Genomic DNA, 56,021 nt, shown 5'->3' with positions numbered 1-56,021 from the left:
GAGGAAGGGCGCGCCGGGGTCGAGCAGCAGGTTCAGGCGCTCGCGCGGCAGCAGCTGGCCGCGCTTGTCGAACTTGGGCCTGGCCTCGGCGGCCTTGTCCAGCACCTGCTGCTCCAGGTCGCGGAAGCTGGCCACGGCGGCCAGCATGGCCTGGCGGTTGCGGGCGAAGTCCTCGCCCTGGGTGTCGATTTCCGACTGGATCACCGGCATGGCTTACTCCTGGTCCTTCAGCACGTCGGGCAGGTAGGCGCGGTGGAAGCCGTTGTAGGAACGGCTCTGCCCCGGCTTGCCCTTGGCCAGCGGGAAGGCGCGGCTGCCCTGGCTGGCGGCGCCGTCGATGCGGATGGTGTTGCCGCTGATGAAGGCGGCGCCGGGGGAGAGCAGGAAGACGATGGCCGAGGCCACTTCCGATTCGGTGCCGATGCGCTTGAGCGGCACGTGTTCGCGCAGGGTCGGGATCACCGCCTTGAAGGCGCCCTCGTAGGTGTCCATGCCGCTGGAGGCGATCCAGCCCGGCGCCACGGCGTTGACCCGCACCCCGGCGTGACCCCACTCCACGGCGGCGGTCTTGGTGAAGTTCTCCATGCCCGCGCGGGCGGCGCCGGAGTGGCCCATGCCGGGCATGCCGCCCCACATGTCGGCGAGCATGTTGACGATGCCGCCGCCGGTCTTGCTCATGCTCTGGTTGAACACCTCGCGGGCCATGAGGAAGCCGCCCACCAGGTTGGTGCGCACCACCGCCTCGAAGCCCTTGAGGTTGATCGAGGCGAGCGGCGCGGGGTACTGGCCGCCGGCGTTGTTGACCAGGTGGTGGATCGGCCCGCGCTCGGCGAGCACCTGCGCCACCAGCGCCTTCACCGCCTCCTCGTCGCGGATGTCGCAGCTGTGCCAGCTGGCGCTGCCGCCGTCCTCGGCGATCTCGCCGGCGGTCTTCTCCAGCTTCTCGGCCTTGCGCCCGACCAGCACCACGTGGGCGCCCAGGGCCGCCAGTTCATGGGCGGTGCAACGGCCGATGCCGCTGCCGCCACCGGTGACGATTGCAGTCTGGCCGGCGAACAGGCCGGGCTTGAAGATCGAGTCGTATGCCATTGTTTTTGTCGTCCTGCTCAAGCGTTCGCTCTTTTCATAGAAGAGCTGAGTTCATCGGCGATGTGCTGCGGCACCGCCACCGGGAATTCCAGCAGTTGCTGGGCGAAGGCCTTGCCCTGCGGGTCGATGCGCAGGCTGGCCACGCCGCCGCCGCCCAGGGCGTGCTCCAGCAGGAAGTTCAGGCTGTGCGTGCCGGGCAGGTACCAGCGGCTGGCGCGGCCCAGCTGCGGGTCCAGCACGTGCTGCATCCACTCGGCCACCGCGCCTTCGCTCAGGGCCTCGGCGATCCACGGCAGGTATTCGGGCTGGCGCGCCATCACGCCGATGTTGCTGTGGTCGCCCTTGTCGCCGGAGCGCGCCACCGCCAGCTTCACCAGCGCCACGCTGGCCGTGGCCTGGCCGCTGGCGGCGGGGGCCTGCGCGGCTTCGGCCAGGTTCGCCGGGTCGAAGTGTTCCAGTTGCGGCAGGGCCACGGCGTGGCTGGCCTCGCCAATGTGCACCGCCAGTTGGCAGCGGGCCTTGTCTACCAGGAAGGAGAACAGGCGGATCACCGGGTACACCGTGGGCCGCCCGCCGACGATGCCGGTCAGGCCCGGGGCCATGCCGGTGGCGGCCTGGGCGATCTCGCGGGAGAACAGCGCCAGCGCCTCCTTGCGGGCGTGGCGCACGGCGAGCTTCACGACGATCTCGCGGCTGTCCTGGCGCCGGCCGTGGGGGCCGTAGGTGGCCTCGCTGCCCAGCAGCTCGATGCTGGTTTCGCGGTAGGGGCCCCAGCCGCGTTCGGCGAACATCTCCTCGGTCCTGGCGATGATCGCCCGGCTCACCCGCTCGGCCTTCTTCACCGCGTCGATGCCGGCGATCAGGCAACTGGCGGTGCAGCGGAAGCCGTCGGGGTAGGTGGCGCTGACCTTGTACTGGCCGGTGGGCGGCAGGCCGCGGGCGCCGCTGACGGCGACGCGGTCGGGGCCGGCCTGTTGCAGGCGCACCCGGGTGAAGTCGCAGACCACGTCCGGCAGCAGGTAGGCGCGCGGGTCGCCGATCTCGTAGAGCACCTGCTCGCCGACGCTGAGCGGCGTGACCAGGCCGCCCGTGCCCTGCGGCTTGGTGACGACGAAGTCGCCGCTGGCCTGCACTTCGACGATGGGGAAGCCGATGTGCTCGTAGTCCGGCACGCTTTCCCAGTCGGTGAAGTTGCCGCCAGTGCACTGCGCGCCGCATTCGATGATGTGCCCGGCCAGGGCGGCCTGGGCCAGCCTGTCGAAGTCGTTCCAGGCCCAGCCGAACTCGTGCACCAGGGCGGCGCTGACCACCGCGCTGTCCACCACGCGGCCGGTGATCACGATGTCCGCGCCCCGGGCCAGCGCCTCGACTATGCCGGGCGCGCCCAGGTAGGCGTTCATCGACACGCACAGCGGCGGCAGCGGGGCGCCGCTGAACATTTCCACGGCGCCGGCCTTGGCCAGTTCGCTGGCCTGGGGCAGCAGGTTGTCGCCTTCCAGCACGGCGATCTTCAGGTTCACCCCGGCTTTCTCGCAGGCGGCCTGCAACGCCCTGGCACAGGCCTGCGGGTTGACCCCGCCGGCATTGCTGATGACGCGGATGCGCTTGCCGGCGATCTCCCCCAGCAGCGGCGCCAGCACCTCGACGAAGTCGGTGGCGTAGCCCGCCTCGGGGTTCTTCAGGCGCGCCCCGGCCATGATCGACAGGGTGATTTCAGCCAGGTAGTCGAACACCAGGTAGTCCAGCTCCGCGCCCTTCACCAACTGGGCGGCGGCGCTGCAGGTGTCGCCCCAGAAAGCCGAGGCGCAGCCGATGCGTACGGTCTTGGTCATTGTTCTGCCCGTAACGGTCGAGAGGTGTTCCGACATTACCAAGCAAGCGCTTGGTTGAAAAGAGGGCGTAACCGCCAGACAACCCAACCAAGTGATGGCCAAGCGCTTGCTTGGTTGCCCTCGCAGGCATACATTTCACCTGTATGCACAAGTACTTGCGTGGCGATCATGAAATCGCCCTGAACAGCGGTGGCCGGATGGCGGACGAGGGGAGAGCAGAGCGTGGATGACCAGAAAGCGCGCGAAGTGATGCTGGAGCTGGTGGCGAACGGGCAGGTGACGGACCCGGAGAGCGCCCGCGGCAAGCTGCTGCAGACCGCCGCCCACCTGTTCCGCGCCAAGGGCTACGAGCGCACCACGGTGCGCGACCTGGCCGGCGCCGTGGGCATCCAGTCCGGCAGCATCTTCCACCACTTCAAGAGCAAGGACGAGATCCTGCGCTCGGTGATGGAGGAGACCATCCTCTACAACACCGCGCTGATGCGCGCCGCCCTGGCCGATGCCGAGGACCTGCGCGAGCGCCTGCTGGCGCTGATCCGCTGCGAGCTGCAATCGATCATGGGCGGCACCGGCGAAGCCATGGCGGTGCTGGTCTACGAATGGCGCTCGCTGTCGCCGGAGGGCCAGGCCTACATCCTCGGCCTGCGCGACATCTACGAGCAGATGTGGCTGGACGTGCTCGGCGAGGCGCGCGCCGCCGGCTACTGCGAGGGCGACCCGTTCATCCTGCGGCGTTTCCTCACCGGCGCGCTGTCCTGGACCATGACCTGGTTCCGCCAGGACGGCAGCATGACCCTCGACGACCTGGCCGAGCAGGCCCTGCTGCTGGTCTACAAGGCCGCCTGATCAGCCCAGGCCCAGGTGCAGCGGGTAGCTCAGCAGCAACAGGTGCACGCTGTTGACCACCCCGTGCAGCAGGATGGGCACCAGCATGCGCCCGCTGAAGTGCAGCGCCAGGCCGTAGCCGAGCCCGGCGACGCCGGCCACCACGGCGAACTGGCCGCTGAAGGGCAGGTGCGCCAGGCCGAACAGCAGGCTGGCGAGGATGATCCCGGCGGGCGCGCCCAGGCGCTCCACCAGCGAGGTCTGCAGCAGGCCGCGGAAGATCAGTTCCTCGGTCAGGGCGATCACCGCGAAATTCACCAGCAGCCAGATCCACAGGCCGTCCGGCCATTTCGGCCGCCACACCACCAGGCCCGAGGCGGTCGCCAGCAGCGGCACGGCGAACAGGGTGGCGACCACGGCGATGCCGGCGTAGTCCGGCGAAGCGCCCGCCAGGGGCGGGCGGCGCAGCCACCAGGCCAGCAGGGTGACGCCCACCAGCGCCTTGTCCCAGGACAGGCGCAGCGCGTAGGCCGGTGCATCGGCGGAAAGTTGCCGCGGCGGCCACAGCGTCCACGACTGGGTGCCGGGCAGCAGGTGCGCGGCGAGGGCGAAGCTCGCCAGCAGGCACAGCGGCCACCAGAGCAGCCAGGGCAGGCGCTGTTCGCCATAGAGTGTCCAGGCGACGAAGACCGCGCCTATCAATAGCCCCAGGGGTTGGACGAATCCGAGGGCGAAACCGCCGAGCAGGAGCAACCCTGGCAGCAGCGGGAGTAGCTTCCTGAGCATCGTGTCCTCCATCCACCGGCCGCAGTCTAGGCAATTCGCCCAGCCTGATCCATGCCCGCGGCGGGGAATGGCGGAAATGCCCCCGGGCGCGGGGGCTGTCGGCAACGGCTACCGGCGCTCAGCGCTTGTCGTCGCGGGCGTCCTGGGCGTCCATCTCGGCATTGCGCTGGTGGATGCGCTTGAGCTGTTCCTCGGTCAGCGGCAGCTTGCGGGCGCTGTCGCGCAGCAGCAACAGGCCGCCGAGGATGGAGCCCAGGGCGAGGACGATGATCAACCAGGCGTACCAGGGCATGGTGTTCTCCTTGGGGATGCAGGCTTCCACCATAACCCCGCGCGGTCGGCTTGTCAGTGAGCGTGCTTGTTGCCGGCGTATGACGCCGAGGTGAAGGATGCGTGGCGCGCGACCGCTGTCACATGATGGCAATCTGGACCTGATTGACTGGCGTGCATTTCAGCCAGCGGAGTCCGCCGATGACCACCAGCGCCCTGCACGAACTGCTGCGAGCCGTGGAGCCGCTGCAGGCGCAGATGAGCTTAAGCGACGTCGCCGACCGCCTGCTCACCGCCGAGCACCGCGCCTTCCTCTCGCTGCCGGTGGTGGACGGGCAGGGCCGCCCGCTGGGGCTGATCAGCCGCTACACGCTGCAGGACATCTTCATGCAGCGCTTCGGCCGCGACCTCTGGGGCCGCCGCCCGGTCAGCGAGATGATGAACGCCAGCCCGCTGCGGGTGGACATCGAGTGGAGCCTGGAGCAGGCGGCGCAGCAGGTCACCGCCCAGCTCAGGTACCCCATCACCGAGGACTTCATCCTGGTCGACGGCGCGGGCGCCTACCTGGGCCTGGGCACCGTGCTCGACCTGCTCAAGGCCATGGAGGCGCGTATCGCCCAGCGCAACCGCGTGCTGCACAAGGCCCTGGTCGATCTCAGGGAGTCCCAGGCGCAACTGGTGCAGTCGGAGAAGATGGCCTCCCTGGGCCAGATGGTCGCCGGTGTCGCCCACGAGCTGAACACCCCGCTGGGCTACGTGCGCAACAACCTCGAGCTGATCCGCGAGCAACTCCTGCCGCTGCTGCAGCTGGCCGAGAGCCAGGCCGAGCTGGTGGACTGCCTGGGCGATGCGGCCTGCGACGAGGCGCGTCTGGCCCGGGCCCTGCAGGCCGCCGGGCGGGTGCGCGGGGAAGCCGCCCTGGAGCCGTTGCTGGGGGACCTCGACCAGTTGTTCGGCGACACCACCTACGGCCTGGCGCAGATCGGCGAGCTGGTCGGCGGGCTCAAGGACTTCGCCCGCCTGGACCGCGCCATGAGCGAGGAGGTGGACCTTAACGAGTGCGTGAAGAGCGCGCTGCTGATCGCCCGCAACAGCATCAAGGACAAGGCCGAGATCATCCGCCAGCTCGGCGAGCTGCCGCGCATCGCCTGCGCGCCCTCGCAGATCAACCAGGTGCTGCTCAACCTGTTCACCAACGCCGCCCAGGCCATGGACGGCCACGGCCACATCCATGTCAGGACCTGGGCCGACGAGGCGGCGGTGTACGTCTCGGTGCAGGACAACGGCAAGGGCATGCCCGCCGAGGTGATGGCGCGCATCTTCGACCCCTTCTTCACCACCAAGCCGCCGGGCCAGGGCACCGGCCTGGGCCTGTCGATCAGCTACAAGATCGTCCAGGACCACGGCGGCAACATCCGCGTCGCCTCCGAGCCGGGGCGCGGCACACGATTCCTCATCCGCCTGCCACGCGCGCAGGCCAGCGACCTGAAACGGAGTGCCTGACATGACCCAGCCGCTCAAGGCCCTGCCGCAGTCCGGCCAGGCCCGGCCCACCGGCCTGACCCGCATCCTCTTCGTCGACGACGAGGAACGCATCCTGCGCAGCCTGGCCATGCAGTTCCGCCGGCACTACGAGGTGCTCACCGAGAGCGACCCGCGGCGCGCCCTGGAGCGCCTGCGCAGCGAGCCGGTGCAGATCCTCGTCAGCGACCAGCGCATGCCGCAGATGAGCGGCGCCGAGCTGCTGGCCCGGGCCCGCGAGATCGCCCCGGACTGCCTGCGCATCCTGCTCACCGGCTACTCCGACCTGGACGCTGCGGTGGAGGCGCTGAACGACGGCGGCATCTTCCGCTACCTGACCAAGCCCTGGGACCCGCAGGAAATGGCCTTCACCCTGCGCCAGGCGGCGGAGATCGCCGGGCGCCAGGCGGGCGCCGCGCCCGACCTGCAGGCCATCAGCCGGCTGGCCGCGCCGCTCAACGTGCTGCTGCTGGACGACGACGCCGACGCCCTGGCCTGCGTCGGCGACTTCTGCGCCGCCGGCAACCACCAGTTGCACCGCGCGCGCAACCTGGCCGAGGCGCTGCTGCGGCTCAACGCCGAGCCCATCGACATCCTGGTCAGCGACCTGAAGCTCGCCGGCGAGGACACCGCGCCGCTGCTCAAGTCCCTGGCCCAGGCCCACCCGCGCCTGCTCAGCCTGGTGGTCACGCCGTTCCGCGACACCCAGGACCTGCTGGCGCTGATCAACCAGGCGCAGATCTTCCGCTACCTGCCCAAGCCGATCCGCCGCGGCCTGTTCGAGAAGGGCCTGAAGGCCGCCGCCGAGCAGGCCCAGCTGTGGCGCAGCCAACCGCAACTGGCGGTGCCGCGCCAGGCCGAGGCGCCGCGCGAGGAACGCGAGCGGGAGAAGGTCGGCAGCCTGCTGGGCATGCTCGGCCGCCTGCGCGAGCGCCTGAGCGTGTGAGGCGGGCAGCGCGTCGCCGGAGGCTGCCGGCGGCGGCGCTTTCTGCGACAATGCGCGGCGTTTTTCAGATTCCCCCCGCGAGAGAGCCCATGTCCGTCTGCCAGACCCCGATCATCGTCGCCCTGGATTTCCCCACCCGCGAGGCCGCCCTGGCGCTGGCCGACCAGCTCGACCCGAAACTGTGCCGGGTGAAGGTGGGCAAGGAACTCTTCACCAGCTGCGCCGCGGGCATCGTCGAGACCTTGAACGGCCGCGGCTTCGAGGTGTTCCTCGACCTCAAGTTCCACGACATCCCCAACACCACCGCGATGGCCGTGCGCGCCGCCGCCGAGATGGGCGTGTGGATGGTCAACGTGCACTGCTCCGGCGGCCTGCGCATGATGGCGGCCTGCCGCGAGACCCTCGACGCCTTCAACGGCCCGAAGCCGCTGCTGATCGGCGTGACCGTGCTGACCAGCATGGAGCGCGAGGACCTGGCCGGCATCGGCCTGGACGTCGAGCCCCAGGAGCAGGTCCTGCGCCTGGCCGCCCTGGCCGAGAAGGCCGGCCTGGACGGCCTGGTCTGCTCGGCCCAGGAAGCCCCGGCGCTGAAGGCCGCGCACCCGGCCCTGCAACTGGTCACCCCGGGCATCCGCCCGGCCGGCAGCGCCCAGGACGACCAGCGCCGCATCCTCACCCCGCGCCAGGCCCTGGACGCCGGCGCCGACTACCTGGTGATCGGCCGCCCGATCAGCCAGGCCGCCGACCCGGCCGCGGCCCTGGCCTCGATAGTCGCCTCCCTGGCCTGAACGGCAGGGGCATGAAAAAGGCGGAGCAGGGTGACCTGCTCCGCCTTTTTCATTCGTAGGGCGGATAACGCCCAAGGCGTTATCCGCCAATGTCCTCGGGCACCAGCGTTCCGGCCAACGGCGGATAACCGCGAACGGTTATTCGCCCTACGCAACGCTCCGGCAGGCTGCATGGAGTGTTCTTCGTAGGAGCGAGCTTGCTCGCGAAAGGTGTTCCGACCGGATGTGGTGCCGTGTGGTTCGCGAGCAAGCTCGCTCCTACAAGCCCCCGCCTAACGCGCCAGCACCTCCCGCGGCCGCTCCACCCAGCGCTCGCGCAGCGCGTCGTACACCCAGTTGAAGGCGATGGTGTAGGGCAGGAAGAACAGGATCAGGCCGATATCCAGGACGAACGCCTCCACCAGGCCGATGCCCAGCCACCAGGCCGCCAGCGGCACCAGCATGAAGATCAGGCCCAGCTCGAACAGCGAGGCGTGCAGCACGCGCACCGGCAGGGTGCGGGCGAATTGCAGGCGCCGCTGGGCGCGGTCGAACAGGGCGTTGTAGACCATGTTCCACAGTGTGGCGATCAACGAGAACATCAGCGTCAGGGCGCCCATGTGGCCCAGCGGCTGGTCCATCAGCCAGGCCAGGGTCGGGGCGCAGATGGCCAGGGCGATGAATTCGAAGAGCAGGGCGTGGAACAGCCTTTCCTTCAGCGTCTTTTGCATGCTCATGGGTGTTTCTCCAGGGTGAAAACGGGCCTCTCGGGGCCGAGTTGCAGCTATTCTCATCGGTTGAAGGGTTGTTTCGAAGTTGGCTAGCATCGGGAAAACCGATGGACGAGGCGCCATGCAATACTCACCCGAATCCCTCCAGGCCTTTGCCGAGGCCGCCTGCCTGGGCTCCTTCAGCGCCGCCGCGCGCAAGCTGGGCAAGAGCCAGTCCACCGTCAGCGAGGCCATCGCGCGGCTGGAGATCGACCTGGGCCTGGAGCTGTTCGACCGCAGCGCGCGCCAGCCGAAGCTGACCGAGGCCGGCAAGGCCCTGCTCGGGCGCGTGGAGGAGGTGCTGATGGCCAACGACCGCCTCGGCCAGCTGGCCGGGCAGCTCTCGGCGGGGATGGAGCCGCGGCTGACCCTGGCGATGTCCGACACCTACCAGTCCGAACCCTTCGAGAAGCGCCTGGCGGAAATCGACCGGCACTTCCCCGACCTCGAGTTCGAATGGCTGATCGCCGAGCACGGCGACGTCATCGACCTGGTCGGCCAGGGCCGCGCCTCCCTCGGCCTGCTCGCCGCGCAGCCGAACTACCCGCCGGACATCGGCTCGGCCACCCTGGGCGAATGCGCCGAGTTCGGCCTGTTCGTCAGCCGCGAGCACCCCCTGGCGCAACTGGAGAAGGTGGAACGCAGCGACCTGCTGGCCCACCGCAACCTGCGCCTGAACACCTTCATCGACGACGCCGAGCCACCCCTGGGCGGGCGCTGCTGGTCGGCACCGACCTACCTGTTGCTGCTGGACATGGCGGTGCTCGGCTTCGGCTGGGTGGAGCTGCCCACCTGGATGAACCAGCGCTTCGCCAACGGCCGCCTGCACCCGCTGCAGGTGCCCGGCTGGCCGCGCAGCGTGGCGGTCGACGTGGTCTGGTCGCGGCAGCGCAGCCTGGGCCCGGCGGCGCGCTGGCTGGTGGAACGCCTGCTGGCCAGTTGAGCCGGCCCCGTCACAGTTTGTGGCGAAGTGACCTGTTCGCTGTGGCGGTGGGCCAGTAGGATCGGATTCTTTCGATGGCACGGCACGAGGTGAGGATGCGCGGCAAGCTGGAGCAATGCCTGGAAGCGGTGGACCGGATCCTGCTGGGCAAGCAAGTCCAGGTGCGCCTGGCCATGACCTGCCTGCTGGCCCGCGGGCACCTGCTGATCGAAGACCTCCCGGGGATGGGCAAGACCACCCTCAGCCACGCCCTGGCGCGGGTGCTGGGGCTGAGCTTCCAGCGCATCCAGTTCACCTCCGACCTGCTGCCCGGCGACGTGCTCGGCACCTCGGTGTTCGACAAGGAGACCGGGCAGTTCGTCTTCCACCCCGGGCCGATCTTCGCCGAGCTGGTGCTGGCCGACGAGATCAACCGCGCCACGCCCAAGGCGCAGAGCGCATTGCTGGAGGCCATGGAGGAGGGCCAGGTGACCATCGAGGGCGCCACCCGGCCGCTGCCCGAGCCCTTCTTCGTCATCGCCACGCAGAACCCGGTGACCCAGGGCGGCACCTTCGCCCTGCCGGAGTCCCAGCTCGACCGCTTCCTCATGCGCCTGTCCCTGGGCTACCCCGGGCGCGCCGCGGAGAAGGCCCTGCTGCTGGGCGAGGCGCGCCGCGACCTGCTGCCGCGCCTGGAGCCGATCCTCACCCCCGCCGAGCTGGCGGCGCTGCAGGCGGAGGTGCCGAAAGTCCACGTCAGCGACGCTCTGGTCGACTACGTGCTGCGCCTGGCCGAGGCCACCCGCAGCCAGCCGGCCTTCGCCCTCGGCCTGTCGCCGCGCGGCAGCCTGGCGCTGCTGGCCGCGGCGCGGGCCTGGGCGCTGCTCGCCGGGCGCGACTACGCCATCCCCGAGGACGTCCAGGCGGTGCTGCCTTCGGTGGCCGGGCACCGCCTGCGCGACCAGGCCGACCCCTCCGGCCACGGCGGCGGCGCCCTGGTGCAGTGGCTGCAGCGCGAAGTCCCGGCGCTGTGAGCGGGGCCCGGCCATGCTGGTGAAGGTCCGCCCGCTGTGGCAGAGCTGGATCGCCCGGCGCATCCCGCCCTCGCCGTCGCTGCAGCTGAACCAGCGGCGCATCTTCATCATCCCCTCGGGGCAGGGCGTGGCCTTCGGCGTCGCCGTGGTCCTGCTGCTGCTCACCGCCATCAACTACCAGAACAGCCTGGCCTACGGCCTGACCTTCCTGCTGCTGTCGCTGTTCATCGTCGCCATCCTGCATACCTACCGTAACCTCGGCGGCCTGCGCCTGACCGCGCTGGGCGCGCTGCCGGTGTTCGTCGGCGAGCAGGTCTGCTTCCGCGTGCGCCTGGAAGGCGAGGGCCGCGAACGGCGGGCCATCGGCCTGGGCTGGTCGGAGCAGGAGCTGCTGCACGCCGACGTGCGCGCCAGCGGCGCCGAGGAACTGCTGCTGACGCTGCCGGCGCAGCGCCGCGGCTGGCTGCGCCCGGGCCGCCTGCGGGTGGAGAGCCGCTTCCCCCTGGGCCTGCTGGTGGCCTGGAGCTGGCTCGACCTGGACCAGGCCGCCCTGGTCTACCCGCGCCCGCTGCCCGCCGACCTGCCCCTGGAGGGCGGCCGCGCCGACGAGCACGACGAGGGCCTGCGCGCCAGCGGCAGCGGCGCCGACGACTTCCAGGGCCTGCGCCCCTACCAGAGCGGCGACTCGCGCCGGCGCCTGCACTGGAAGGCCTACTCCCGCGGCCAGGGCCTGCTGGTGAAAGACTTCGCCGCGCTCAGCGGGCGCGACCTCTGGCTGGACTTCGCGCTGCTCGGCGGCGACGTCGAGACGCGGCTGTCCTGCCTCTGCCACTGGGTGCTGCAACTGTCCCTGCGTGGCCAGAGCTTCGGCCTGCGCCTGCCCGGCGTGCAGTTGCCGCTGGCGAGCGGCGACGCCCACCGCGCCGCCTGCCTGCGCGAACTGGCGCTGTTCGGGGCGCGGCCGTGAGCCAGCAGCCGATCCCGCGGATCGCCCTGACCTGGCTGCTGGTGGCCCAGGCCCTGGTGATACTGCCGCACCTGGAGCACCTGCCGTTCTGGGTGGTGGGCTTCTGGCTCGGCTGCGCGGCCTGGCGCGTGCAGGTCTACCGCATGCGTGCGCGCTACCCCAACGGCCTGGCCAAGCTGGCCCTGGTGGTCGCCGCCGGCATCGGCGTGTGGCTGTCGCGTGGCTCGCTGATCGGCCTGGACGCCGGCGTGGTGCTGCTGATCGCCGCCTTCGTCATCAAGCTGGTGGAACTGAAGACGCGCCGCGACGCCCTGGTGCTGATCCTGCTCGGCTTCTTCGCCGTGGCCACCAGCTACCTGTTCGACGCCAGCCTGCTGGCCGCGGCCTTCAGCCTGCTGCCGGTCACCGCCCTGCTGGCGGCGCTGATCGGCCTGCAGCAGAGCAGCTTCGCCGAGGGCCCCTGGCGCACCCTGCGCCTGGCCGGCGGCCTGCTGCTGCAGGCGCTGCCTCTGATGCTGCTGCTGTTCCTGCTGTTCCCGCGGCTGGGCCCGCTGTGGTCGCTGCCGTTGCCCGGCGGCCAGGCCACCACCGGCCTCAGCGACTCGATGATGCCCGGCGACTTCGTCGAGCTGAGCCAGTCCACCGAACTGGCCTTCCGTGTCAAATTCGACGGCGCCGCGCCACCCCAGGAACAGCTCTACTGGCGCGCCCTGACCCTGGAGAACTTCGACGGCCAGCGCTGGACGCAGTCCTGGCAGGGCCGTGGCGGACCGGCGCCGGACTGGCGCAAGCGGGGGCCGGCGCTGGACTACCAGGTGATCATGCAGCCCAGCGCGCGGCCCTGGCTGTTCACCCTCGACGTGGCCGAGGGCGGCCCGGACGATGCGCGCCTGATGAGCGACTTCCGCCTGGAGCGGCGGCGCCCGGTGCAGGACGTGCTGATGTACCGCGCCACCTCCTGGCCCCAGGCCCTGCGCGAGCCGGACAGCAGCGCCACGACGTTGCGCCGCGACCTGCAGCTGCCGGCCCGTGGCAACCCGCGTACGCGGGCCTGGGCGGCGCAGTTGCGCGAGCATCACCCGCAACCCGAGGCGCTGGTGCAGGCGGTGCTGCGCCACTTCCACGACCAGCCCTACGCCTACACCCTGCGCCCGCCGGCCACCGGCGACGAGCGCATCGACGGTTTCCTGTTCGACACACGGCGCGGCTTCTGCGAGCACTACGCCGGGGCCATGACCTTCGTCCTGCGCGCGGCCGGCATCCCGGCGCGGGTGGTCACCGGCTACCAGGGCGGCGAGCTGAACCCGGCCGGCGACTACCTGCTGGTGCACCAGTTCGACGCCCACGCCTGGGTCGAGTACTGGTCGCCGGGCGCGGGCTGGCGCAGCGTCGACCCGACCTTCCAGGTGGCCCCCTCGCGCATCGAGCGCGGCCTGCAGGCGGCGCTGGCGGAGGAGGGCAGCTTCCTCGCCGATTCGCCCTTCGCGCGCCTGCGCTACGGTGGCCTGGGCATGCTCAGCCAACTGCGCCTGAGCTGGGACAACCTCAACTACGACTGGCAGCGCTGGGTGCTGGGCTACCAGGGCGAGCAGCAGGCGGGGCTGTTCCAGGCCTGGTTCGGCGACCGCGACAGCCTGTGGGTCGGCGTGCTGCTGGTGGGCGGTGGCGCCCTGTCGCTGGGCCTGCTGGCGCTGCTGCTGTTCAAGCCCTGGCGGCGGACGCGGGATGCGCAGCTGCGCAGCTTCGAACGCTTCGAGCAACTGCTGGCCGGCCAGGGCCTGCGGCGCCACGCCGGCGAAGGGCCGCGAGCCTTCGCCGAGCGGGCGATGGCCGCGCTGCCGGCCCAGGCCGCGGGCATCCAGGCCTACCTGGCGGCGTTCGAGCGCCAGCGCTACGCCGGCGCCGGCGTAGCCCCGCAGGAGTTGCGCGCGAACCTGGCGCGGCTGCGCCGGCAACTGCCCTGGCGGCTGCCCCGGCGTGGCCGCTGAAACGCCTTGCGACCATCGGCCACGGGTGGCAGCTTGCCGCCGTTGCGCTGCCAGCTAACCTCATAAGTTCCAGGCCCAGACGGACGGAGTTCGCCGTGTCATCCTTCAGCGACTATCTGGTTTCCCACGTGATCGAGCAGGAAGTGGCCCTGTTCGCCGCCTCCGAACGCCTGCGCGCGCGCTCCGACAGCGAGGCCCTGCACGACCTGCGCATCGCCGTGCGGCGCCTGCGCAGCCTGTTGCACCCGGCCCAGGGCATGCCCGGTATCGACGAGATCGAGGCGGCGCTGGGCGAGCTGGGCCGCCTGAGCGGGCCGCTGCGCGACCTCGAAGTGCTGCTGCCGGTGCTGGAGGCCGAAGGCCTGGAGAAGGCTGCCGCGCTGCGCCGGCCGGCACTGACCTCGGGCTACGTGGCGCTGCTGGCCAGCCCGCAGTGGGACCGGCTGATGCGCCTGCTCGACGGCTGGCCGATGCTCTGGCGCACCGCCGAACGCCACGGCGTGCTCGAAGGCCTGCATGCCCAGGTGCGCAAGCGCCTGGCCAAGCAGTGGCACAAGCTGCGCATCGCCCTGAAGGACCCGGCCCACGACCGCCATCGCCTGCGCCTGCTGATCAAGCGCATGCGCTATTCCCTGGAGGCCTACCCGAAGGATTCGCCCTTGCCGCAGAAGCTGCTGGTGCCGTTGAAGGAAGCCCAGTCCACCCTGGGCACCTGGCACGACTACGAGCAGTGGCTGATCCGCAGCGAGCGCGAACTCGACCTGATGCCCCTGCAGCCGCACTGGAACGCCCTGCACGACCTGGCCGAACGGGATGCCGACGAGAGCCTGGAGCGGTTGCTCAAGGCATTGGGGTGAGCGCCATCCGCCGTTTTCAGCGACGGATAATACGGTTCAGGGAAGCACGATCGTAGGAGCGGACTCCGTCCGCGATTGGTTCATCAACCACGCCGGACGCCCCGGTGGCACGGCCGACGGCGTATAACCGCGAACGGTTATGCGCCCTACGCCAGGCCTGACTTTGGCGTAGGGCGGATAACGCCTACGGCGTTATCCGCCGTTTGACCATGGCATCCGGCCGCGCCGGGTTCAGCCTTGGCGCGGCTCGTGGCGTGGGTGCATCGGTGGATAACCGCGAACGGTTATGCCTCACTCCCATCTATGAACAGACATTCGCCCCTTGAGTGGACCCGCGTTCATCCCTAAGGATGGTTGCCAGCCCCGCCGCCTTTGCCCCTAAGATGCCGCCTGAACCAGTCAGCAGGAGGCGACGATGACCTTTCCCGAACTCATCCAGGCGGTGCGCAATGCGCCCGGAAACGTAGTGATCCCGGCGCAGTGGGGGCAGGGGCGCGCCAGTTTCGGCGGCCTGGTGGCGGCCATGGCCTACGAGGCGATGGCGGCCGTCGCCGAAGCCGGGCGGCCGTTGCGCTCGCTGGCGGTGACCTTCGTCGGCCCGGTGGAGCCGGAGGTGCCGGTGAGTTTCGAGGCCGAGGTGCTGCGCGAGGGCAAGGCGGTCAGCCAGGTGTTCTGCCGGGCGCTGCAGAACGGCCAGGTGCTGACCCTGGCCCAGGCCAGCTTCGGCCTGCCGCGCGAGTCGGTGGTACAGGTCGAGGGCCTGCCGGCGCCGGCTTTCAAGGCGGCCGACGCGTGCCAGGAACTGCCTTTCATCCGCAAGCTGATGCCCGAGTTCACCCGGCATATCGCCATGCGCTGGGCCGTGGGCGGCATGCCCTTTTCGTCGAGCGCTTCACGGGATATGGGCGGCTGGATGCGTTTCCGCGGTGACGGGGTGGGCGAGGAGCCCATGGAGGTCAGCCACCTGCTGGCGCTGATCGACGCCTGGCCGCCGGCCACCCTGCCGATGCTCAAGGCGCCGGCGCCGTCCAGCTCGCTGACCTGGACCATCGAGTTCGTCCAGCCGCAGCCGGCCCTGCCGGCCAATGGCTGGTGCCAGTACCTGGCGACCATCGAGCACGCCCGTGACGGCTACGGGCACATCGCCGCCCAGTGCTGGACGGCGGACGGCCAGCTGCTGGCGATCTCGCGGCAGACCGCGACCATCTTCGGCTAGGGCTCAGCGCCGGCGGTTGCGCCAGGCGCGCCACCAGGCGCCGCTGAGGACGAAGCGCGGGAAGGTGATGAACTGCTCGGCGAGCAGGCGGCCCACGGCGTCCTTGCGGTCGCTGAAGGGCTCGGGGGCCTGTTCCTCCAGCTTGTGCCCGCGGCCCTGGATGGCCAGCGCCGCGACCATGCCGATGATGCCCAGCAGGATGCTGCCCAGGCTCAGCTTGAACAACCCGCCCAGCAGCACCAGGGCGGCAACGATGAACAGCGGTACCGCGACCAGGTGCAGGGCCAGGTTGGTCGGGTTGCGGTGGTTGGCGGCGTAGCCCTGCCATTGCCAGGCGAACAGGTTGGGATGACGCTTGCCCATATGCGGACTCCTTTTCCGGTCTTGCCCGTTTTCACGGGCCTTTGCACGCAGTCTAGGTCCGCAGCGGGTGGGCGGCGAATGACTATCGCCTATGGTTTCGATAGCCTGAAACGACGCGGCCCGGGCAATGCCGGGCCGCGTGGGGATGGATGCTTCACAGGCGCAGTTGGCGGATTGCCCGGCTCAGCTCGCCAGCCAGATCGGCCAGCTCGTGGCTGGTGCCGGCCGAATCCACCGTCTGCTGCACGGTCAGCTCGGTGACGTCGCGGATGCCTACCACCGAGCGCGTCATTTCCTCGGCCACCTGGCTCTGCTGCTCGGCGGCCACGGCTATCTGCGTGTTGCTCTCGCGCATCAGCGCCACCGCCCCGGCGATGGCCGCCAGCGCCTCGCCGGCCTCCTGGGCCTGCTCGACGCAGCCGTCGGCCTTGATCGAGCTTTCCTGCATGAATTCCACGGCGTCGCGGGTGCCGGACTGCAGCGCGTTGATCATCTGGGTGATCTCGTCGGTGGAGTCCTGCACGCGCTTGGCCAGGTTGCGCACCTCGTCGGCCACCACGGCGAAGCCACGGCCCATCTCGCCGGCACGGGCGGCCTCGATGGCGGCGTTGAGGGCGAGCAGGTTGGTCTGCTCGGCGATGCCGTGGATGACGCTGACCACGCTGCTGATCTTCTGGCTGTCCTCGGCCAGTTGCTGGATCATCTGCGCGGTTTGCTGCACGCCCTGGGACAGCCCTGCGATGGACTGGCCGACGCGGCCGACCACCTGCTGGCCGGCGCCGGCCAGGCGGTCGGCTTCCTGCGACTGGTCGCGGGTGTCGGCGGCGTGCTGGGCGATGTGGTGCACGGTGGTGGACATTTCGTTGATCGCGGTGGCGGCCTGGTCGGTCTCGCTCTGCTGGCCGAGCATGCCCTGGCGCACCTGGCCCATGCTCTGGGCGAGGCTGCGCGCGCCTTCGTCGAGGCGCCCGGCGGCTTGCGCCACGGTACCGACCACGCGCTGGTAGCCGGCCTGCATGGCGTTGAAGGCGGTGGCCATCTGGCCCACCTCGTCGTGGCTGTCCAACTGCACGCGGGCCGAGAGGTCGCCGCTGCGCTCGACGTGGAGCATCACGTCGCGCAGCTTCAGCAGGTGGGTGAGGATGAAGCGGATCAGCAACTGCGAGGCGGCCAGCAGGGCCAGCATCAGCGCCAGTACCGCGCCGGCGTAGGCCAGGGCGCGCTCGCTGAACACCTTCCAGAGGTCGGCCCCGGGGGCCAGCACCGCGATGCGCTGGCCGTCGCCTGCGTCCTGCACCCAGGCGCCGGCCAGCAGGCCGAGGCGGCCGGAAACGCCGTTCAGCTCGACCCAGCCGTTGCCGCGGGCCAGGGCCTGGGTATCGACGCCGGGCAACTGCGGGGCGCTGCCGCTGGCGAAGCTCAGCAGGTTGTCGGCCGCGGGTAGCGCCGTGCCGGCCGGCCAGCCCTGCAGCAGCCGGGCCTGGGCCTCGGCGCCCTGTCGGGCGGCCTGGTTGTGCGCGTCCACTTCCTGGTGCATGGCGAACAGCACGAGCAGCAAGGTGGTGAAGAAGGCGACCGCGTTCACGGCCCAGAACTTGTACTTCAGTGAGATATCGCGGATCCAGGCGCCCATGGGATGCTTCTTGTAGTGGGAGTGATGGCTTTTGGCCTTCATTCTCGTTGAAGAGAAGAAGTCTGCCTTGATGGGGGTCAAGACAGCTTCGCCTCCCAGGTTAGCGTCGCTTCCCGGACATTCTTGAGGGGTATTCGTCAGCCTTGTTCGACAATTTCCGGCAGGCCGAAGAAACGCCGGGCGCAGGCCGTGGTATGGGCGGCCAGGTCGTCTTCCGTCTCGCCGCGATGCAGGGCGGTGACGCGCAGCACCTCGGGAAGGAAGGCCGGCTCGTTCTGCCCGTGCCTGGGCTTCGGCCGCAGGCTGCGCGGCAGCAGGTAGGGCGCGTCGCTCTCCAGCATCAGGCGGCCGCGGGGGATTTCCCGCACCAGCTCCTGCAGGTGGGTGCCGCGGCGCTCGTCGCAGATCCAGCCGGTGATGCCGATGTGCAGGTCGAGATCGAGATAGTTGTAGAGCGTGCGCCGCTCGCCGGTGAAACAATGCACCACGGCGGCCGGCAACGGGTCGCGGAATCCCTTGAGGATGGCCAGCAGGCGCTCGCCGGCGTCGCGCTCGTGGATGAACACCGGGCGCTGCAACTCTACGGCCAGGGCCAACTGTTCCTCGAAGGCCTTTTCCTGTTGCGGCCGCGGCGAGAAATCCCGATTGAAGTCAAGGCCGCATTCGCCCACCGCGCGTACCCTGTCCTCCGCCAGCAGGCCGCGCAGGACGGCGGCGCTGGCGCTGTTCCAGTGGCTGGCGTCGTGGGGGTGGACGCCGGCGGTGCAGAACAGCCGCTGGCCGCTTTCGTCGCGTTCGCGGCACAGGCGCAGGGCGGCTTCGCTTTCGTCGAGGCTGGTGCCGGTCAGCACCATCTGCGTCACGCCGGCGTCGATGGCCTGCTCGATGACCGCCGGCAACCGGTTGGCGAAAGTCGGGTGAGTGAGGTTGACGCCAATGTCGATCAGTTGCATGGTTCACCGGGGTCTGAAGATGTTTGATCACGAACCGCGTTGCTGCGTCAAATGGCGCCAGGTTAGGCGCGGGACGCCGGGAATGGTGCCCCCTTGCCAAGTCCCGCAACGACGCATGGCGCCATTTGCCGCGCAACCCGAAGGGACGGGCCTGTTTTTGTGCGGTACGTCGTTACTCGTCGTTTATTTGGAATGACCAAACCGCTCTCCTCGCGCCTAGTCCCGCACAAAAACAGGCTCCGTCGCGGTCGTGATCAAACATCTTCAGACCCCTGTGGATTCGGGCGGGCAGCATAGCAGAATCCCCTGTTTTCTTAAGAAAGTCTTAAAAAACAGCCTGTTGAATGCACTTGTGAAAGTGCTTCGGGAATTTTGGATTGGCATCGATCTCCACCTGTGAGACGCTCGCGCCCCTTTTTCGAGGCCGGGAACTTGTGGAGGACGCCGGTTTCTCAGGACCGCCGGCGAATGACCACTCCTTGGAGACCTGGATGACGCGACTGTTGCTGCTCACTCTCTGCTTGCTGGCATGGCTGCCGCAGCCGGCCGCCGCGCGCCTGACCAGCCAGCCGGACAATTGGCAGCACGAGAGCGCCGGTACCCGCGACCTGGCCACCATCCGCAGCAGCGGCGTGCTGCGCGTGCTGGTCAACCAGAGCCGCAACAGCTCCGGCGAGATCAAGGGCGAGCCCATCGGCGTCGAATACAACCGCCTGCGCGCCTTCGAGCAATACCTCAACGACAACGCCCCCGGGCGCAAGCCGCTCACCCTGAAGTTCATTCCCAAGGCCAAGGACCAGTTGCTGGCCGCGCTGCTGCGTGGCGAGGGCGACCTGGTCGCGCCCGGCGAGGTGCTGGTCGCCCGCGACGGCCAGGACGTCGCCGCCAGCCTGCCGTGGCGCCAGGAAGTGCCGCTGGTGCTGGTCTCGCGCCAGGGCAACAGGCGCTACGCGCGCCTGGAGCAACTGGCCGGCAAGCGCATCGCCCTGGCCCCCGGCAGCGCCGCCGGCGAGGCCATCGGGCAGGTCAACGAACGCCTCGCGCAACGCCGCCTGGCGCCCATCGGCATCGACTGGGTGGACCCGTCCCTGGCGGTGGAAGACGTGCTGGAGATGGTCCAGGCCGGCATCTACCCCTGCACCGTGGTGGAGCAGCCGATCGCCGAGCGCTGGGCCAAGGTGTTCAAGAAGCTCCGCATCGACCGCCACCTGGTGCTGGACAACCGCCAGAACATGACTTGGTACGTGCGCCGCGACGCCTCCATGCTGCACGCCAGCGTCGACCGCTTCCTCAAGGACTACCGCGCCCCGGCGGAGCAGGACGGCAACTTCCAGCGCCTCTACCGCCATGCCTACCAGGTGCGCAACCCGCTGGAGAAGGGCGACCGCAAGAAGCTGGAGGCGGTGCGCCCGACCCTGCAGCGCTTCGCCGAGCAGTACCGCCTCGACTGGCTGGCCCTGGCCGCGGTGGCCTACAAGGAATCCAACCTCACCCCGGGCGCCCGTGGCGCGTCCGGCGCCACCGGGCTGATGCAGGTCACCCCGGCGGCGGCGCGCAGCGTCGGCCTCAGCTCGGTGGAGGGCAAGGAGAACAACGTGCAGGCCGCCAGCAAGTACCTGGCCATGCTGCGTCGCGACTACTTCAACAGCCCGCGCATGGACGAGCACGAGCGCCTGGGCTTCATCCTCGCCGCCTACAACGTCGGCGCCGAGCGCGTCCAGGGCCTGCGCGCCCAGGCGCGCCGCCAGGGCCTGAACCCGGACCGCTGGTTCTTCCAGGTGGAGCGGGTGGCGGCCGAGGAAGTGGGGATGGGCGTGGTGAACTACGTCAGCAGCGTCAACAAGTACTATCTTGCCTATCAGCGGGAGCGCGATGGGTTGGAATCCCGGCAGCGGGTAGCTTCCGTCCAGAAGTGATTTGATCGATCAGGTCGATATGTTTAAGCGTGTTTTTGCGCTTTTTATATCGAATTGATGATTTATATTGCGCCTCAAGCAACGACGGTTGCCCCTACCCACTCCCTCTGCACAAGGATGCCCCATGAACGCTCTCGTCAAATCCGTCCTGTCCACCAACGCCGGCGCCGGCCTGGCCGTGCTGCGCATCACCACCGGCCTGACCTTCATGGCCCACGGTTCGCAGAAGCTCTTCGGCCTGTTCGGCGGCCCGGGCCTGTCGGGCATGGCCCAGTGGCTCGAGTCCCTCGGCGTGACCCCCGGCTACCTGATGGCCACCCTGGCGGGCAGCGCGGAGTTCTTCGGCGGCCTGTTCCTGGTGCTCGGCCTGCTGGTGCGCCTGGCCAGCATCCCGCTGATCGTCGCCATGCTGGTGGCCGTGTTCAGCGTGCACATCGCCAACGGCTTCTTCATCACCAACAACGGCTTCGAGTACGCCTTCACCCTGATCATGATCAGCGTGGCCCTGCTCATCAGCGGCGCCGGTCCCTTCTCCCTGGACCGCAAGCTCTCCAGCTGAGCGACCCGGCAGCCATGAAAAAGGCGGATGCCCACCGGCATCCGCCTTTTTCTTTGCGCTTCAGCCCAGCAGGTGCTGCACGCCGCTGTTGATCAGGCCGCCGCCGACCAGCAGGAATACGAACAGACCGGCGCCCAGCAGCAGCGGTTTGGGACCTTCGCGGCGCAGGTCGCCGAGGCGGGTGGCCAGGCCGAGGGCGGCCATGGCCATGCCCAGCATGACGTCATCCAGTTGCTGCAGCGGCGCCAGCCAGGCATGCGGCACCAGGCCCAGCGAACGCAGGCCGGTGACCAGCAGGAAGGCCACGGCGAAGCCGGGGATGTGCAGGCGGCGCCTGCCTTCGCCGGCCTCGTCGCTGGCGGCGAAGCGCCCCAGGCAGAGCAGGGCCGGGGCCAGCAACAGCACGCGGAGCATCTTGCTGATCAGCGCGGCGTCGGCGGCGGCCGGGTCCATGGCGCGCCCGGCGGCGACCACCTGGGCCACCTCGTGGATGGTCGAGCCGCTGAAGATGCCGAAGGCCTTGGCGCTGCCGAACAGGTTCGGCAGGTGGGCGAACAGCAGTGGGTGCAGGAGCATGGCCAGGGTGCCGAACAGCACCACGGTGGCCACCGCCACGGCGGTGTGCTCGGCGCGGGCGCGCAGCACCGGGCTGCTCGCCATGACCGCGGCGGCGCCGCAGATGGCGCTGCCGGCGCCGATCAGCAGGGCGCTTTCGCGCGGCAGCTTGAGCCAGCGCACGCCGACCCAGGCGGCCACCAGCAGGGTGCTGGCGACCATCAGTACGTCGATCACCAGGGCCGCCGGGCCGAGCGCGGCGATGTCCTGGAAGGTCAGGCGCAGGCCGTAGAGCACCACGCCCAGGCGCAGCAGTTGCTGGCGCGACAGGTCGACGCCGGGACGCAGGCCGCCGAAGCGGGCCAGGCCGAGGTTGCCCAGCAGCAGGCCGAGGAGGATGGCCAGGGTCAGGCTGCCGAGGCCGAGGTGCTGGATCGCGGGGATGCGCACCAGCAGGTTGGCGGCGCCGGCGATCAGCAGGCAGAGCAGGGCGCCGGGGACCAGGTAGGGCGTGCGGCGCAGCAGGGTAGGCATGGCGGGCTCCTTGTGTAAGGTGCTGCCATGGTGCGCGGCGGGCGCTTAGTGTAAAAACGGATTGTTCTTATTGGATCAAACGGTTTTATCGATATGGGCCCGCGAATCACCCTGCGCCAGCTCGCCACCTTCACCGCCATCGCCGAACACGGCAACGTCACCCAGGCGGCCGCCGCCATCGCCCTCTCGCAGTCGGCGGCCAGCCAGGCCCTGCAGGAGCTGGAGCGCACCCTGCAGACGCGCCTGTTCGACCGCAGCGGCAAGCGCCTGGCGCTCAACGACAACGGCCGCGCCCTGTACCCCCGGGCCTGCGCGCTGCTGGCCCAGGGCGCCGAACTGGAGACGCTGTTCCAGCATGCGCCGGTGCAACTGGCCCTGGGCGCCAGCCGCAGCATCGGCGGCTACCTGCTGCCGCAGGTGATGGCGGGATTCCTCGCCGAGCTGCCGGACAGCCGCCTGCAGCTGCAGGTGGCCAACAGCCGCGAGATTCTCGCCGCGCTCTGCGAGTTCCGCCTGGACGTGGCCTACATCGAGGCGCCCATCCAGCATCCCCAGGTGCAGTTGCTGCCCTGGGTCGAGGACGAGCTGTTGCTGGTCGCCGCGCCCGACCACCCCCTGGCGCACCTGGCGCAGGTGAGCCCCGGGCAACTGGCGGCGACACGCTGGATTCTCCGCGAGGCCGGCTCCGGCACCCGGGTGACCTTCGAGCAGCAGGTGCTGCCGCGCCTGGGCAGCCTGGCGGCGCCGCTGGAGGTGAGCAATGCCGAGGCGATCAAGCACCTGGTGGCCAGCGGCGCGGGCATCAGCTGCCTGTCGCGGCGGGTGGTGGCGGACGAGCTGGCGCGTGGCGAGCTGGTGGCCCTGGACAACCCCCTGGGGCCGCTGCGGCGCACCTTCTTCCGCGCCCTGCACGTGGACAAGTACCCCACTGCGGGCCTGCGCCGCTTCCTCGATTTCGCCGAAGGCTGGGCCGCGCTCAATCGTTCCTGAGCGGCTCGCCGTCCAGCGGCCAGCGCCCGATGGCCCGGTAGTGCACGCCGTGGGGGCTGTTCTCCGAGCTGTACAGCACCAGCTCGCGGGCCGGCCAGGCGAACCGCGCCGTGGCCTCGGGCGTCCGGCGGCAGTGGCGGGCGAGGGTCAGGTGCGGGCGGAAGGGCCGGCGTTCGGTCTCGAAGCCGCCGACCTGCAGGACGTCCTGCAGGGCCTGGACCAGGCTGGGCAGCGCAGGCGGAATGTTCGTCGGCGCCAGGTGCAGGATGCCGTTGCGCCAGCGTTCCAGGCGGTCCAGGAACAGTTCGAAGGGCGTGCGCGGCAGGCTCGCGCCCAGGGCCAGCAGCTCGGCCTTGCGGGCCCGCGGCACCGCGCCTAGGAAGGCCAGGGTGAGATGCAGGTTGGCCGCCGTCACCGGCTGGCCGTCGATGGCCAGGCCGTCGCGCCAGGCGGCCAGGGGCGCACGGATTTCTTCCGGGCAGGGCAGGGCGAAGAACAGGCGCAGGGGTGGGGTGCTCATCGGGGCTCTCTCGTTGGCCGGAAGTCGCCTTGACAGTATCGCCGGGGCTTCTCTAGGATGCCGCACAGCGCCGATTTAAGTAGCAACTTGCGGGGCGCTGATGCCCCTGGGGCATCGAAATACCGCTAAAGCGCTGGTTCGGTGTGCCTCTCGCCGCGTCCAGCAGGACCCCAGAGGCGGAGACATGACACCATGACCTGTCCCAATCCCCAGGTGCGCCTGGCCCCCATCACCACCGGCCTGCTGCGGCGCAACCCGCGCATCCTCCTGTGCGGCCACCACCAGCCCACCCTGGTCCGCTACCTGGAAGGCTGGCCGAAGCGCTGGCAGGGCTCGCGCACCTTCCTCATCCAGTTCGCCGGCGACCTCGCTGAAATCGCCCGTTTCCCCCGCGATCATTTCGACTTCGCCGTGGTCCAGTCGCCGCGCGCCGAGGAACTGCAGCCGCTGGTCCACGAGCTGACCCGCGTCGCCCGCCAGGGGCTGATCACCCGCCGGCCGCCGGCGTTCTGAGGCCGCGATAGCCGGAACCACCGGCGCGGTTCGCGGATGAGATCCGCTCCTACGCTGCCCCGCCCACGCCATTCCCCTGTAGGAGCGCGCCCTGCGCGCGATTCGCGGGCAGGGCCCGCTCCTACAGTCTGCCGGGAGGTACGGCATTTCCCTGTAGGAGCGGACCTTGTCCGCGATTGCGCCGGCAGGCGCTGCGCGGGGCCTCGCTCAGGGATAGTCGATCTCGACCACGAACCAGAGCTTCTCGCCCGCCGGCGTGCGCACCAGCACCTCGGCGTCCAGCTCCTTGCCCACCAGGGCGCGGGCCAGGGGCGAGTCGATGCTGATCTGGTTGCTGCGCAGGTCCAGCTCGTCCGGCCCGACGATGCGGTAGCGGGCCTGTTCGCCGTCCTCGTCCTCCAGTGTCACCCAGGCGCCGAAGTAGACCTTGTTCGGGTCGCCCGGGCGGTCGCGCACCACCTTGAGGTTCTCCAGGCGCTTGCGCAGGAAGCGCACGCGGCTGTCGATCTCGCGCAGCATCTTCTTGCCGTAGATGTACTCGGCGTTCTCCGAGCGGTCGCCGAGCGCGGCCGCCTCGCTCACCGCCTGGGTCACCTGGGGGCGGCGCACGTTCCACAGTTCGTGCAGTTCGGCGCGCAGGCGCGCCTCGCCTTCGGGGGTGATCAACGGAGTTCCGGCGGTGCGCGGCGGGCGATAACGGCTCATGGGGTTCCGGCTGTGGCTGGGCAGGCCAGGGAGTCTATCAGCCTTCGCGCAGCAGGCGCAGCGGGCTCAGGGTCAGCGCCCGGCGCGTGCCGAACAACCCGGCGCCGCCCACCAGCAACGCGCCCAGCAGCGGCAGGCCGAGCAACCAGGGGTGCGGTCGCCAGGGCAACTGGAACACCAGGCTGTAGAGCAGGTAGCTGATCAGTTCGCAGCCCAGGGCCGCCAGCACGCCGCTCACCGCGCCGAGCAGGGCGAACTCGCTGCGCCGGGTGCGCTGCAGCAGCTCGCGCTCGGCGCCCAGGGCGCGCAGCAGGGCGCCCTGGCGCAGGCGCTCGTCGAGGGTGGCCTGCAGGCCGGCGAAGAGCACCACGAAGCCGGCGGCGAGGACGAACACCAGCACGTATTCCACCGCCAGGGTGACCTGGTCGAGGATGCTGCGCAGCTGGCTCAGCAGCACGTCCACCGGCAGCAGGGTGACGGTGGGGAAGGCGCGGGCCAGTTCGATGGCGCTGCGCTGGTCGCTGGCGGGCAGGTAGAAGCTGGTCAGGTAGGTCACCGGCAGGTCGGCGAGGGTGCCGGGCTGGAAGACCATGAAGAAGTTCGGCTGGAAGTTGTCCCACTTCACCGAGCGCAGGCTTTGCACCTGCACCTCGCGGGTCTGCCCGGCGACGCTGAAGCTCAGGCGGTCGCCCAGCTTGATGCCGAGGTTGCCGGCGAGCTTCTCCTCCACCGAGACGCCGGGCAGTCCGCCCGCCGCGGCGTCGCCCCACCAGCGCCCGGCCACCAGCTGGTTGCCGGCGGGCAGTTGCTGCGACCAGGTCAGGCCGAGGTCGCGCTGCAGGGCGCGCTCGCTGCGCACGTCCTCGCTGAGCGCCTGCACCGGCTGGCCGTTCACCGCCACCAGGCGGCCGGGGACCATGGGGAAGAGCCCTTCGGCGTTGGGCGAGACCTTGCGCACGCGGGCCTCGAAGGCGTCCTTCTCGGCCGGCAGGATGTTCAGGGCGAAGTAGTTGGGCGCGTTGGCCGGCAACTGGGCGTGCCAGGTGTCCAGCAGCTCGCCGCGCAGCAGGGCGATCAGCGCCATGGCCAGCAGGATCAGGCCGAAGGCCAGGCTCTGCCCGGCGGCGGCCAGCGGGTGGCGCAGCAGCTGGCCCAGGCCCAGGCGCCAGGGCAGGCTGGCGCGCGCGAGCAGGCGGCGCAGGCTGTTCAGGGCGAACAGCAGCAGGCCGCCGAGCAGGGCCGCGGCGACCACCCCGCCGCCCAGCAGGGCCAGGGTCAGGCGCAGGTCCAGGCTCAGCCGCCACATGATCAGGCCCAGCGCCAGCAGCGCGCAGCCGTAGGCCAGCCAGCTGCGCATGGGCACCGGCAGCAGGTCGCTGCGCAGTACCCGCAGCGGCGGCACCCGGCCCAGGGCCGCCAGAGGCGGCAGGGCGAAGCCGGCGAGGGCGACCAGGCCGGTGGCGACGCCGGCCAGCGCCGGTACCGGCCCGGCCGGCGGAATCTGCGGCGGCAGCAGGTCGCCCAGCAGTGCCACCAGGCCGAGCTGCGCCAGGTAGCCGAGCAGTGCGCCCAGCAGGCTGGCGGCCAGGCCCAGGCTGAACAGTTGCAGCCCATAGAGCAGCAGGGCTTCGCGACGGCTCAGGCCCAGGCAGCGGAGCAGGGCGCTGGCGTCGAAGCGGCGGGCGGCGAAGCGGTTGGCCGAGAGCGCCACCGCCACGCCGGCGAGGAGGATGGCCGCCAGGCTGGCGAGGTTCAGGTAGCGCTCGGCGCGTTCCAGGGCGTCGCCGATCTGGCGGTTGCCGTGGTGCGCGTCGAGCAACTGCTGGTTCGCCGCCAGCCCCGGTTCCATCGCGCGGCGGTAGGCCTGCAGGGCTTCGCCGTCGCCTTCCCAGAGGTCGCGGTAGCGCACCCGGCTGCCGGGCTGGACCACGCCGGTGGCGTCCAGGTCGCGCAGGTTCATCAGCACCCGCGGGGTAAGGCTGTAGAAGTCGCCGGCGCGGTCCGGCTCGTAGGTCAGCACGCGGGCGATGCGCAGGCCCTGGCGGCCGATCTCGATGCTGTCGCCGACCTTCAGGTCGAGGCTGGTGAGCAGGCGTGCCTCCACCCACACCTCGCCGGGCTGCGGGCGACCGCCGGCCTGCTCCGGCTCCAGGGGCGCCGCCGCGCTCTTCAGCTCGCCGCGCAACGGGTAGCTGTCATCCACTGCCTTGACGCTGCTCAGCTGGATGCCCTGGTCGGTGGCGATGACGCTGGAGAACTCGACGCTGTAGGCGTGCTTCAGGCCCAGGCGGTTGCCGCTGTCGACCTGCTGCTGCGCGGCCGGCTGGGTGCCGCTCAGGACCAGATCGGCGCCGAGGAATTCCGAGGCGCGCACCAGCATGGCGCCGTTCAGCCGCGCGCTGAAGTAGCCGATGGCGGAGCTGGCGGCCACTGCCACCAGCAAGGCGAAGAAGAGCACGCGCAGTTCGCCGCTGCTCCACTCGCGCAGCAGTTGGCGCAGGGCCAGGCCGAACAGGCGCGACAGCGGCAGCGATTTCATCGGCTCAGGGCTCCGCGTGGTCGATCAGGTGGCCGCTTTCCAGGCGGATCTGCCGTTGGCAGCGGTGCGCCAGGCGTTCGTCGTGGGTGACCAGGACCAGGGTGGTGCGGCGCTCGCGGTTGAGCTCGAAGAGCAGGTCGCTGATGCGCTCGCCGGTGGCGCTGTCGAGGTTGCCGGTGGGCTCGTCGGCGAACAGCACGTCGGGCTCGGCGGCGAAGGCGCGGGCGATGGCGACGCGCTGCTGCTCGCCGCCGGAGAGCTGGCGCGGGTAGTGGGTCAGGCGCTGGCCCAGGCCGACGCGCTCGAGCAGGACACGGGCGCGCTCGCGGGCGTCGCCGCGGCCTTCCAGCTCCAGGGGCAGCATCACGTTCTCCAGCGCGTCGAGGCTGTCGAGCAGCTGGAACGACTGGAAGACGAAGCCGACATGGGCGGCGCGCACCCGCGCGCGCTGGTCCTCGTCCAGTTCCGCCAGGCGGTGCCCGGCCAGTTCGACGCTGCCGCCGCTGGGCTGGTCCAGCCCGGCCAGCAGGCCGAGCAGGGTGGACTTGCCGGAGCCGGAACTGCCGACGATGGCCAGGCTGTCGCCGCGCTGCAGGGCCAGGGAGAGGTCGTGGAGGATGGTCAGCTCACCTTCCGCGCTGGGGACGACCTTGCTAAGGTTGCGCGCGGTGAGAATGCTTTCGCTCATGGAGGGTCCGATGCGTGCATGGCTATCGAGCGTCTGCCTGGCGTTGCTGCTGGTCGCCCAGCAAGCCGCGGCGCAGACGCTGCTGGTCGTCGGCGATAGTATCAGCGCCGGTTTGGGGGTGGATACCGGCCGCGGCTGGGTCAGCCTGCTGGAGCAGCGGCTGAAGGACGAGGGTTTCGACTACCGGGTGGTCAACGCCTCGGTCAGCGGCGACACCAGCGCCGGCGGCCTGGCGCGCCTGCCGGCGCTGCTTTCCGGGGAGAAGCCGAGCGTCGTGGTGATCGAGCTGGGCGGCAACGACGGCCTGCGCGGGCAGGCGCCGCAACAATTGCAACAGAATCTTGCTTCGATGGTCGCGGCCTCGCGCCAGGCCGGGGCCAAGGTGCTGCTGCTGGGCATGCGCCTGCCGCCCAACTATGGCGAACGCTATACCCAGGCTTTCGCCCGGGTGTTCCAGCAGGTCGCCGAGCAGGGCAAGGTGCCGCTGGTGCCGTTCTTCCTCGACGGCGTGGGCGGGGTGCCGCAGATGATGCAGGCGGACGGCATCCACCCGGCCGTGGTGGCGCAACCGCGCCTGCTGGATAACGTCTGGCCGCAGCTCAAGCCGTTGCTCTGATCGCCGGGTCGTCGGAAGGCTTCCCCGCGCGGGGGCTTTCCGCTATGTTTGCGCACCCTTCAGGAGCCGCCATGTCCCGCCCCGCCTGGACCCTCTTCGCCTACCAGCTGATCGAACCCGATTCCCAGCTCGATCTGTTCGCCTGCCGCGAGGTGCGCGTGCATCTCGTCGCCCGGCAGCTGGAGCTGGGCTCCCCAGCGGACCGCACCCTGTGCGGTGGCCTGTTGCCGGCGCAACCGCTCTGGCGCGAGGCTCAGCGGCCGCAGCTGCGCGACCGGCGGCTGTGCCCGGAGTGCCTGAAACGCCTGGAACAGGAAAAGCGCGGGCAACGATTTTCCTGGCTATTGTGAACTCTCCCGGAAAACAGGGTCTGAGTGGTACACTAACGCCCCCTCTGTCAACTGTGCTCTCGCCAAGGATCTCCGGATGTTGTCGCGTGTTATCGCCGCCTGCTCGCTGTCTTTTGCCGCGCTGCTCTCGGCCGGCCCCGTTTCCGCCCTCGAGCTGCCGTTGCCGGCGCCCGGCGAGGATATCGTCGGCCAGGTGCAGGTCATCAAGGCCAAGTACGAAGACACCTTCGCCGACCTCGGCCAGACCTATGACCTGGGCTACCAGGAGATGCTCGCCGCCAACCCGGGCGTCGACGCCTGGCTGCCCGGCGTGGGCACCGAGGTCATCATCCCGACCCGCTTCATCCTGCCGCCGGGCCCGCGCGAAGGCATCGTGATCAACATCGCCGAGTACCGCCTGTACTACTTCCCGAAAGGCAAGAACGTGGTCTACACCTACCCGCTGGGTATCGGCCGCGAGGGCTGGGGCTCGCCCATCGCCCACACCAACATCGTCGCCAAGACCAAGGACCCGGCCTGGTACCCGCCGGCGTCGATCCGCGCCGAGCACGCCGCCGACGGCGACCCGCTGCCGACCGTGGTGCCGCCGGGCCCGGACAACCCGCTGGGCCCGTACAAGATGTCGCTGGGCGTTCCCGGCTACCTGATCCACGGTTCGAACAAGAAGTTCGGCATTGGCACCCGCACCAGCCACGGTTGCTTCCGCATGTACAACGGCGACGTGACCGAGCTCTTCCCCATGGTGCCGGTGGGCACTTCGGTGCGCATCATCAACGAGCCGTACAAGTTCGGCCGCAGCGAAGGCAAGATCTACCTGGAGGCGCACACGCCGATCGACGACCATGGCAACCCTTCGGTCGTGGACAAGCACACCGCGGTGATCAACGCGCTGCTCAAGCGTGAAGACATCGCCAACCAGATGCAGATGGACTGGAACGTGGTGCGCGAAGTGGTGGCGGCCGAAGACGGCCTGCCGGTGGCCATCGCCCAGCCGCAGCAGCCCGGTACCTCGGTGGCCGCCAGCGAGAACACGACGGTGCAGATGCCCTGACGCCCGGGGCCTGCCGCAGGAGCCCGCCGACCGCAAGGTCCGCGGGCTTTTTGCTGCCCGTGGAAAACGCCGGGCAATAAAAAAGCCGACCTCGAGAGGTCGGCTTTTCGAACAGATCCGAGGATCTATTACTTGCGGCTGGCTTTGTCCAGCATACGCAGGGCGCGCTCGTTAGCCTCGTCAGCGGTCTGCTGGGCTTTCTGAGCAGCGGCCAGAGCTTCGTCAGCGTGACGGTAGGCTTCGTCAGCGCGGGCTTGGGCACGGGCAGCGGCGTCTTCAGTAGCGGTCAGACGGGCTTCGGTTTCTTTCGAGTGGCTGCTGCAACCGGTGGCCAGAACAGCAGCCAGAGCCAGAGCAGAGAATTTCAGAACGTTGTTCATCGTGTTCCCCTTAAGGTGGACATTTCCATTAAAGCAATTCCCCATGGGACTGGGAAATTAGCCGGACTACATAGTACTCATTACTTGTAGTAAGTAAACTGACTGAACGCAAGTAGGGCACTTTTTTTTCATGCTACGCGGGGTTGAACTCTTATTACCCCGGCATGTTGTGCAAAAAATGTGCAGATACGCCCGGCTGCCCTACAGTGGGGCTGTTGCAATGTCGTGAAGCACGGGCCAAGTGTTCGAGTATAGCGCCCCGAACTAATGCTAATTCGCGATAGGACGAAAGTCTGGTGGGAACTAACGGCGAGTAACTGTGGTCGCCAATTGCCGGTGCATTGGATGCAACCGGCTGGAATGAAAAAGCCCGGCTAACTTCATCAGTCAGCCGGGCTTTTGATCTGGCGGTGAGGGAGGGATTCGAACCCTCGATACGGTTTCCCGTATACACACTTTCCAGGCGTGCTCCTTCAACCGCTCGGACACCTCACCAGGGTTTCGACAGCGCGTTGTCTGTCGAGGCGCGCACTTTACTCAAAGGTTTTCCCAAACGCAAATGTTTTTTCAACGGATTCATCGGCTTAAGGTGATCAAGGGGAAACCGCGGCGGCCCGCCTTGTTAAACTGGCGGCTTCCTTGTAAAGGCGAGTGCGATGGCGAGCTGGGATCTCTTCTGCTGCGTGGTGGACAACTACGGCGACATCGGCGTGACCTGGCGCCTGGCCCGCCAGCTCGCCGGCGAGCATGGCCAGGCGGTGCGCCTGTGGGTGGACGACCTCAAGGCGTTCGCGCGGCTGTGCCCCGGGGCCGATCCGGCGCTGCCCGGCCAGCGCCTGGCGGGCGTCGAGGTCCGCCACTGGCCGGCGCTGTGGGAGGACACGCCGGCCGCCGACGTGGTCATCGAGGCGTTCGCCTGCCCGCTGCCGCCGGCCTACGTGGAGGCCATGCGCGGGCGCGCCGTGCCGCCGCTGTGGCTGAACCTGGAATACCTGAGCGCCGAGGACTGGGTGGCTTCCTGTCATGGGCTGCCTTCGCTGCAGGCCAGCGGCCTGCAGAAGTATTTCTATTTTCCCGGCTTCCAGGCTGGCGTCGGTGGTCTGCTGCGCGAGGCGGGGTTGCTGGAGCGGCGCCGGGCGTTCCAGGCGGATGACGCCTGCCGACGGAGGTTCCTGGCCAGCCTCGACGTGGAGGTGCAGGGTGAGGAATGCCTGATTTCCCTGTTCGCCTACGAGAACCCGGCGCTGGCGTCCTGGCTGGATGCGCTGGCGCAGGGATCGCGACCCACGCTGTTGCTGGTGCCGGAAGGGCGCGTGCTGGGCGATGTCGCCGCCTGGCTGGGCCTGCCCGGGCTGGCGCCGGGCGACCGCCACCGGCGCGCTGGCCTGCGGGTGCAGGTACTGCCGTTCGTCCGCCAGGAGGACTACGACCTGCTGCTGTGGAGCTGCGATGTCAACGCGGTGCGCGGCGAGGATTCCTTCGTCCGCGCGCTCTGGGCGGGGCGGCCGTTCGTCTGGCACATCTATGAGCAGGAGGAGGGCGTGCACCTGGAGAAGCTGGACGCCTTCCTCTCTCTATACAGCGAAGGCATGGAGCCTGGGCTCGAGGCTGCCCTGTTGGCCTACTGGCACGCCTGGAACGGCCTCGGCGACGCGGCGACGGCCTGGATGGCGCTGCAGCAGCGGGCCGGAGACTGGCGGGAATGGGCGCTGCGCTGGAGCGAAAAGCATGCCGCACAGCCGGATCTCGCCGCGGGGCTGGTGCGTTTTTATACAAATTGGCTATGATACGTCCCCTGTTTTTTGTCTCCAATCCAAATCGGATATTCGTATGAAAACCGCTCAAGAGTTCCGCGCAGGCCAGGTTGCCAACATCAACGGCGCCCCCTGGGTCATCCAGAAGGCCGAGTTCAACAAGTCCGGCCGTAACAGCGCCGTCGTCAAGATGAAGCTGAAGAACCTGCTGACCGGCGCCGGCACCGAGACCGTGTTCAAGGCCGATGACAAGCTGGAACCGATCATCCTCGACCGCAAGGAAGTGACCTACTCCTACTTCGCGGACCCGCTGTACGTCTTCATGGACAACGAGTTCAACCAGTACGAAATCGAGAAGGGCGACCTGGAAGGCGTGCTGACCTTCATCGAAGACGGCATGACCGACGTCTGCGAAGCGGTTTTCTACAACGACAAGGTGATCTCCGTCGAACTGCCGACCACCATCGTTCGTGAAATCGTCTACACCGAGCCGGCTGTCCGCGGCGACACTTCCGGCAAGGTCATGAAGACCGCCCGCCTGAAGAACGGTGCCGAGCTGCAGGTTTCCGCGTTCTGCGAAATCGGCGACTCCATCGAGATCGATACCCGCACCGGCGAGTACAAGTCCCGCGTCAAGGCCTGAGCCTTCGCGTGACCTGAAAAAGCCCGGCATCTCAGACTGTGTGAAAACACGCTGAGAGCAAGGCCAAGCCAACGCCCCGACTGGTTCGGGGCGTTGGCTTTTCTGGGGAACATCAGGCCATCAATTCGATCAAGCGACGAGCACCGAGTACCTGGATCGCACGCTTGAGGTTGTAGGCCTGCACGGCCAGGGCCATTTCCGTGCTGGCGCCCCCTAACTGCCGTAGCAGGAAGCGGCCGTTGCCAAATATCCACTGCTTCAGGTTGCCGAAGGGGTGTTCAACGATGGATCGGCGCTTGGCCATCATGTCCGGTCGGGCCTTCAGGCGTTGCTGCATACGCTCGAAAGCCGATTCATGGGCGTGACGGGTGAGATGACGGCGCTTGCTGTTCGTACAGCGCGACTGCAAAGGGCAAGCGCAGCAATCGCCGCTGATCGCGTAAATCCTCTCCATGCCGCGTACCTGCTTGAGGAGGAGCCACTGGCCCGCCGGGCACTGATAGCGGTCGTGCTCCGCGTCGTAGGTAAAGATGCTGCGATCGAACAGCTCCATGCCCTTGCCGTGGTTGTTGATACCACGGTTCAGCGGCACATACGCGGTGATGCCCGCCTCTTCGCAAGCATGGAACTGCTCGCCATTGGAGTAACCGGCGTCTGCCGTGACCGTCAGCTGTGCCTGCGCCAGCACCGCTTGGCTGGCTTCGGCCATCGGCTGCAGTTGGCGAGTGTCATTGCCGTCCCGGGTCACCTCGTGGTGCAGCACTAGGCAATGCTTGTCATCGACGGCGCTTTGCACGTTGTAGGCGACCCGCGCCCCCTGCTGGGTTCGCATCAACTGGGCATCGGACTCGCCGATCACGAATTGCTCCAGCCCCTGGGCCTGCATCAGGACCTGGCAGGTCAGGTTGTCAGCATGCCGAGCCTGCAACTGTTCGAGGGCGGTCTTGACGGCCCCCCGGTCGATCCCTTCGCCGGCTTCGGCGCGGTCGGCTTCATCCAGATCGCTCAGATAACGAGCGATCTCGGCCTCCAGTCTGGCTTGCTGACGCTTGAGCCGCGCCAGGCTCAAGTGCTTGCGTCGTGAAGCCACCGCCTGAAACTTGCTGCCATCGATAGCCACCAACTGACCACCGATCAGCCCGACCTGACGGCAGAACTGCACAAAGGCACGGCAGGTTGCCTGGAACGCCACACCGTTGTCTTTACGGAAATCGGCAATGGTCTTGAAGTCCGGTACCAGTTGGCCCAGCAACCACATCACTTCGACATTGCGCTGGCACTCGGCCTCCAGTCGGCGCGAGGAACGGATTCGATGGAAGTAGCCATACAGGTACAGCTTGAGCAAGTCGGCCGGATCATAGGCCGGACGTCCAACCTTGCTAGCTCGCGCCTTGCTGAAGCCCAGTCTGTGCAAATCCAGCCGCGCCACGTAGGCCTCGATCACGCGGACCAGATGTTCTTCGGGGACCAGTTCATCCAGACACACTGGAAACAAGCTGCCCTGATCACGCCCTTCACCGCGGATATAGCCCATAAACGACAATGCCCGTATCGATCGATACGGGCATTGTCTTGGGCTTGCACTCAGACTGCTAGGTTTTCACACAGTCTGCAATGGCGGGGCTTTTTCGTTGGCTGCATGTTTTGTAGGAGCGCGCCCTGCGCGCGAATCGCGGGCAGGGCCCGCTTCTACAGATTGGCAGCGAATTCCCGCCCGGCCCGTAGGGCGCATAACGCCTACGGCGTTATCCGCCGCCATCCCCGGGCGCCGATGCTCCGGCCGGCGGCGGATAACCGCGAACGGTTATTCGCCCTACGCGTCAGTGATACTGCGCCGACAGTTCGTGCACTGCCTCGAAGAAGGCGCCGGCATGGGCCGGGTCGACTTCCGGGGTGATGCCGTGGCCGAGGTTGAACACGTGGCCGCTGCCCTGGCCGTAGGCGCCGAGGATGCGCGCCACTTCGCGGCGGATGGCTTCCGGGTTGGCGTAGAGCACCGACGGGTCCATGTTGCCCTGCAGTGCCACCTTGTCGCCGACACGGGCGCGGGCACTGCCGATGTCGCAGGTCCAGTCCAGGCCCAGGGCCTCGGCGCCGACCTCAGCCATGGACTCCAGCCACAGGCCGCCGCCCTTGGTGAAGAGGATCACCGGCACCTGGCGGCCGTCGTGCTCGCGGACCAAGCCGTCGACGATCTTCTTCATGTAGGCCAGGGAGAACTCCTGGTAGGCCGCCGACGACAGGCTGCCGCCCCAGGAGTCGAAGATCTGCACGGCCTGGGCGCCGGCGCGGATCTGCCCGTTGAGGTAGCTGGTCACCGACTGCGCCAGCTTGTCGAGCAGCGCGTGCATGGCCTGCGGGTTGTCGTAGAGCATCGCCTTGGACTTGCGGAAGTCCTTGCTGGAGCCGCCCTCGACCATGTAGGTGGCCAGGGTCCAGGGGCTGCCGGAGAAACCGATCAGCGGCACCCGGCCGTTCAGCTCGCGGCGGATGGTGCGCACTGCGTCCATAACGTAGCCCAGGTCCTTCTCCGGGTCGGGGATAGGCAGCGCCTCGATGTCCGCCAGGCTGGAGACCACCTTCCTGAAGCGCGGACCTTCGCCGGTCTCGAAGTACAGGCCCTGGCCCATGGCGTCGGGGATGGTGAGGATGTCGGAGAAGAGGATCGCCGCGTCCAGCTGCGGGTAGCGGTCCAGCGGCTGCAGGGTCACCTCGCAGGCCAGCTGCGGGTTCATGCACAGGCTCATGAAGTCCCCGGCCTTGGCGCGGGTGGCGCGGTATTCCGGGAGATAGCGGCCGGCCTGGCGCATCATCCACACGGGGGTGACGTCGACGGGCTGCTTGAGCAGGGCACGGAGGAAGCGATCGTTCTTCAGGGCAGTCATGGCGGCATCCGGCAAAAAAGTGCGGGCATTTTCGCAAAGCCCAAAGCAAAAGGCACGGAGGGGGCCGTGCCTTTTGTCCATCGCGGCATTCTGCCGCAGCGCCATGTGCCTTTGCTTTTCGTAGGAGCGAGCTTGCTCGCGAACCCTGGCCCCGCTGCGGGGTTTGTTCGCGAGCAAGCTCGCTCCTACAAAAGCAGGTGTCAGACGCCGAGGTAATCGAGGATACCTTCGGCCGCAGTGCGCCCTTCGAAGATCGCCGTCACCACCAGGTCGGAACCGCGGACCATGTCGCCGCCGGCGAAGATCTTCGGGTTGCTGGTCTGGTGCTTGAACTGCGCGGCGGCCGGGGCGATGACGCGGCCCTGGTTGTCGATCTCGACCTGGTGCTCGTCGAACCAGGGAGCCGGGCTCGGGCGGAAGCCGAAGGCGATCAGCACGGCTTCGGCCGGGATGATCTCCTCGGAGCCCGGGATCGGCTCGGGGCTGCGGCGGCCGCGGGCGTCCGGCTCGCCCAGACGGGTCTCGACCACCTTCACGCCTTCCACCTTGTCCTCGCCGACGATGGCGATGGGCTGGCGGTTGAAGAGGAACTTCACGCCCTCTTCCTTGGCGTTCTTCACTTCCTTGCGCGAGCCGGGCATGTTCGCCTCGTCGCGGCGGTAGGCGCAGGTCACGGCCTTGGCGCCCTGGCGGATCGAGGTGCGGTTGCAGTCCATCGCGGTGTCGCCACCACCCAGGACCACCACGCGCTTGCCCTTCATGTCGACGAAGTCCTCGGGGGACTTCTCGAAGCCCAGGTTGCGGTTCACGTTGGCGATCAGGAAGTCCAGCGCGTCGTGCACGCCGGGCAGGTCCTCGCCGGGGAAGCCGCCTTTCATGTAGGTGTAGGTACCCATGCCCATGAACACCGCGTCGAACTCGTCGAGCAGTTGCTGCATGGTCACGTCCTTGCCGATCTCGGTGTTCAGGCGGAACTCGATGCCCATGCCGGTGAAGACTTCACGACGGCGGCTGAGCACGGTCTTTTCCAGCTTGAACTCGGGGATGCCGAAGGTCAGCAGGCCGCCGATCTCCGGGTTCTTGTCGAACACCACCGGGGTCACGCCGTTGCGCACCAGCACGTCGGCGCAGCCCAGGCCGGCCGGGCCCGCGCCGATCACCGCGACGCGCTTGCCGGTGGGCTTGACCTTGGACATGTCCGGGCGCCAGCCCATGGCGAAGGCGGTGTCGGTGATGTACTTCTCCACCGAACCGATGGTCACCGCGCCGAAGCCGTCGTTGAGGGTGCAGGCACCCTCGCAGAGGCGGTCCTGCGGGCACACCCGGCCGCAGACTTCCGGCAGGGTGTTGGTCTGGTGCGACAGCTCGGCGGCGGCCAGGATGTTGCCTTCGGAAACCAGCTTCAGCCAGTTGGGGATGAAGTTGTGTACCGGGCACTTCCATTCGCAGTACGGGTTGCCGCAGCCCAGGCAGCGGTGCGCCTGGTCGGCCGCCTGCTGCGGCTTGAACAGGTCGTAGATTTCCACGAACTCGCGCTTGCGCTGGCGCAGCAGTTTCTTCTTCGGATCCTTGCGCCCGACTTCGATGAACTGGAAGTCATTGTTGAGACGTTCAGACATTTCAAGACCTCATTTACAGCGGCCGCAGGCTTCAGGCTGCGGGCCGCAGGCAAACTACACGGTAAGGGCCAGGCCGGCCTGCAGCCTGTGGCCTGGCGCCTATAGCGGCTTCACTGCGGGTTGGCACGGGTGCTGGTCAGCAGGGAACCGAGGCTGGCGGCCTTCGGTTTCACCAGCCAGAACCGACGCAGGTAGTCGTCGAGGTTCTCCAGCAGGTTCGCACCCCACTCGCTCGCCGTTTCCTCGACATATTCCACCAGGACCTTGCGCAGGTGACTGCGCTGGGCCTCCATCGACTCGCCGCTGATCCGCTGGATTTCCACCAGCTCATGGTTCACGCGGTCGACGAAGGTGTTGTCCATGTCCAGGACATAGGCGAAGCCCCCGGTCATGCCGGAGCCGAAGTTGTAGCCGGTCTTGCCCAGTACGCAGACGAAACCGCCGGTCATGTATTCGCAGCAGTGGTCGCCGGTGCCTTCCACCACGGCGTGGGCGCCGGAGTTGCGCACGCCGAAACGCTCGCCCGCGGTGCCGGCGGCGAACAGCTTGCCGCCGGTGGCGCCGTACAGGCAGGTGTTGCCGAGGATGGCCGACTCCTGGGTCTTGAACGGGCTGCCCTTGGGCGGGGTGACCACCAGCTTGCCGCCGGTCATGCCCTTGCCCACGTAGTCGTTGGCGTCGCCTTCCAGGTACAGGTGCAGGCCGCCGGCGTTCCACACGCCGAAGCTCTGCCCCGCGGTGCCCTTGAAGCGGAAGGTGATCGGCGCCTTGGCCATGCCCTGGTTGCCGTGCACACGGGCGATCTCGCCGGACACGCGCGCGCCGATGGAACGGTCGCAGTTGCAGATGTCCAGCGCGTACTCGCCGCCCTTGGCGCCCTCGATGGCGCCACGGGCCAGCTCGACCATCTTCTCGGCCAGCAGGCCCTGGTCGAACGGCGGGTTCTTCTCCACTTCGCAGAACTGCGGCTTCTCGGCCGGGATCAGGTCGCTGCCCAGCAGCGGCGTGAGGTCGAGGTTGCCCTGCTTGGCGGTTTCGCCGGGCAGGATTTCCAGCAGGTCGGTACGCCCGATCAGCTCGGCGAGGCTGCGCACGCCCAGCCTGGCCAGCCACTCGCGGGTCTCGCTGGCGATGAAGGTGAAGAAGTTCGTCACCATCTCGACGGTGCCGATGAAGTGGTCCTTGCGCAGCTTGTCGTTCTGGGTGGCCACGCCGGTGGCGCAGTTGTTCAGGTGGCAGATGCGCAGGTACTTGCAGCCCAGGGCGATCATCGGCGCGGTGCCGAAGCCGAAGCTCTCGGCGCCGAGGATGGCCGCCTTGATCACGTCCAGGCCGGTCTTCAGGCCGCCGTCGGTCTGCACGCGGACCTTGCCGCGCAGGTCGTTGCCGCGCAGGGTCTGGTGCGCCTCGGCCAGGCCCAGTTCCCACGGGCTGCCGGCGTACTTGATGGAGGTGATGGGCGAGGCGCCGGTACCACCGTCGTAGCCGGAGATGGTGATCAGGTCGGCATAGGCCTTGGCCACGCCGGCGGCGATGGTGCCCACGCCCGGCTCGGAGACCAGCTTCACCGACACCAGCGCCTGCGGGTTGACCTGCTTGAGGTCGAAGATCAGTTGCGCCAGGTCCTCGATGGAGTAGATGTCGTGGTGCGGCGGCGGAGAGATCAGGGTCACGCCGGGCACCGCATAGCGCAGGCGGGCGATCAGGCCGTTGACCTTGCCGCCGGGCAGCTGGCCGCCCTCGCCGGGCTTGGCGCCCTGGGCCACCTTGATCTGCAGGACCTCGGCGTTGACCAGGTATTCCGGGGTCACGCCGAAGCGGCCGGTGGCCACCTGCTTGATCTTCGAGCTCTTCAGCGTGCCGTAGCGCGCCGGGTCCTCGCCGCCCTCACCGGAGTTGGAACGCCCGCCAAGGCGGTTCATCGCCTCGGCCAGGGCCTCGTGGGCCTCCGGCGACAGCGCGCCGAGGGAGATGCCGGCGGCGTCGAAGCGCTTGAAGATCGACTCCAGCGGCTCGATCTCGTCGAGGCTCAGCGGCTGCTCGACGGGCTTCACCTGCAGCAGGTCGCGGAGCATCGACACCGGGCGCTTGTCCACCAGCGCGGTGTATTCCTTGAACTTCTCGTAGTCGCCCTGTTGCACGGCGGCCTGCAGGGTGTTGACCACGTCCGGGTTGTAGGCGTGGTACTCGCCGCCGTAGACGAACTTCAGCAGGCCGCCCTGCTGGATCGCCTTGCGGTTGTTCCAGGCCTCGCCGGCCAGCAGTTTCTGCTCGTTCTCGATGTCGAGGAAGCGCGCGCCCTGGATGCGGCTGGGCACGCCCGGGAAGCACAGGCCGGTGACCTCGTCGGACAGGCCGATCGCCTCGAACAGCTGGGCGCCGCGGTACGAAGCCACGGTGGAGATGCCCATCTTCGAGAGGATCTTCATCAGGCCCTTGGAGATGCCCTTGCGGTAGTACTTGAACACCTCGTAGAGGTCGCCCAGCACTTCACCGGTGCGGATCAGGTCGGCCAGCACCTCGTAGGCGAGGAACGGGTAGACCGCGGAGGCGCCGAAGCCCACCAGCACCGCGAAGTGATGCGGGTCACGGGCGGTGGCGGTCTCCACCAGGATGTTGGAGTCGCAGCGCAGGCCGGTCTGCACCAGGCGATGGTGCACGGCGCCGACGGCCAGGGCCGCGTGCACCGGCAGCTTGCCGGGGGCGATGTGGCGGTCGGACAGCACCAGCAGCACCTTGCCGGCGCGCACGGCTTCCTCGGCCTGGTCGGCGATGTTGCGCACGGCCGCTTCCAGGCCGACGGACTCGTCGTAGTTCAGGTCGATGTGGTGACGGTCGAAGCCCGGGCGCTCCAGGTTCATCAGGCTGCGCCACTTCGCCGGGGAGATCACCGGGGTGGTCAGGATGGCCTGGTTGGCGTGGTGCGGCGACTCTTCGAAGATGTTCTGCTCGACGCCCAGGCAGGTCTCCAGGGACATCACGATCGCCTCGCGCAGCGGGTCGATCGGCGGGTTGGTCACCTGGGCGAAGACCTGGCGGAAGTAGTCGTAGGGCGAGCGGATGCGCTTGGACAGCACCGCCATCGGGGTGTCGTCGCCCATCGAGCCGACCGCTTCCTGGCCCTGCTCGGCCAGCGGGCGCAGCACCTGGTCACGCTCCTCGAAGGTGACCTGGAACATCTTCATGTACTGCTTGAGCTGGTCGCTGTCGTAGCTGGCCACGCCCTGGTCGTCCTCCAGGGTCGCCTGGATGCGCAGCGCGCTCTGGCGCAGCCACTGCTTGTAGGGGTGGCGCGACTTCAGGCGGTTGTCGATGTCCTCGGTCTGCAGCAGCTGGCCGGTCTCGGTGTCCACCGCGAGGATCTGCCCCGGGCCGACGCGACCCTTGGCCAGGACGTCCTCGGCCTTGTAGTCCCAGACGCCGATTTCCGAGGCCAGGGTGATGTAGCCGTTGCGGGTGGTGACCCAGCGCGCCGGGCGCAGGCCGTTGCGGTCGAGCAGGCAGACGGCGTAGCGGCCGTCGGTCAGCACCACGCCGGCGGGGCCGTCCCACGGCTCCATGTGCAGCGAGTTGAATTCATAGAACGCGCGCAGGTCGGCGTCCATGGTCTCGACGTTCTGCCAGGCCGGCGGAATGATCATGCGCAGGCCGCGGAACATGTCCATGCCGCCGGTGACCATCAGCTCGAGCATGTTGTCCATGCTGGAGGAGTCCGAACCCACGCGATTGACCAGCGGGCCCAGCTCGTCGAGGTTCGGCATGAACTCGTTGGTGAACTTGCTGCGCCGGGCCTGGGCCCAGTTGCGGTTGCCGGTGATGGTGTTGATCTCGCCGTTGTGCGCCAGCAGGCGGAACGGCTGGGCCAGCGGCCACTTCGGCAGGGTGTTGGTGGAGAAGCGCTGGTGGAAGACGCAGATGGCGGTCTTCAGGCGCTCGTCCGAGAGGTCCGGATAGAAGGCGGCGAGGTCCGCCGGCATCATCAGGCCCTTATAGATGATGGTCTTGTGCGAGAAGCTGCAGACGTAGTGGTCGGCATCCGCGGCGTTGGCCACCGAGGAACGGCGGCGGGCGCAGAACAGCTTCACGGCGAAGTCCTGGTCGGACAGGCCTTCGCCGCCGACGAACACCTGCTCGATCTGCGGCAGGCGCTCCAGGGCCAGGCGGCCGAGCACGCTGGTGTCGATCGGCACCTTGCGCCAGCCGACCAGTTGCAGGCCTTCGGCCTCGATCTCGCGGTTCATGTTCGCGCGAGCGGCCTCGGCCTTCACCGGGTCCTGGTTGAAGAAGACCATGCCCACCGCATACTGGGCGGGCAGGTCGGTCGCGAATTCGGCCTTGGCCACCGCACGCAGGAACTCGTCGGGCTTCTGGATCAGCAGCCCGCAGCCGTCCCCGGTCTTCCCGTCCGCGTTGATCCCACCTCGGTGGGTCATGCAGGTCAGTGCTTCGATGGCGGTTTGCAGAAGTTCATGGCTTGGCTCGCCCTGCATATGGGCGATCAGGCCGAATCCGCAGTTATCCTTGAACGTCTCAGGATGGTACAGACCTGCTTTCATAGGGAACTCTCACCGGCAAAACTTTTTTAATTCAGCGACTTCGCCTGTCTTCTCGCTCAAGCGGCAAGTTTCCGACAGGCAAAGGGAGGCCATTGTACATAGGTAAAAGGCGCGTCACAAATTTTTGGCGAGGGGCTGAAACTGAATGTCGCATTCCTGAAAGAAAAAACCCGCCAGTCGTGCTTGTGACTGGCGGGTTTTCATTTTTGCGACAGTGCCGTCAGTGGGCGCCGGCGATTTCCTGCTGGATGCTGGCGAAGGTGCGCGGCCAGGGTTTGCCGCCCTGGGCCTTGGCCGACAGGCTCTTCACCGCGGCCTGGGCGGCGGCGCGGCTGGGGAAGCTGCCGTAGGTCACCACGTAGAACGGCTTGCCCTGCAGGGTCTTGCGGAAGTAGCGGTACTCGCCGCCACCCTGCTTGCTGATGTAGGCCTTGGCGCTGGCCTCGGAGCCGGTGCCCAGCACCTGCACAGCATAATTCCCCGCGGGCTGCGAGCGATACCACTGGCTGCCGGCACCACCGGCGGCGGCGCTGGCCTTGGCCGGGGCGGCGGCGGGCTTGCTCGGCGCCGCCTTGGCCACGGCCTTGGGCTCGGCCGGCTTGGCCGCGGGCTTGGCGACCGGCTTGACCGGCTCGGCCTTGGCCACCGGCTTGCTGGCCGGCGCCGGCACGGGAGCCGGCGCCGAAACCACCGGCTGCGCCGAAGCGCTCGCCACGCTCGGCGCCGGCGGCACCGGGTTCAGCGGCTGCGCCGCGCTCTTGCCGGCCAGCGGCGCGAGCGGCGGTGCGGAGGTGGTCACGGTCGGCGGCACGCCTGGCGCGGGCATGGCGCCCTCGTCGGCATCTTCCTGGCCACCGGCCTGGGCCATGGGCTCGCGGATCACCGGCTGGGCCTCGCCCACCAGCGGCAGCGGCACCGGCTGGTTGGAGCCGGCGAATTCCACCGAGGGGCCGGAACCCGAGGCCGGCGCCTGGGCGGCGCCCGGTTGCGCGGCGGAGCCCATCGGCAGTTGCGCGGAAGCCTGGGTGGCGGCGCTATCCGGCTTGCTGGTGCGGCCCTGCATGAACCAGGCGGCGACCACGCCGATGGCGACCACGCCGAGGATCAGCAGATGCTTCTTCGGCAGGCGCAGGCCGGCGCCGGGGGCAGCCTTGCGGGCACCGCCACGGTCGGCCAGCATCGCCTCGATCAGGGCATCGCGGGCCACCTGGTTGATCGAGCCCGGCCAGCCGCCGGATTGCTCGTGGATGTCGGCCAGCAGGTCGTCGGAAATCAGCTCCGCGCCCTGGCCGGCGCCTTCCAGGCGCTGCGCCAGGTATTCGCGGGTCTCTTCCTCGCTGTAGGGCTGCAGCTCGATGGCGTGGAAGCGTTCCTCGCCCTCGGACAGCGCCTCCAGCCGCGACAGCAGCTCGGGCTCGCCGAACAGGAACACGTGCAGGCGCGCCTCGCTGTTGCCGGCGGCCAGCAACAGCAGCACTTCGAGGGCGCCGTCGCGCAATTGCTCGGCATCGTCCACCAGCAGGTAGACGTCCTGCCCGGTGATCGCCAGCTGGGCGACCTTGGCCAGGATGGCCTCGATGCTCACCTGAGTGATGCCCAGGCCCTGGGCCAGCTGGCGCATCAGGGTGGCCTCGTCGGCCGCCGAGCGGCCGGAGATCACCACGCTGGACACCGCGTCCTTGTTGGTGCTGGCCACCAGGGCCTGGCGCAGCAGGGTCTTGCCGCTGCCCAGGGGGCCGGTCACCGCCAGCAGCAGGTGGCTGTAGCGCGCCAGGTGGTGCAGTTGGCCCAGCACCGGCTTGCGCTGTGCCGGGAAGAACTTGAAGCCAGGAACCCGCGGAGCGAAGGGGTCGTGGCTGAACTGGTAGTGGGCCAGGAAGGCCTCATCGGCATGCAAGCTGGACATGGGACCTCAATGTTCTCCTAACTGATCGACCAGGGCCTGGTAATCAGTACGCAGGGTTTCTTCCAGAATCTCACGAGGGAAGTCCGCAGTGACCACCGCATCCCCCAGCCCTTTCAGCAATACGAGGCGCAGACGGCCGTCGAGCACCTTCTTGTCCACCGCCATGTGCTCGAGGAAGTCCCCGGCGCTCATTTCCTTCGGCGGCACTACCGGCAGTTTCGCCCGCTGCAGCAGGCGCACGCCACGATCGCGCTCGGCGGCGGTCAGCCAGCCCAACAGATGCGACATCTGCAGTGCCATCACGGTTCCCGCGCCCACGGCTTCGCCGTGCAGCCAGACGCCATAGCCCATGTGGGTCTCGATGGCGTGGCCGAAGGTGTGGCCCAGGTTCAGGGTGGCGCGCACCCCGGACTCCCGTTCGTCGGCGCCCACCACGCGTGCCTTGGCCGCGCAGGAACGCTCGATGGCTTCGGCCAGGGCGGCGGAGTCGAGCGCCAGCAGCGCATCGACGTTGTCTTCCAGCCAGGCGAGGAAGGGCTCGTCGCAGATCAGGCCGTACTTGATGACTTCCGCCAGGCCGGCGGACAGCTCGCGGGCCGGCAGCGTACGCAGCGAGGCGGCATCGATGACCACCGCCTGCGGCTGGTAGAAGGCGCCGATCATGTTCTTGCCCAGCGGGTGGTTGATGCCGGTCTTGCCGCCCACCGAGGAGTCCACCTGGGACAACAGGGTGGTCGGCACCTGGATGAAGTCGACGCCGCGCTGGTAGCAGGCGGCGGCGAAGCCGGTCATGTCGCCGACCACGCCGCCGCCGAGGGCGATCAGGGTGGTCTTGCGGTCATGCCGCGCCTGCAGCAGGGCATCGAAGATCAACTGCAGGGTTTCCCACTGCTTGTAGGCCTCGCCATCGGGCAGGACCACGGCGATCTGCGCGTAGTCGGCCAGCGTCTTCTGCAGGCGCGCCAGGTACAGCGGGGCGATGGTCTCGTTGGTGACGATGGCGACCTGCCGCCCACGGATGTAGGGCGCGAAATGGCGCGGGTCGTCCAGCAGCCCTTCGCCGATGTGGATCGGGTAGCTGCGGTCGCCGAGATCGACAGTGAGTGTGCGCATGAAGCCCCCAGACAGGAAAGGGCACTAGGATAACGCAGAACCGGGCGCCCTTTAATGGCGCTCCAGCCTGCGCAGGCGATCGAGTATCTCCAGCACCACCAGGCGCGGCGGCCGCTCGTCGGTTTCCACCACCACGTCGGCGACTTCCCGGTAGAGCGGATCGCGCAGGGCCATGAGGTCGCGCAGGATCTGCCCCGGGTTGGGCTTCTGCAGCAGCGGCCGGTTCTTGTCGCGGGCGGTGCGGGCGATCTGCTGGTCGACCGAGGCGTGCAGGTAGACCACCTTGCCGCCGGCCTTCAGCGCGGCGCGGTTGGCCTCGCGCAGCACGGCGCCGCCGCCGGTGGCGATCACCACGCCATCGCCGTCGCAGAGCTCGGCGAGCATGGCGGTTTCCCGCTCACGGAAGCCGGCCTCCCCCTCGACGTCGAAGATCCAGGGGATGTTGGCTCCGCAGCGCTGTTCGATCTCCTTGTCGGAGTCCTTGAAGTCGAGGTGCAGCTCTTTGGCAAGAAGACGCCCGATGGTGCTCTTTCCAGCACCCATCGGGCCTACCAGAATCAAATTGGGCACGGCATTGATCAACGATCGATGGCAATGGCCTGATTATTCATGATCCGGGGAGTGAGGAAAACCAGAAGCTCGTTCTTGGTGTCCTGCACGTAGTCGTTCTTGAACAGGCGGCCGACGACCGGTACGTCGCCGAGGAACGGTACCTTGGAGGTGGTCTTGGTCTGGGTGTTGGAGAACACCCCGCCGATGACGATGGTTTCACCGTCGTTGACCAGCACCTTGGCGTTGACCTCGTTCTTCTTGATCGGCGGTACGCCGAGCAGCGCGTTCTGGTAGTCGGGCTCGTCCTTGTTCACCTTGACCTGCATGATGATGCGGTTGTCCGGGGTGATCTGCGGGGTGACCTCCAGGGACAGCGCGGCCTCCTTGAACGACACCGAGGTGGCGCCGCTGGAGCTGGCTTCCTGGTAGGGAATCTCCGAGCCCTTGAGGATCTTCGCGGTTTCCTTGTCCGAGGTGACCACCTTGGGCTGCGACACCACTTCGCCGTTGCCGGTCTTCTCCATGGCGTTGAGCTGCAGGTCCAGGGTGGTGTTGTCGGTGACGAAGCCGATGCCGATGCCGGAGGTCGGCGTCGCGGTGGTCACGCCCAGGTCGACGAAGGTGTTGGTCGCGCTGTTGGTGCCGCCGCTGATGTTGAAGTTGCCGCGGTTGTTCAGCGAACCGCCCCACTGCACCCCCAGCTCCTTGGTGTAGTCGACGCTGGCCTCGACGATGCGCGCCTCGATCATCACCTGGCGTACCGGGATGTCCAGCTGCGAGACGATGCGGCGCAGCTCGTCCAGGCGGTCCTGGGTCTGGTAGGCGATGATCGCGTTGGTGCGGTCGTCGACGGTGATGGAGCCACGGTTGTCGCTACCGGCGGCAGGCTGGGCGCCCGGACCGGAGCTGGTGCCGGTGACGGACTGGAACAGCTTGGCGATGTCGGAGGCCTTGGCGTAGTTCACCTGGATCAGCTCACGGCGCAGGGGCGCAAGTTCAGCGATCTGCTTCTGCGCTTCCAGCTCCTGGCGCTCGCGCGCGGCGATCTCGTCGGCCGGCGCCACCAGCAGCACGTTGCCGACCTTGCGCTTGTCCAGGCCCTTGGTCTTGAGCACCAGGTCCAGCGCCTGGTCCCAGGGCACGTTCTGCAGGCGCAGGGTGATGTTGCCCTGCACGGTGTCCGAGGCCACCAGGTTGAGGTCGGTGAAGTCGGCGATCAGCTGCAGCACCGAGCGCACGTCGATGTCCTGGAAGTTCAGCGACAGCTTCTCGCCGGTGTAGGCGAAGCTGTCCTTCTTGCGCTTCTCGGCATCGCCGGCGGTCATCGGCTTGATGCTGACGGTCATGCGGTTGTCGGTCTGGAACACCAGGTAGTCGTACAGGCCGCTGGGCTCGATGACGATGCTGGCCTTGTCGCCGGCCGCCGAGGCGTTGACGAACTGCACCGGGGTGGCGAAGTCCTTCACGTCCAGGCGTACGCGCAGGCTGTCGGGCAGCTGGGTGCGCGGGAAGTCCAGGCGGATCTTGCCGCCCTGCTCCTGGATGTCGGGGCTGACGCTCGGGTCGGACAGGTCGATGACCACGTTGCCCTCGCCCTGCTCGCCGCGCTGGAAGTCGATGTTGCGGATCGCCTTGCCCATCGGCACGTAGGGCTTGGGCTGCACCGGGCGGGGCGCCGCGGCATAGGCCGGGGCCGCGGCTGGCGCGGAGCTGGCCGCCGCGACCGGCGCACCGCCGCCCTGGCCGACCAGGATGATCAGGTTGTTGCCCTGGGTACGGGTGGAGTACGGCACCAGGCTGGTCAGGTTGATGATCAGGCGGGTGCGGTCCTTGGCCTCGACCACGGTCAGGCTGCGCGCGTTGCCCACGCCCAGCTCGCGGTTCTTGCTGCCCAGCTTGTTCTGCACGCCCGGCAGGTCCAGCGCGATGCGCGCCGGCTGCTCGATGGTGTAGCCACGCGGCGCGGTCACCGGCTCGTCGAAGCCCAGCTTGAGCTCCACGCGATCCCCCGGCAGCGACGCCACGTCGACGCTCTGCAGGTTGGCGGCGAGCAGGCTCGGCGCGAAAAGGCCGGCCAACAGGGCGAGGCCCAGGCGGGTCATAGTTCTGTTCATCGTCGTCTGTATCCGTCGTGCAGACAGCAGTTTGTTATCCATGGTCATCCCCGCCCTTAGGAGCGCTCCTTGAGAGTCAGGCTGCGCGGACGTTCGAGCCAGCCACCCTCACCGTCAGGAACGATCTCGACTACATCGATCTTGCCTTCGCTGATGGAAACGATCTTTCCATCGTTGCGCCCCAGGTAATCGCCGACCTTGACCCGGTGCACCCCTCCTGCACCGCGGACCAGGGCGAACGTACCCTCCTGATTGGACAGCGTGCCCACCATCTCGAAGGTCTCGATGTTGAAACCCTCGAGGAACTGCTTGACCCGCGTTTCGTCGGGCTTGACCACCTTGGAGCCCTTCTGCTTGATCGCCAGGTCGATCTTCACCGGCGGCTGGAACGGGCTGCGCAGGGACGAGGCGTTGTAGGTGAAGGCCTCGTAGGGCTGGAACTTGGGCAGGGGCTCGATGGCGCCCTTGGGCCGTGCCCGGACCTCGTCCATGTACGCCTGCAGGTCGGCGAAATCGCCGCCCGCGCCGCAGCCGTTCAGGCTGAGCAGCAACAGACCACAGAGCATCAGGCGCTTGTTCATTTCTTCGCCCCCGCCTTGTTGGCCGCCGGCTTGGCCTGCACGCCCTTGTCGTTGTAGCGGTAGGTCTTGGCCACGATGGTCATGCGCAGCTTGGTGGTACTGTCCGCACTCACGGGTTTGATCTCGAAGTCGTGCAGGGTGACGATCCGCGGCAGGCTGGCCACGCCGCTGACGAAGGTCGCCAGGTCGTGGTAGCCGCCGACCACGCTGATCTGTATCGGCAGCTCGATGTAGAACTGCTGGGTGACTTCCGGCAGCAGCTTGATCTCTTCGAACTCCAGGCCGCTACCCAGGCCGGTACGGGTGATGTCCTCGAGCAGCCCGGGCACCTCGGTGTCGCTGGGCAGCTGGCGCAGCAGGGCGCCGAAGGACTCTTCCATCTCCTTCATCTGGTTCTTGTAGGCTTCCAGGTTGGCCGCCTGGAAGGCCTTGGTGCCGAACTGCTGCTTGAGCGTCTCTTCCTCGGCCCGGCGCTGGTCCAGCTCGCCTTGCAGGTCCTTGAGGTGGAACTGGTAGCCGAGCACCAGCACCAGCACCATCAGCAGCGCGCCGGCGATCACCTTGACCGCGGCGGGCCAGGAACCGACGTTGTTGAAGTCCAGCTCGTTGATGTCGATCTTGCGCAGGCTTTGCAGGGAATCGGCCAGACTCATTTCTTGGCTCCTTGCGCGACTGTCTTCTTCTCCTGCTCCTTGACCTTCTCGCCGGGCTGCGTCTGCTGCACGGTGAGCTGGAAGGTGTTGGCCTGGTCGACGGCGCCCTGGGTGATCGCCTTGACCTCGGTGAGGTTGGGCGAGGTCAGCCAGTCGGAGGCGTCCAGGTTGCGCATCAGGTTGGACACGCGATTGTTGGACTCGGCGGCGCCGGCGATGGCGATGGTGTGGCCGTTCATCTTCAGGCCGGTGTAGTACACGCCATCGGGCAGGGTCCGCACCAACTGGTCGAAGACGCGCCCGATGATCGGCCGGTTGCCCTGCAGGTCCTGGATGATCTTCATCCGTTCCAGCAGTTGCTGGCGGCGCGTCTTCAGCTCGCTGATCTCCTTGATGCGGGCATCCAGCACGGCGATTTCCTTGCGCAGGAAGTCGTTGCGCGCACTCTGGTTCTCGATCGCCGAGCTGAAGTACTGGTCACCGAGGAAGACCAGGCCGCCGGACACCAGCAGCACGCCGCCCAGGGCGATCAGGAAGCGCTGCTTGCGCTCCTCGCGCAGCTGCTCCCGCCATGGCAGTAGGTTGATGCGCGCCATCAGTCGAAACTCCTCATCGCCAGACCGCAGGCAATCATCAGCGCCGGCGCGTCACTGGCCAGCGCCCCGGCATTCACCTTGCCGCTCAGTACCATGTCGGCGAAGGGGTTGGCCACCAGCGTCGGGGTGCCGATCTTCTGCTGGATGAGCCGGTCCAGGTCGGGAATCGAGGCCGTGCCGCCGGCGAGCAGGATGTAGTCGACGTCGTTGAACTGGCCCGCGGCGAAGAAGAACTGCAGGGAGCGCGAGACCTGCTGCACCACCGCATCCTTGAACGGTTGCAGCACTTCGCTGTCGTAGTCATCCGGAAGACCGCCCTGCTTCTTGGCCAGGCCGGCTTCCTCCACCGACAGGCCGTAGCGGCGCTGGATCTCCTCGGTGAGCTGGCGGCCACCGAACAGCTGCTCGCGGGTATAGATGGTGCGGCCGTGGTGCAGGACGCTGAGGGTGGTCATGGTGGCGCCGATGTCGACCACCGCGACGGTCAGCTCGTCGGCGTTGCCGCCCAGCTGGTCGCCGAGCAGGCCGAAGGCGCGCTCCAGCGCATAGGCCTCGACGTCCACCACCTTGGCGGTGAGCCCGGCCAAGGCCAGCGCGGCCTCGCGCACCTCGACGTTCTCCTTGCGGCAGGCCGCCAGCAGCACGTCGACGCGTTCGGCATTGCGCGCGGAGACGCCCTGGACCTCGAAGTCGATGGCGACCTCCTCCAGGGGGTAGGGAATGTACTGGTCGGCCTCGATCTTGAGCTGGTTCTCCAGCTCGTCCTCGGAAAGCCCGCCGTCCATCTCGATGGTCTTGGTGATGACCGCCGAGCCGGCGACCGCCACGGCAGCCGTCTTCACGCCGGTGCGCGCCTTGGCGACCACCCGCGACAGCGCCTGGCCGACCCCCTCCAGTTCGGCGATGTTTTTCTCGACCACCGAGTTCGGCGGAAGCGGCTCGACGGCGTAGGCCTCTACCTTGTAGCGCCCGCCCGAACGGCTCAACTCGAGGAGTTTGACCGAAGTCGAACTGATGTCGATCCCCAGCAGTGTGTTCGCTTTCTTAGTGAAGAGCCCTAGCACGACTGATTTCCTATCAGCATCCGAGACTTACGGACGATTTATGTTTTTTGACATTAGATACCAGACTTGACACCCGCGCAAATAGCTCGCCGGCAAAAAAACTGCTTATAATGTGATCAGCTTTTCCCTTTTCGCCGCGCCTTTCGCTTAACTCTCTCTTTTCCCTGGAAATCCAAGACCTGCCAATGCGCCTGCTGAAGTTTCTATGGTGGACTTGCGTCACCCTTTTTTGTGGAGTGCTGCTCGGTTTAAGTGGCGCCTACCTGTACCTGAGCCCCAGCCTGCCTTCGGTCGACGCCCTGCGCAACGTGCAGCTGCAGATTCCGCTGCGGGTTTACAGCAGTGATAACAAATTGATAGCAGAGTTCGGCGAGATGCGCCGCACGCCTATCCGTTTCGCTGACATCCCCCCGGATTTCATTCACGCCCTTCTGTCGGCAGAGGACGACAATTTCGCCAACCATTATGGCGTGGACGTGAAGAGCCTGATGCGCGCTGCCGCGCAATTATTGTCGACCGGTCACATCCAGACCGGCGGTAGCACCATCACCATGCAGGTGGCGAAGAACTACTTCCTCACCAACGAGCGCAGCTTCTCGCGCAAGATCACCGAAATCCTCCTGGCCCTGCAGATCGAGCGCGAGCTGACCAAGGACGAGATCCTCGAGCTGTACGTCAACAAGATCTACCTCGGCAACCGCGCCTACGGCATCGAGGCCGCCGCCCAGGTGTACTACGGCAAGTCGATCAAGGAGTTGAGCCTGGCGCAGATGGCGATGATCGCCGGCCTGCCCAAGGCGCCTTCGCGCTACAACCCGCTGGCCAACGCCAGCCGCAGCCTCGAGCGGCGCAACTGGATCCTCGAGCGGATGAACAAGCTCGGCTTCATCGACCAGGCCCGCTACCAGGAGGCCGTCGCCGAGCCGGTGGGCGCCTCCTACCACGTGGCGAGCCCGGAGCTGGCGGCCCCCTACATCGCCGAGATGGCCCGCGCCGAGATGGTCGGCCGCTACGGCGGCAACGCCTATACCGAGGGCTACCGGGTCTACACCACGGTGCACAGCGACCTGCAGCAATACGCCAACGACGCCCTGCGCGAAGGCCTGCAGGAATACGACCAGCGCCACGGCTACCGCGGCCCCGAGGCACGCCTGCCGGGCAAGTCGCTGGACGCCTGGCGCCTGGCCGTGGCCCAGCAGCGCCCGATCGGCGGCCTGGAGCCGGCCATCGTCACCCGCGTGGAGAAGAGCGGCGTGATGGTCGTCACCCGCGACGGCAAGGACGACACCATCAGCTGGGACAACATGAAGTGGGCCCGCCCCTTCCTCAGCAGCAACAGCATGGGCCCGGCGCCGCGCCAGCCCGGCGACGTGCTGCAGCCCGGCGACGTGATCCGCGTGCAGCGCAAGGACGACGGCGCCCTGCGCCTGACCCAGGTGCCGGCGGCGCAGAGCGCGCTGGTATCGCTGAACCCGGACAACGGCGCCATCATGGCCCTGGTCGGCGGCTTCTCCTTCGAGCAGAGCAGCTACAACCGCGCCGTCCAGGCCAAGCGCCAGCCCGGCTCCAGCTTCAAGCCGTTCATCTACAGCTGTGCGCTGGACAATGGCTTCACCGCCGCCAGCCTGGTCAACGATGCGCCCATCGTGTTCGTCGACGAGTACCTGGACAAGGTCTGGCGGCCGAAGAACGACACCAACACCTTCCTCGGCCCCATCCCCCTGCGCGAGGCACTGTACAAGTCGCGCAACATGGTCTCGATCCGCACCCTGCAGGCCCTGGGCGTGGCGCGCGCGCGCCAGTACATCAGCCGCTTCGGCTTCGACGCCCAGGAACTGCCGCCGAACCTGTCCATGGCGCTGGGCACCGCGACCCTGACGCCCCTGGAGATCGCCGGCGCCTGGAGCACCTTCGCCAACGGCGGCTACAAGATCAGCCCCTACGTGGTGGAGCGCATCGAAAGCCGCGACGGCCAGGTGCTGTACCAGGCCAACCCGCCCAGCGTGCCGGTGGAGGACAACCCGCAGGTCGCCGACAAGGAAGCCGCGCAGCCCGTCGCCGCGCCAGCGCAGGACGACGACCCGGCCCATGCGAAAACCACCCTCGAACCGGCCCCGGCCGAGCGCATCATCGACGCCCGCACCGCCTACATCATGACCAGCATGCTGCAGGACGTGATCAAGCGCGGCACCGGCCGCCGCGCCCTGGCGCTCAAGCGCGACGACCTGGCCGGCAAGACCGGCACCACCAACGACTCCAAGGACGCCTGGTTCTCCGGCTTCAACGCCGACTACATGACCACCGTATGGGTCGGCTTCGACCAGCCGGAAAGCCTCGGCCGCCGCGAGTTCGGCGGCAACGTGGCGCTGCCGATCTGGATGCGCTACATGGGCGCGGCGCTCAAGGACAAGCCCTCGCACACGCTGCCCGAGCCCTCCGGCCTGGTCAGCCTGCGCATCGACCCGCTCAGCGGCCGCGCCGCGCCGCCGGGCACGCCGGGCGCCTACTTCGAGCTGTTCAAGAGCGAAGACACCCCGCCGCCCATGAGCGAACTGGGCAGCGGTGCGCCGGGCACGCCGCTGCCGGCCGACGAAGGCGCGCCGATGGACCTGTTCTGATCGCGCACGCTGGCTTTGCGGGAACGCCGTTCTCCTGAAGAGGGGAACGGCGTTTTTTGTGGGCTGACGTTCGGCGGGCGCTGCCCGCGAATCGCGCGCAGGGCGCGCTCCTACATCGGAATGGCGCGGGTGGGGCGGCGTAGGAGCGGATCTCATCCGCGAAACGCGCCGGAACCTCCGGCTATCGCGGACAAAGTCCGCTCCTACAGGGGAATGGTGAGGTGGGGTGGCGTAGGAGCGGATCTCATCCGCGAACCGCGCCGATACATCCGGCTATCGCGGACAAGGTCCGCTCCTACAGGAGGAATATCATGCCTCCCGGCAGCCTGTAGGAGCGGGCCCTGCCCGCGATTCGCGCGCAGGGCGCGCTCCTACATCGGAATGGCGCGGGTGGGACGGCGTAGGAGCGGATCTTATCCGCGAACCGCGCCGATACATCCGGCTATCGCGGACAAGGTCCGCTCCTACAGGAGGAATATCATGCCTCCCGCTAGCCTGTAGGAGCGGGCCCTGCCCGCGATTCGCGCGCAGGGCGCGCTCCTACAGGGAATGGTGCGGGTGGGGCGGCGTAGGAGCGGATCTCATCCGCGAAACGCGCCGGAACCCTCGGCTATCGCGGACAAGGTCCGCTCCTACAGTTCCAGGAAGCACCGGTGTAGGAGCGGACTCCGTCCGCGATTGGATTCACCGGCCACGCCGGCCGCCCCGGTGGCTCGGAAACGTTTTTTGCCCCGAATGGGAAAAAATTCCGAAAAGACTGATGGCAATGTGCCAAGCGTTTTGATTACTCTCCGGGTGCGGCGGGGGAAGGCTCCTGTGCGGTCGACCCCCATCCGATCGCCGGGAGCTTCCCGCGGCATCCTGGCGCGCCAGGCGCCGGGGCCTCAGCCCAGTTCGCGCCAGGTCAGGTAGACGCGCAGGTCGAATTCCAGCTGGTGGTAGCCCGGCAGCATGTATTCGCAGAGCTGGTAGAAGGCCTTGTTGTGGTCGCGCTCGCGCAGGTGCGCCAGCTCGTGCACCAGGATCATCTTCAGGAACTCCGGCGCCGCGTCCTTGAACAGCGAGGCCACGCGGATCTCCTTCTTCGCCTTCAGCTTGCCGCCCTGCACCCGCGAGATCGCGGTGTTCAGCCCCAGGGCGCGCTGCACCACGTCCAGCTTGCTGTCGTAGAGCACCTTGTCCACCGCCGGCGCGTTGCGCATGTGCTCCTGCTTGAGCTGCATGGCGTAGGCGTACAGCGCCTTGTCGCTCTGCACCTCGTGGCGAGCGGGATAGCGGCGCTGCAGGTACTCGCCCAGGCGGTCCTCGGCGATCAGCTGGCGGACCTGGTCCTGCAGCTGTTGCGGGTAGGCCTGGAGGTAGCGGAGCGGTTGCATGGAGGTCGGGTCGTGGTGACGGGCGCGCAGTCTAGCCGATCCGCGCGCCCCTTCGCAGTCTCAGTCCAGCACCACCGCCGAATAGGCTTCGGTACGGTAGGGGAAGGCTACCTCGGCCTGGTCCTTGAGCGCCGGGTGGCTGGCGATCAGCTCGCGCAGGCGCTGCTCGACCCGCGCCTTCTGCTCCGCCGGCAGCGCGGCGATGAAGCTGATCGACAGGGTCCGCGCCACTATCACCTGCTCCGGCGGGCCGACGTGGCGGTAGCTGAACTCGCGCAGCTGCAGCGGGCCGAAGGGCGCGCCGGCGAAGGCGCGGCGCCATTCGCCGGTGTGGAAGCGCGGGGTGCTGCCCTCGTAGGGCGCGACTATGTGGGCCAGTTCGGCGACCCAGTCCACCCGCTCGTCGCGCACGTTCCACACCAGGCCCAGGTGGCCGCGCGGGCGCAGCACGCGATGGATCTCGCGCAGCGCCTCGGGCTTGGCGAACCAGTGGAAGGCCTGGGCGCAGAGCACCGCGTCCAGGCTGGCGTCGGCCAGCGGCATGCCCTGGGCGGTGCCTTCCAGCACGCGCACGTCGGGCAGCTCCTGGTGCAGGCGCTCGCGCATGGCCGCCATCGGCTCGATGGCGGTCACTTCGGCGCCGGTGCGCAGCAGCAGGCGGGTGAACTTGCCGGTGCCGGCCCCCAGGTCGGCCACCTTGCTGGCGGCATGGATGCCGAGGCTGCCGTCGAGCCAGCCGAGCAGTTCGTCGGGGTATTCGGGGCGCCCGTGGGCGTAGGTCTCGGCCTCCTGGCCGAAGCCCTGCTGGGCGCTGGCGTGAACGCTGTCCATGGAACGGCTCTCCTGTAGGGGATCGCCCTCCGGTATAGCACACTCAGCGCAGCCGGCAGGCCTGGCCTTCGAGGTAGTCGCGGTAGCAGGCGAGCAGCCTGGCCTCGCTGATCCGGCAGCGCTTCTGCCGGCACTGGCTGTGGAACTCGAAGCGCCCGCCATCGGGCTCGGCGAGCTGGATGCGCAGCGCCGGCCAGCCCCGGTTCGGCACCTTCTCCGGAGTGCTCAGCAGGCGCCCTTCGCTGACCACCAGCGGCGCGCCGGCCGCGGCGTAGTCGAAGACGAACAGCAGCGAGCGCGAGGTCTTCAGCGTGCACTCGGTATGGCTCAGGCAGTTCTGCGCATCCATCGGCAAATCGAGCGTGGGCGCTCGCGGCGCGGGGGCTTCGGCGGGCGCAGGCGGGCCGGGCGGCTGCGCAGCGCAACCGGCGAGCAGGAGCATCAGCAGGGGAACGAGCCAACGCATGGCGGCCTCCGGGGGCGTGGATACGAAAGAGCCCCGCCG

General features: G+C 68.2%; 50 protein-coding genes and 1 tRNA gene (1 of these 51 running past the window's edge). 20 read left to right on the top strand and 31 right to left on the bottom strand.

The window, feature by feature from the left end; genetic code table 11:
• The 3 genes in view from atuC to DK254_RS06810 are tightly spaced (at most 17 nt apart) and all read right to left on the bottom strand, a layout consistent with a single transcriptional unit that may run on beyond the window.
• Positions 1-210, bottom strand: the beginning of a protein-coding gene (atuC, locus tag DK254_RS06820) for a geranyl-CoA carboxylase subunit beta (protein WP_109933173.1). Its footprint begins 1,407 nt before the window's first position; only the first 210 of its 1,617 coding nucleotides appear in the window; its start codon is at positions 208-210; its stop codon lies off the left edge, out of view.
• Positions 211-213: 3 nt separating this feature from the next.
• Positions 214-1,089, bottom strand: coding sequence for an SDR family oxidoreductase (locus tag DK254_RS06815; RefSeq protein ID WP_109933172.1), 876 nt, complete (start codon positions 1,087-1,089; stop codon positions 214-216).
• A 17-nt stretch (positions 1,090-1,106) separates the two neighbouring features.
• Positions 1,107-2,921, bottom strand: a complete 1,815-nt coding sequence (locus DK254_RS06810; protein WP_109933171.1) for an acyclic terpene utilization AtuA family protein — start codon at positions 2,919-2,921, stop codon at positions 1,107-1,109.
• Between the two features lie 222 nt (positions 2,922-3,143).
• Between DK254_RS06810 and DK254_RS06805 the strand changes: the two genes are divergently transcribed.
• On the top strand, positions 3,144-3,767 hold the full coding sequence (locus tag DK254_RS06805) for a TetR/AcrR family transcriptional regulator (RefSeq protein WP_009621522.1): 624 nt from the start codon (positions 3,144-3,146) through the stop codon (positions 3,765-3,767).
• Here the strand turns inward: DK254_RS06805 and DK254_RS06800 are convergent, their stop codons facing one another.
• Positions 3,768-4,532 carry a CPBP family intramembrane glutamic endopeptidase gene (locus DK254_RS06800; RefSeq protein ID WP_109933170.1) on the bottom strand — a complete coding sequence of 255 codons (765 nt, stop codon included), beginning with the start codon at positions 4,530-4,532 and terminating at the stop codon, positions 3,768-3,770.
• Between the two features lie 118 nt (positions 4,533-4,650).
• Positions 4,651-4,824, bottom strand: coding sequence for a DUF2897 family protein (locus tag DK254_RS06795; RefSeq protein ID WP_074979780.1), 174 nt, complete (start codon positions 4,822-4,824; stop codon positions 4,651-4,653).
• 179 nt (positions 4,825-5,003) lie between these two features.
• Between DK254_RS06795 and DK254_RS06790 the strand changes: the two genes are divergently transcribed.
• The 3 genes from DK254_RS06790 (at position 5,004) to pyrF (ending at position 8,057) form a co-directional block, all read left to right on the top strand.
• Entirely contained in the window at positions 5,004-6,305 is a 1,302-nt protein-coding gene (locus DK254_RS06790) for a sensor histidine kinase (RefSeq protein ID WP_109933169.1), read from the top strand.
• Position 6,306: 1 nt separating this feature from the next.
• Positions 6,307-7,269, top strand: coding sequence for a response regulator (locus DK254_RS06785; RefSeq protein ID WP_109933168.1), 963 nt, complete (start codon positions 6,307-6,309; stop codon positions 7,267-7,269).
• A gap of 89 nt (positions 7,270-7,358) precedes the next feature.
• Positions 7,359-8,057 (top strand): orotidine-5'-phosphate decarboxylase, encoded by a 699-nt coding sequence (gene pyrF, locus DK254_RS06780; protein WP_109933167.1) that lies wholly within the window; start codon positions 7,359-7,361, stop codon positions 8,055-8,057.
• A gap of 272 nt (positions 8,058-8,329) precedes the next feature.
• On the opposite strand, the gene DK254_RS06775 is transcribed toward pyrF, so the two are convergent.
• The gene (locus DK254_RS06775) at positions 8,330-8,773 is read right to left on the bottom strand and encodes a multidrug/biocide efflux PACE transporter (RefSeq protein WP_109933166.1); all 444 of its coding nucleotides are present in this window, start codon (positions 8,771-8,773) and stop codon (positions 8,330-8,332) included.
• Positions 8,774-8,888: 115 nt separating this feature from the next.
• Between DK254_RS06775 and DK254_RS06770 the strand changes: the two genes are divergently transcribed.
• The 6 genes from DK254_RS06770 to DK254_RS06745 all read left to right on the top strand — a co-directional run bounded on the left by DK254_RS06770 (position 8,889) and on the right by DK254_RS06745 (position 15,790).
• Positions 8,889-9,749 (top strand): LysR family transcriptional regulator, encoded by an 861-nt coding sequence (locus DK254_RS06770; RefSeq protein WP_089391721.1) that lies wholly within the window; start codon positions 8,889-8,891, stop codon positions 9,747-9,749.
• A gap of 95 nt (positions 9,750-9,844) precedes the next feature.
• Entirely contained in the window at positions 9,845-10,762 is a 918-nt protein-coding gene (locus tag DK254_RS06765; protein ID WP_089391720.1) for a MoxR family ATPase, read from the top strand.
• A 13-nt stretch (positions 10,763-10,775) separates the two neighbouring features.
• Positions 10,776-11,729 (top strand): DUF58 domain-containing protein, encoded by a 954-nt coding sequence (locus DK254_RS06760; protein ID WP_109933165.1) that lies wholly within the window; start codon positions 10,776-10,778, stop codon positions 11,727-11,729.
• On the top strand, positions 11,726-13,717 hold the full coding sequence (locus tag DK254_RS06755; RefSeq protein WP_109933164.1) for a DUF3488 and transglutaminase-like domain-containing protein: 1,992 nt from the start codon (positions 11,726-11,728) through the stop codon (positions 13,715-13,717). Before DK254_RS06760 ends, DK254_RS06755 begins: the two co-directional genes overlap by 4 nt.
• Positions 13,718-13,812: 95 nt before the next feature.
• Positions 13,813-14,574, top strand: a complete 762-nt coding sequence (locus DK254_RS06750; RefSeq protein ID WP_109933163.1) for a CHAD domain-containing protein — start codon at positions 13,813-13,815, stop codon at positions 14,572-14,574.
• Positions 14,575-14,989: 415 nt separating this feature from the next.
• Positions 14,990-15,790: an acyl-CoA thioesterase II gene (locus DK254_RS06745; RefSeq protein WP_109933162.1), complete on the top strand. Its 801-nt coding sequence runs from the start codon at positions 14,990-14,992 to the stop codon at positions 15,788-15,790.
• Between the two features lie 3 nt (positions 15,791-15,793).
• Here the strand turns inward: DK254_RS06745 and DK254_RS06740 are convergent, their stop codons facing one another.
• The 3 genes from DK254_RS06740 to DK254_RS06730 form a co-directional block, all read right to left on the bottom strand.
• Positions 15,794-16,153 carry an Mpo1-like protein gene (locus DK254_RS06740; RefSeq protein WP_109933161.1) on the bottom strand — a complete coding sequence of 120 codons (360 nt, stop codon included), beginning with the start codon at positions 16,151-16,153 and terminating at the stop codon, positions 15,794-15,796.
• A gap of 154 nt (positions 16,154-16,307) precedes the next feature.
• Positions 16,308-17,786, bottom strand: coding sequence for a methyl-accepting chemotaxis protein (locus DK254_RS06735; protein WP_109933160.1), 1,479 nt, complete (start codon positions 17,784-17,786; stop codon positions 16,308-16,310).
• Positions 17,787-17,923: 137 nt separating this feature from the next.
• Positions 17,924-18,739 carry a TatD family hydrolase gene (locus DK254_RS06730; RefSeq protein ID WP_109933159.1) on the bottom strand — a complete coding sequence of 272 codons (816 nt, stop codon included), beginning with the start codon at positions 18,737-18,739 and terminating at the stop codon, positions 17,924-17,926.
• 491 nt (positions 18,740-19,230) lie between these two features.
• Between DK254_RS06730 and DK254_RS06725 the strand changes: the two genes are divergently transcribed.
• A complete protein-coding gene (locus DK254_RS06725) occupies positions 19,231-20,655 on the top strand; it encodes a transglycosylase SLT domain-containing protein (RefSeq protein ID WP_109933158.1) in 1,425 nt (474 codons plus the stop codon).
• Positions 20,656-20,779: 124 nt separating this feature from the next.
• Entirely contained in the window at positions 20,780-21,214 is a 435-nt protein-coding gene (locus DK254_RS06720; protein ID WP_089391711.1) for a DoxX family protein, read from the top strand.
• 60 nt (positions 21,215-21,274) lie between these two features.
• On the opposite strand, the gene DK254_RS06715 is transcribed toward DK254_RS06720, so the two are convergent.
• Positions 21,275-22,303, bottom strand: coding sequence for a YeiH family protein (locus tag DK254_RS06715; protein WP_109933157.1), 1,029 nt, complete (start codon positions 22,301-22,303; stop codon positions 21,275-21,277).
• Between the two features lie 93 nt (positions 22,304-22,396).
• Here DK254_RS06715 and DK254_RS06710 point away from each other — a divergent pair, with 93 nt between their 5' ends.
• Positions 22,397-23,293 carry a LysR family transcriptional regulator gene (locus DK254_RS06710; RefSeq protein WP_109933156.1) on the top strand — a complete coding sequence of 299 codons (897 nt, stop codon included), beginning with the start codon at positions 22,397-22,399 and terminating at the stop codon, positions 23,291-23,293.
• Here the strand turns inward: DK254_RS06710 and thpR are convergent.
• A complete protein-coding gene (gene thpR / locus DK254_RS06705) occupies positions 23,280-23,813 on the bottom strand; it encodes an RNA 2',3'-cyclic phosphodiesterase (protein ID WP_109933155.1) in 534 nt (177 codons plus the stop codon). The two genes, DK254_RS06710 and thpR, sit on opposite strands and share 14 nt — an antisense overlap.
• A gap of 192 nt (positions 23,814-24,005) precedes the next feature.
• Here thpR and DK254_RS06700 point away from each other — a divergent pair, with 192 nt between their 5' ends.
• The gene (locus DK254_RS06700; RefSeq protein WP_109933154.1) at positions 24,006-24,326 is read left to right on the top strand and encodes a hypothetical protein; all 321 of its coding nucleotides are present in this window, start codon (positions 24,006-24,008) and stop codon (positions 24,324-24,326) included.
• Between the two features lie 207 nt (positions 24,327-24,533).
• Here DK254_RS06700 and greB read toward each other — a convergent pair whose 3' ends face one another.
• From greB to DK254_RS06685, 3 genes are read right to left on the bottom strand one after another with little or no spacing between them, the layout of a single operon-like run.
• Entirely contained in the window at positions 24,534-25,031 is a 498-nt protein-coding gene (gene greB / locus DK254_RS06695; protein WP_089391706.1) for a transcription elongation factor GreB, read from the bottom strand.
• 37 nt (positions 25,032-25,068) lie between these two features.
• On the bottom strand, positions 25,069-27,561 hold the full coding sequence (locus tag DK254_RS06690; RefSeq protein WP_109933937.1) for an ABC transporter permease: 2,493 nt from the start codon (positions 27,559-27,561) through the stop codon (positions 25,069-25,071).
• 13 nt (positions 27,562-27,574) lie between these two features.
• Positions 27,575-28,258 carry an ABC transporter ATP-binding protein gene (locus DK254_RS06685; protein WP_109933153.1) on the bottom strand — a complete coding sequence of 228 codons (684 nt, stop codon included), beginning with the start codon at positions 28,256-28,258 and terminating at the stop codon, positions 27,575-27,577.
• Positions 28,259-28,268: 10 nt separating this feature from the next.
• On the opposite strand from DK254_RS06685, the gene DK254_RS06680 reads away from it, so the two are divergent.
• The 3 genes from DK254_RS06680 to DK254_RS06670 all read left to right on the top strand — a co-directional run bounded on the left by DK254_RS06680 (position 28,269) and on the right by DK254_RS06670 (position 30,275).
• Complete coding sequence (locus DK254_RS06680) at positions 28,269-28,874, top strand: arylesterase (RefSeq protein ID WP_109933152.1); 606 nt, start codon at positions 28,269-28,271, stop codon at positions 28,872-28,874.
• Between the two features lie 71 nt (positions 28,875-28,945).
• Entirely contained in the window at positions 28,946-29,224 is a 279-nt protein-coding gene (locus DK254_RS06675; RefSeq protein WP_109933151.1) for a hypothetical protein, read from the top strand.
• A gap of 76 nt (positions 29,225-29,300) precedes the next feature.
• The gene (locus DK254_RS06670; protein ID WP_109933150.1) at positions 29,301-30,275 is read left to right on the top strand and encodes a L,D-transpeptidase family protein; all 975 of its coding nucleotides are present in this window, start codon (positions 29,301-29,303) and stop codon (positions 30,273-30,275) included.
• Between the two features lie 128 nt (positions 30,276-30,403).
• Here DK254_RS06670 and oprI read toward each other — a convergent pair whose 3' ends face one another.
• Complete coding sequence (gene oprI / locus DK254_RS06665; protein ID WP_024128796.1) at positions 30,404-30,655, bottom strand: outer membrane lipoprotei OprI; 252 nt, start codon at positions 30,653-30,655, stop codon at positions 30,404-30,406.
• A 405-nt stretch (positions 30,656-31,060) separates the two neighbouring features.
• Positions 31,061-31,150, bottom strand: a tRNA-Ser gene (locus DK254_RS06660).
• Positions 31,151-31,311: 161 nt separating this feature from the next.
• Here DK254_RS06660 and earP point away from each other — a divergent pair.
• Both earP and efp read left to right on the top strand, forming a co-directional pair.
• Positions 31,312-32,442 (top strand): elongation factor P maturation arginine rhamnosyltransferase EarP, encoded by a 1,131-nt coding sequence (earP, locus tag DK254_RS06655; protein ID WP_109933149.1) that lies wholly within the window; start codon positions 31,312-31,314, stop codon positions 32,440-32,442.
• A gap of 43 nt (positions 32,443-32,485) precedes the next feature.
• The gene (gene efp, locus DK254_RS06650) at positions 32,486-33,052 is read left to right on the top strand and encodes an elongation factor P (RefSeq protein WP_009623501.1); all 567 of its coding nucleotides are present in this window, start codon (positions 32,486-32,488) and stop codon (positions 33,050-33,052) included.
• 112 nt (positions 33,053-33,164) lie between these two features.
• On the opposite strand, the gene DK254_RS06645 is transcribed toward efp, so the two are convergent.
• The 12 genes from DK254_RS06645 to DK254_RS06590 all read right to left on the bottom strand — a co-directional run bounded on the left by DK254_RS06645 (position 33,165) and on the right by DK254_RS06590 (position 50,691).
• Positions 33,165-34,586 carry an IS1182 family transposase gene (locus tag DK254_RS06645; RefSeq protein ID WP_109933936.1) on the bottom strand — a complete coding sequence of 474 codons (1,422 nt, stop codon included), beginning with the start codon at positions 34,584-34,586 and terminating at the stop codon, positions 33,165-33,167.
• 286 nt (positions 34,587-34,872) lie between these two features.
• Positions 34,873-35,937 carry a uroporphyrinogen decarboxylase gene (gene hemE / locus DK254_RS06640; RefSeq protein WP_109933148.1) on the bottom strand — a complete coding sequence of 355 codons (1,065 nt, stop codon included), beginning with the start codon at positions 35,935-35,937 and terminating at the stop codon, positions 34,873-34,875.
• A gap of 200 nt (positions 35,938-36,137) precedes the next feature.
• Positions 36,138-37,556, bottom strand: coding sequence for an FAD-dependent oxidoreductase (locus DK254_RS06635; RefSeq protein ID WP_109933147.1), 1,419 nt, complete (start codon positions 37,554-37,556; stop codon positions 36,138-36,140).
• A gap of 110 nt (positions 37,557-37,666) precedes the next feature.
• Positions 37,667-42,112, bottom strand: a complete 4,446-nt coding sequence (gene gltB, locus DK254_RS06630; RefSeq protein WP_109933146.1) for a glutamate synthase large subunit — start codon at positions 42,110-42,112, stop codon at positions 37,667-37,669.
• Between the two features lie 220 nt (positions 42,113-42,332).
• Entirely contained in the window at positions 42,333-44,018 is a 1,686-nt protein-coding gene (locus DK254_RS06625) for an AAA family ATPase (protein WP_109933145.1), read from the bottom strand.
• Positions 44,019-44,024: 6 nt separating this feature from the next.
• Positions 44,025-45,131, bottom strand: a complete 1,107-nt coding sequence (gene aroB / locus DK254_RS06620; RefSeq protein ID WP_109933144.1) for a 3-dehydroquinate synthase — start codon at positions 45,129-45,131, stop codon at positions 44,025-44,027.
• Between the two features lie 51 nt (positions 45,132-45,182).
• Positions 45,183-45,701: a shikimate kinase AroK gene (aroK, locus tag DK254_RS06615; protein ID WP_089390050.1), complete on the bottom strand. Its 519-nt coding sequence runs from the start codon at positions 45,699-45,701 to the stop codon at positions 45,183-45,185.
• A gap of 8 nt (positions 45,702-45,709) precedes the next feature.
• Positions 45,710-47,797 carry a type IV pilus secretin PilQ gene (pilQ, locus tag DK254_RS06610; RefSeq protein WP_109933143.1) on the bottom strand — a complete coding sequence of 696 codons (2,088 nt, stop codon included), beginning with the start codon at positions 47,795-47,797 and terminating at the stop codon, positions 45,710-45,712.
• Positions 47,798-47,853: 56 nt separating this feature from the next.
• Positions 47,854-48,378: a type 4a pilus biogenesis lipoprotein PilP gene (pilP, locus tag DK254_RS06605; protein WP_089389909.1), complete on the bottom strand. Its 525-nt coding sequence runs from the start codon at positions 48,376-48,378 to the stop codon at positions 47,854-47,856.
• Positions 48,375-49,031, bottom strand: coding sequence for a type 4a pilus biogenesis protein PilO (gene pilO, locus DK254_RS06600; protein WP_109933142.1), 657 nt, complete (start codon positions 49,029-49,031; stop codon positions 48,375-48,377). The genes pilP and pilO overlap by 4 nt, the downstream gene beginning before the upstream one ends.
• Positions 49,028-49,627, bottom strand: a complete 600-nt coding sequence (gene pilN, locus DK254_RS06595) for a type 4a pilus biogenesis protein PilN (RefSeq protein ID WP_109933141.1) — start codon at positions 49,625-49,627, stop codon at positions 49,028-49,030. Before pilN ends, pilO begins: the two co-directional genes overlap by 4 nt.
• A complete protein-coding gene (locus tag DK254_RS06590) occupies positions 49,627-50,691 on the bottom strand; it encodes a pilus assembly protein PilM (RefSeq protein WP_109933140.1) in 1,065 nt (354 codons plus the stop codon). Before DK254_RS06590 ends, pilN begins: the two co-directional genes overlap by 1 nt.
• Before the next feature lie 185 nt (positions 50,692-50,876).
• Here DK254_RS06590 and DK254_RS06585 point away from each other — a divergent pair, with 185 nt between their 5' ends.
• Positions 50,877-53,309 (top strand): penicillin-binding protein 1A, encoded by a 2,433-nt coding sequence (locus DK254_RS06585; protein ID WP_109933139.1) that lies wholly within the window; start codon positions 50,877-50,879, stop codon positions 53,307-53,309.
• An 884-nt stretch (positions 53,310-54,193) separates the two neighbouring features.
• Here DK254_RS06585 and DK254_RS06580 read toward each other — a convergent pair.
• From DK254_RS06580 to DK254_RS06570, 3 genes are read right to left on the bottom strand one after another with little or no spacing between them, the layout of a single operon-like run.
• Positions 54,194-54,685 (bottom strand): M48 family metallopeptidase, encoded by a 492-nt coding sequence (locus tag DK254_RS06580; protein ID WP_089389905.1) that lies wholly within the window; start codon positions 54,683-54,685, stop codon positions 54,194-54,196.
• Positions 54,686-54,745: 60 nt separating this feature from the next.
• On the bottom strand, positions 54,746-55,516 hold the full coding sequence (locus tag DK254_RS06575; RefSeq protein ID WP_109933138.1) for a class I SAM-dependent methyltransferase: 771 nt from the start codon (positions 55,514-55,516) through the stop codon (positions 54,746-54,748).
• Positions 55,517-55,559: 43 nt separating this feature from the next.
• Positions 55,560-55,982: a hypothetical protein gene (locus DK254_RS06570; protein ID WP_109933137.1), complete on the bottom strand. Its 423-nt coding sequence runs from the start codon at positions 55,980-55,982 to the stop codon at positions 55,560-55,562.
• Positions 55,983-56,021: the final 39 nt, after the last annotated feature.

Origin of the sequence: Pseudomonas sp. RW407 (assembly GCF_003176655.1) — a bacterium.
In the GTDB taxonomy this organism is placed as follows: Bacteria; Pseudomonadota; Gammaproteobacteria; order Pseudomonadales; family Pseudomonadaceae; genus Pseudomonas; species Pseudomonas delhiensis.
The sequence above is the reverse complement of the archived record's forward strand: the minus strand, read 5'-3'. Positions and strand labels throughout refer to the sequence as shown.

Bases quoted from the DNA above. Each gene is read 5' to 3' on its own strand.
- DK254_RS06700 (WP_109933154.1), top strand. From the start codon at position 24,006: ATGACCTGTCCCAATCCCCAGGTGCGCCTGGCCCCCATCACCACCGGC.
- DK254_RS06730 (WP_109933159.1), bottom strand. From the start codon at position 18,739: ATGCAACTGATCGACATTGGCGTCAACCTCACTCACCCGACTTTCGCC.
- gltB (WP_109933146.1), bottom strand. From the start codon at position 42,112: ATGAAAGCAGGTCTGTACCATCCTGAGACGTTCAAGGATAACTGCGGA.
- pilN (WP_109933141.1), bottom strand. From the start codon at position 49,627: ATGGCGCGCATCAACCTACTGCCATGGCGGGAGCAGCTGCGCGAGGAG.
- DK254_RS06685 (WP_109933153.1), bottom strand. From the start codon at position 28,258: ATGAGCGAAAGCATTCTCACCGCGCGCAACCTTAGCAAGGTCGTCCCC.
- DK254_RS06765 (WP_089391720.1), top strand. From the start codon at position 9,845: ATGCGCGGCAAGCTGGAGCAATGCCTGGAAGCGGTGGACCGGATCCTG.
- DK254_RS06815 (WP_109933172.1), bottom strand. From the start codon at position 1,089: ATGGCATACGACTCGATCTTCAAGCCCGGCCTGTTCGCCGGCCAGACT.
- hemE (WP_109933148.1), bottom strand. From the start codon at position 35,937: ATGACTGCCCTGAAGAACGATCGCTTCCTCCGTGCCCTGCTCAAGCAG.
- DK254_RS06680 (WP_109933152.1), top strand. From the start codon at position 28,269: ATGCGTGCATGGCTATCGAGCGTCTGCCTGGCGTTGCTGCTGGTCGCC.
- pilO (WP_109933142.1), bottom strand. From the start codon at position 49,031: ATGAGTCTGGCCGATTCCCTGCAAAGCCTGCGCAAGATCGACATCAAC.
- pyrF (WP_109933167.1), top strand. From the start codon at position 7,359: ATGTCCGTCTGCCAGACCCCGATCATCGTCGCCCTGGATTTCCCCACC.
- earP (WP_109933149.1), top strand. From the start codon at position 31,312: ATGGCGAGCTGGGATCTCTTCTGCTGCGTGGTGGACAACTACGGCGAC.
- DK254_RS06725 (WP_109933158.1), top strand. From the start codon at position 19,231: ATGACGCGACTGTTGCTGCTCACTCTCTGCTTGCTGGCATGGCTGCCG.
- DK254_RS06790 (WP_109933169.1), top strand. From the start codon at position 5,004: ATGACCACCAGCGCCCTGCACGAACTGCTGCGAGCCGTGGAGCCGCTG.
- DK254_RS06800 (WP_109933170.1), bottom strand. From the start codon at position 4,532: ATGCTCAGGAAGCTACTCCCGCTGCTGCCAGGGTTGCTCCTGCTCGGC.
- aroB (WP_109933144.1), bottom strand. From the start codon at position 45,131: ATGCGCACACTCACTGTCGATCTCGGCGACCGCAGCTACCCGATCCAC.
- DK254_RS06795 (WP_074979780.1), bottom strand. From the start codon at position 4,824: ATGCCCTGGTACGCCTGGTTGATCATCGTCCTCGCCCTGGGCTCCATC.
- DK254_RS06740 (WP_109933161.1), bottom strand. From the start codon at position 16,153: ATGGGCAAGCGTCATCCCAACCTGTTCGCCTGGCAATGGCAGGGCTAC.
- DK254_RS06720 (WP_089391711.1), top strand. From the start codon at position 20,780: ATGAACGCTCTCGTCAAATCCGTCCTGTCCACCAACGCCGGCGCCGGC.
- pilP (WP_089389909.1), bottom strand. From the start codon at position 48,378: ATGAACAAGCGCCTGATGCTCTGTGGTCTGTTGCTGCTCAGCCTGAAC.
- DK254_RS06770 (WP_089391721.1), top strand. From the start codon at position 8,889: ATGCAATACTCACCCGAATCCCTCCAGGCCTTTGCCGAGGCCGCCTGC.
- DK254_RS06675 (WP_109933151.1), top strand. From the start codon at position 28,946: ATGTCCCGCCCCGCCTGGACCCTCTTCGCCTACCAGCTGATCGAACCC.
- DK254_RS06745 (WP_109933162.1), top strand. From the start codon at position 14,990: ATGACCTTTCCCGAACTCATCCAGGCGGTGCGCAATGCGCCCGGAAAC.
- DK254_RS06775 (WP_109933166.1), bottom strand. From the start codon at position 8,773: ATGAGCATGCAAAAGACGCTGAAGGAAAGGCTGTTCCACGCCCTGCTC.
- oprI (WP_024128796.1), bottom strand. From the start codon at position 30,655: ATGAACAACGTTCTGAAATTCTCTGCTCTGGCTCTGGCTGCTGTTCTG.
- DK254_RS06580 (WP_089389905.1), bottom strand. From the start codon at position 54,685: ATGCAACCGCTCCGCTACCTCCAGGCCTACCCGCAACAGCTGCAGGAC.
- DK254_RS06760 (WP_109933165.1), top strand. From the start codon at position 10,776: ATGCTGGTGAAGGTCCGCCCGCTGTGGCAGAGCTGGATCGCCCGGCGC.
- thpR (WP_109933155.1), bottom strand. From the start codon at position 23,813: ATGAGCACCCCACCCCTGCGCCTGTTCTTCGCCCTGCCCTGCCCGGAA.
- DK254_RS06585 (WP_109933139.1), top strand. From the start codon at position 50,877: ATGCGCCTGCTGAAGTTTCTATGGTGGACTTGCGTCACCCTTTTTTGT.
- DK254_RS06635 (WP_109933147.1), bottom strand. From the start codon at position 37,556: ATGTCTGAACGTCTCAACAATGACTTCCAGTTCATCGAAGTCGGGCGC.
- pilQ (WP_109933143.1), bottom strand. From the start codon at position 47,797: ATGAACAGAACTATGACCCGCCTGGGCCTCGCCCTGTTGGCCGGCCTT.
- DK254_RS06625 (WP_109933145.1), bottom strand. From the start codon at position 44,018: ATGTCCAGCTTGCATGCCGATGAGGCCTTCCTGGCCCACTACCAGTTC.
- DK254_RS06715 (WP_109933157.1), bottom strand. From the start codon at position 22,303: ATGCCTACCCTGCTGCGCCGCACGCCCTACCTGGTCCCCGGCGCCCTG.
- DK254_RS06785 (WP_109933168.1), top strand. From the start codon at position 6,307: ATGACCCAGCCGCTCAAGGCCCTGCCGCAGTCCGGCCAGGCCCGGCCC.
- DK254_RS06710 (WP_109933156.1), top strand. From the start codon at position 22,397: ATGGGCCCGCGAATCACCCTGCGCCAGCTCGCCACCTTCACCGCCATC.
- DK254_RS06575 (WP_109933138.1), bottom strand. From the start codon at position 55,516: ATGGACAGCGTTCACGCCAGCGCCCAGCAGGGCTTCGGCCAGGAGGCC.
- DK254_RS06735 (WP_109933160.1), bottom strand. From the start codon at position 17,786: ATGGGCGCCTGGATCCGCGATATCTCACTGAAGTACAAGTTCTGGGCC.
- DK254_RS06645 (WP_109933936.1), bottom strand. From the start codon at position 34,586: ATGGGCTATATCCGCGGTGAAGGGCGTGATCAGGGCAGCTTGTTTCCA.
- DK254_RS06570 (WP_109933137.1), bottom strand. From the start codon at position 55,982: ATGCGTTGGCTCGTTCCCCTGCTGATGCTCCTGCTCGCCGGTTGCGCT.
- DK254_RS06670 (WP_109933150.1), top strand. From the start codon at position 29,301: ATGTTGTCGCGTGTTATCGCCGCCTGCTCGCTGTCTTTTGCCGCGCTG.
- greB (WP_089391706.1), bottom strand. From the start codon at position 25,031: ATGAGCCGTTATCGCCCGCCGCGCACCGCCGGAACTCCGTTGATCACC.
- DK254_RS06810 (WP_109933171.1), bottom strand. From the start codon at position 2,921: ATGACCAAGACCGTACGCATCGGCTGCGCCTCGGCTTTCTGGGGCGAC.
- efp (WP_009623501.1), top strand. From the start codon at position 32,486: ATGAAAACCGCTCAAGAGTTCCGCGCAGGCCAGGTTGCCAACATCAAC.